Below are 49,384 nucleotides of genomic sequence, written 5' to 3' on the forward strand. Positions count from 1 at the left end.
GCCCCCGCCCCACCCAACGCCCCCCGCTGAGGCGCGATCCCCCCCGGCACCGCACGCTGCCGCGCCGGCGTACCCGTCCAGCAGGTGCCACGCCGGGCAAGAAGACGCCGGAGCCACAGCTCCAGGGAGACCAGGTCGGCCAGCCCGTCCAGCGGCAACGCCTCACCCGCCGCCGCCCCCCGCACAGCCTTCCGCACGATCCGAGCTTCGACCAGCCCCGCCTCCGCGAGCAACGGCGTGTCGAACAGCCCCATCAGGGAGTCCGCGGCGACCCGCAGCCCCGTCCGCGCCGCGGAGGCCGCCACCGCCTGCGTCGGCGCTCCCCAGCCGCTCGGCAGCTCGCTCACCCCCGCCCCTTCCAGCACCGTCCGCAAAATCGCCGCCCGCGCCCCCGGCTGCACCCGCAGCGCCTCCGGCAGCGCACGGCACGCCCGGACGACCTGATTGTCGAGGAACGGCGTGTGGAGCCGCTGGAAGCGGATCTCGGCGGCCTGCTCCAGCACCCGCACGTCCGCCGCCTGCCGGGCCAGCGCCGCCCGCGCGCGGAAGTCACCGGGCCGCTGCCCCGGACCGACCCCGGACCGCTGGGAGGACGTCTGCAGGCGAACCGATACTTCAGCCAGCGCCTCTCCGGTCAGCCACCGCGCCGCGGGCCCCGGCCCCGCCCAGCACAGCACGGCGAGCGACGCCTCCATGGCCCCGTCACCAGGCGTGTCGAAGCGCCGGCGCAGCAGCCGTTCGGCGAGCACCTCGAGCCCGGTGCGGTACGGCGTCCGCGCGAGCCGCCGCGCCGCGGCGTACACGCGCGCGGGAACCAGCACCGAACCGTCGGCCTTGGCCAGGGCGGCGACCGGCCGTACGAGTTGCCGCCGCTTGCGGTCCATCAGCAGGTCGGCCAGCCGAGCCGGATGCGCGTCCAGCACCTGCCGCGCGCCGTACCCCGTGAAGTGGTCGGCACTGCCCGCGGCCAGCCGCGCCCGATGCCGTGCCGCCGCGACCAGGCAGGAGCCCGGTTCATCCGTCAGCGGGCCGTCCAGCGCGGCGTACGGCAGCACCTGCTCGTCACCGGCGACCACCACGTGGTGCAGCCGCGGATTGGCGGCCAGCGCACCCGCCCGCTCCAGCTCGGACTCCTGCCCGCCGACGGCCAGGTCGTTGAAGGTGACGGCCAGCAGCCGCTCCCCGGCCCCCGTGCCGTGCCCGAGCAGGGTCCCCGGCATCCCCGGCAGCCCGGCGGCCAGCAGCGCCAGCGTCCCCGAGGCCGGCCCGCCGGACAGGTCGGCGCCGATCCCCGGGACCGGCATCCCGCGCGCGGCGCGCCGTTCCGCGGGCCCCATGCCCGGCACCGGCCCGGGGTCGATGCCGTCGCCGGGGACGTGCCGCGGCGCGGCCAGCCGCGTCCGTACGGCCTCGACCAGGGCGTCCCGCACACCGTCCACCGCCCGGTCGGGATCGGCCGAGGGCGCCGCCACGGCGAGGGAGGCCACCGGCTCGTACCCCGCGATCTCGCGCGCCCCGGCGCGAAGGATCAGCGCATGCCCCGGCGGAACGCGCTTCACGCCGTCGTACGGGGTGGAGTCGTCCAGCGCGGCCGGCACGTCGGGCGCGGCGAGCAGCGCGGCGAGGTGCCCGAAGTCGAGGTTGGCCTCGACGAGGTCGGCCAGGGGCAGCGCGGCGGTCGCGTACGCCGTACCGCCGGACCAGGGGGTGTGGAACACCGGCCGCGCGCCCGCGAGGTCGCCGCAGACGGTGATGCGCCGTCCCACCTGGACGACGGCCGTGTAGCTGCCGGGCCACGCGGTCAGATGCCGGAGTGCGCCTCCCCGCGCGGCGAACAGCCCGACCCGCAGCTGCTCGTCGGTCGCGCCGCAGATGCCGAGGACGGCGATCCGGGTCTGCGGGTCCGCCGTGACGACGCGCACCTCGTCGGGGCGCCAGTCGCCGACCGCCCACAGGGGATCGGGGTCGCCCCACAACAGCTGGGAGCCCACGGGCTGCACGGTCTCGCCGTCGTACCCGGTGGCCCCCGCGGAGCCCCCCGCTCCGGCGCCCGGCGCGGCCATGGCGGCACTGCTCCACCCCACCAACCACCGCATCGACGCCTCCACAGGCTGGGGACAACCAGTGCACCGCACGAACTGGTTCCCCATGCTGCCATGAAGGGCGCGCCGCAGAGCGCCGGCGGAGCCGCGTGTGCTCCCATGAATGCGCCCCCGCGGAGACTCACGCGAGAGCGCCAACTCCCTGCTCGAGGGCGCGAGGACGACGCGAATGCGCCCCGGCAACGCGCCGTTTGGCTACCGCGCGCGCCCTCAACTCCCGTGGTGGGGGCGGTAGCACCCCGAGAGCACCGGGGTCGATTTTCGGCCAAATCGCCGTCACGCAGACACGTTCGAACACGCTACGTACAGGCTTTGCGCACTGCCCGGCGGCGCTCGGTCCGGGGGGCGAGGCGCACCCCCCGGACCGGTCCACCGCCCGCGGGGATGTAGGCGGCGGCGTCCCCCAGCCCACCGGATCCAGTACAGCGGGCCGACCCACGCATCACCATGGAACCGCTCCCCCGATGGCCGGAGTAGAGCGCACGGACGGGCGCACGGCCACACAGCGGGAGCACGCCGCGACAGACCGTACAGACTCCGCACCTCAGTACGGACCACAATCCCGCCATCCGGAACAATGCCTCTTAACGCATGGGATGCGGCGAACTACGCTGGGTTTACGAATGCCGCATGGTTATGCCAGCGCGGCAGCCGTCTGTGTCGAGGGGTGGCGCATGTCCAGGGAGCAACGCGGGCCGAACGAAAAGCTCGGCACGGTTCTCGCCCTCGCGGGAATCAGCAACGCAGGACTCGCGCGGCGCGTCAACGACCTCGGCGCCCAACGCGGGTTGACTCTTCGCTACGACAAGACGTCGGTGGCGCGCTGGGTGTCGAAGGGCATGGTGCCGCAGGGTGCGGCACCGCACCTCATCGCCGCCGCCATCGGCCAGAAGCTCGGCCGTCCCGTGCCGCTCCACGAGATCGGCCTGGCGGACGCGGACCCCGCTCCCGAAGTGGGCCTCGCCTTCCCGCGGGACGTCGGCCAGGCCGTCAGGTCCGCCACCGAGTTGTACCGTCTCGACCTCGCCGGCCGCCGGGCCGGCTCCGGCGGCATCTGGCAGTCGCTCGCCGGATCGTTCGCAGTGAGCGCATACGCAACGCCCGCATCGCGATGGCTGATAACCCCGGCCGACAGCTCGGTGGCGCGCGAGGCGAGCCCCGCCGAGGGCTCCGGCGCACCGCTCAAAGTCGGCCACAGCGATGTGCAGAAACTCCGGGAGGCCGCCGAGGACGCCCGTCGCTGGGACTCCAAGTACGGCGGCGGCGACTGGCGTTCGTCGATGGTCCCCGAGTGCTTGCGCGTGGAGGCGGCGCCCCTGCTCCTCGGCTCCTACTCCGACGAGGTCGGCCGCGCCCTGTTCGGCGCCTCGGCCGAACTGACCCGCCTGGCGGGCTGGATGGCCTTCGACACCGGCCAGCAGGAAGCGGCCCAGCGCTACTACATCCAGGCCCTGCGCCTGGCCCGCGCGGCGGCCGACGTCCCCCTGGGCGGCTACGTACTCGCCTCCATGTCGCTCCAGGCGACCTACCGCGGTTTCGGCGACGAGGGCGTGGACCTCGCGCAGGCCGCCCTCGAGCGCAACCGGGGGCTGGCCACGGCCCGCACCATGAGCTTCTTCCGCCTGGTCGAGGCACGGGCTCACGCGCGCGCGGGCGACGCACCGGCGGCCGGCGCCGCCCTGAAGGCGGCCGAGAGCTGGCTGGAGCGCGCCCGCCCCGGCGACAGCGACCCGTCCTGGCTGGGTTTCTACTCCTACGACCGGTTCGCCGCCGACGCGGCCGAGTGCTACCGCGACCTCAAGGCACCACGCCAGGTCCGCCGCTTCACCGAGCAGGCACTGTCGAAACCGACGGAGGAGTTCGTACGCTCGCACGGACTCAGGCTCGTCGTCTCGGCGGTGGCCGAGCTGGAGTCGGGCAATCTGGACGCGGCCTGCGAGCAGGGTGTGCGGGCGGTCGAGGTCGCCGGCCGCATCTCCTCCGCCCGCACCACCGAGTACGTCAGGGACCTCCTCCACCGCCTGGAGCCGTACGGCGACGAGCCACGCGTGGTCGAACTGCGCGAGCGCGCCCGCCCGCTCCTGATGACATCGGCATGAGCCCGCCGTCTCCCGGGTTTGAAGGCATTGTCAGTGGCACAGTGCACTATCGAAGCCGGGAGGTGGGCCGGAGGTGGAACGGATGCGGGCCGAGATCGCATACGACTGCGACGTGCTGGTGATCGGCGGCGGGATCGTCGGGCTGTCCACGGCGTACGCGATCACCCGCGCCGCGCCCGGCACACACGTCACGGTGCTGGAGAAGGAACCGGGCCCGGCCCGGCACCAGACGGGCCGCAACAGCGGCGTCATCCACAGCGGCGTCTACTACCGCCCGGGCTCCCTGAAGGCCGACTACGCGGTGCGGGGCGCCGCCGAGATGGTCAAGTTCTGCGCCGAGTACGGCATCGACCACGCGGTCACCGGCAAGCTGATCGTCGCCACCGACCGGGCCGAGCTGCCCCGCCTGCACGCCCTCGTGCAGCGCGGCCGGGAGAACGGCATACCGGTACGGGAGCTGGGCGCCGCCCAGATCGAGGAGTACGAGCCGGAGGTCCAGGGCCTCGCGGCCATACACGTCGGCACGACCGGCGTCTGCGACTACGTCGCCGTGGCCCGGCAGCTGGCCCGGGCCTCGGGCGCGCGGATCCGCTACGACGCCGAGGTGCGGCACATCGACCGGCGCCCGGACCTCGGGGTCGCCGTCCGCACCCGTTCCGGGGAGGTGCTGCGCGCCCGGGTCCTGGTGAACTGCGCGGGGCTGCGCTGCGACGAGATCGCCCGGATGACCGGGGACGACCCCGGCATGCGGATCGTCCCCTTCCGGGGCGAGTACTACGAGCTGGCGCGACCCGAAATGGTGCGGGGGCTGGTCTACCCGGTGCCGGACCCGGCCTTCCCGTTCCTCGGGGTGCATCTGACCCGCGGCATCGACGGAAGCGTGCACATCGGCCCCAACGCGGTCCCGGCGCTCGCCCGGGAGGGCTACGACTGGGGCGTGGTGCGGCCCCGCGAGCTCGGAGGAACGCTGGCCTGGCCGGGCTCGTGGCGGCTGGCCCGGCGGCACTGGCGGTACGGCGCCGGCGAACTGCGGCGGTCGCTGTCCAAGCGGGCGTTCACGGCGGCGGTCCGCAGGCTGCTGCCCGGCGTGACGGAGGAGGACCTGGTGCCGGCGGCCGCGGGGGTGCGGGCGCAGGCGGTGCTCGCGGACGGGACGCTGGTGGACGACTTCCTGATCCGCGAGGGCGCCCACGCCGTGCACGTCCTGAACGCACCGTCGCCCGCGGCGACAGCGGCGCTGCCGATCGGGCGGGAGGTGGGGCGCAGGGCGCTGGCCATGCTCGGACGGCCGTAAAATTGGGGGCACTGTGTCTGATTTCCGCAGCGCTTCCGACGCCCCCCAGCCAGCCGCCCCCCATGCCGACGCGTCCCCCGTCGGCGGGTCCCCGCGGCACACCCGTGTCAAGGGCGAGCCCCGGTTCCCGGACGGGCCCAAGGCCGATCCCGCCGGATCGCACTTCGAGCGGCGGATCCGCAGCTTCCAGCCCCGGCGGAGCCGGGTGACCGCCGGGCAGGCGGACGCGCTGCAGCGGCTGTGGCCGAAGTGGGGGCTGGACATCGACGGGCAGCGGGTCATCGACCTTCCCGAGTTGTTCGGCAACAGCGGACCCGTGGTCCTGGAGATCGGCTTCGGCATGGGCGAGGCCACCGCCCAGATGGCCGCCGCCGACCCGGACACCAACATCCTCGCCGTCGACGTCCACACCCCCGGCCAGGGCAACCTGCTCGCTCTCGCGGACCGGAACGGGCTGTCCAACATCCGGGTGGGCAACGGCGACGCGATCATCCTCCTGCGCGAGATGCTCTCCCCCGACTCCCTCGCCGGCCTGCGCGTGTACTTCCCCGACCCCTGGCCCAAGAAGCGGCACCACAAGCGCCGTCTGATCCAGCCGGAGTTCCTGACCCTGGCCGCGACCCGGCTGGCGCCGGGCGCCGTCGTGCACTGCGCCACCGACTGGGAGCCGTACGCGGAACAGATGCTCGAGGTCCTCACCGCGCACCCCGACTTCGAGAACACCGTGCCCGACGGCGGTTACGCGCCGCGCCCCGCCCACCGGCCGCTGACCCGTTTCGAGGGCCAGGGCCTGGACAAGGGACATGTGGTGAACGACTTGCTCTTCCGCCGCGTACGGCACCCCGTACCGCACCGCGACGAGCACCCCGCACCGCACCGCGAACAGCACCGCGATCAGTACAAGGAGCAGCCCCCCACCGGTTAGGGTCCATGCCGTGGCCACCTGTCCCCCGTATCCGACGTATCCGCCGCGTCCGCACTGGTGGCAGCGCACCTGGGTGCGTTACGGCGCGCTGATCACCCTGCTGGCGCTCTCCGGCCTGGTGATCCTGGCCCTGGTGCGTGAACAGACCGGGACGCAGGGGTTCCTGGTGGGGCTGGGGCTGGCGGTACTGCCCGTGCCACTGCTCATCGCCGCGTTCCGCTGGCTGGACCGGGTCGACCCCGGGCCCTGGCGGAACCTGCTGTTCTGCTTCGCCTGGGGCGCCTGCGCGGCGGCGTTGATAGCGATCATCGCGAACAGCTTCGCCACGAGGTGGATAGCGACGGCCACCGCCGACCCGGCCGGTGCGGACACCCTCGGCGCCACGGTCATAGCCCCGGTCGTCGAGGAGTCCGCCAAGGCCGCCGCCGTCCTGCTGGTCTTCCTCTTCCGCAGGCGGGACTTCACCGGCATCGTCGACGGCGTGGTCGTCGCCGGTGTCACCGCCACCGGCTTCGCCTTCACCGAGAACATCCTCTACCTGGGCACCGCCTTCGGTACCGACCAGCTCACCGGCGACAGCGGCATCGCCTCCGTCACCGCCGCGACCTTCTTCGTCCGCATCGTGATGTCGCCGTTCGCCCACCCGCTGTTCACCGTGCTCACCGGCATCGGCTTCGGCATCACCGCGCTCCTGGCCGACCGCCACCGCCTGCGCCGCGCCCTGCTCCCGCTGTCCGGCCTGCTGCTCGCGATGGGCATGCACGCGCTGTGGAACGGCTCGGCCTCGTTCGGCCAGTACGGCTTCTTCGCGGTGTACGCGGCCTTCATGCTCCCCGCGTTCGGCCTGCTGACCTGGCTGGTGATCTGGACCCGGCAGCGCGAACTGGTCACCGTGCGGGCCGAACTGCCCGCGTACGTCGCGGCCGGGTGGCTGGCGCCGACGGAACCGTTCGCCCTCGGCTCGATGCGCGCCCGTCGCATCGCCCGGCAGCACGCCCGCCGGTACGCGGGGAAACCGGCGGCGCGGGCGGTGGCGCAGTACGAGGCGTACGCGACCTCACTGGCCTTCCTGCGGCACCGGGGGCGCCGGGGCGGGGCGGGCGCCGACTACGTCGTACGGGAGCGGGAACTGCTGGACGCCCTGTGGCACCGACGGAACGTGGCACGCCCGGCCCTGGAGCACGCGGCCCGCGTCACGGCACCTCCGCCTCCCGTCCTGCCGTGGCCATGGCCGGGACACGGGGGACACGGCTCGTACGGCCCCTACGGTCACGCCCCTACCGTGCCGACATCAGTACCGGTACCGACGCAGTACCCCGCACCCCACCCGTACCTGCCGTACTCCCCGCCCCACCCCGACCAGCGATAGCCGCCCGGACGCACGGACCGGCAGCCCTGACGTCGAGGGGGTCTCCGTCAGGACCGCCGGGGTTCAGCGGCGGCGAGGGCCGGGGAGAGTGCGGCTCAGGGAGTGAGGCCCTTGCTCTGCAGCCACGCCATGGGGTCGATGCCGGCGCCCGAGCTCGTGTGGACCTCCATGTGGAGGTGGGCGCCCGTGACGTTGCCGGTGGCGCCGACGCGGCCGATGACGTCACCGGTGCTGACCTTCTGGCCGACGCTGACGCCGATGGAGGACTGGTGGGCGTACCAGATCTCGGTGCCGTCGTCGAGGGTGAGCACCGTCTTGTAGCCGTACGACCCTTCGTAGCCGGCCGATGTGATCGTGCCGCTGTGGACCGCCTTGAGCAGTGTGCCCGTGGGTGCCGCGAAGTCGAGGCCGGTGTGGTGGCCGGAGGACCAGTAGGCGCCGGCCTGACCGTAGGTGGAGGAGATCGTGTACGAGGAGGTCGGCAGCGTGTACTGCTTGGCCAGCTGCGCGAGCCGCTCGGCCTCGGCCTTCTTCTCGGCCTCCTCCTCCGCCTTCTTCTTGGCGGCGGCGGCCTTGGCCTTGGCTTCCTCCTCCGCCTTGGCGGCGGCTTCCGCGGCCTGCTTCTCGGCGGCGGCCGCAGCCTCGGCGGCGGCCCTGCTCTCGGCCTGGGCCTGCTGCTGCTCGGCCTGCGCCATGATCCGGGTCCGCAGGGTCTCACCGGCGTCGGTGGTGCCCTCCGCGGTGTCGGTGGAGGCCGTGCCGATGCCGCTGAGCGGGGTGGCGGTGCCCTCCGGCTCCGGCTCCTCGTCGGAGATGAGCGAGCCGACGTTCGGCAGGTCCGGCATGGAGATCGGCACCGGCGGCTTGCCGGCCTGCGCGCTGGCCATGCCGCCCGCTCCGACGGCCGCTATGACACCGACGCCGAGGACGGTGGAACTGCGGGCGAGTCCGCCGCGCTGCTTGGCGACGCGGTGCCGGCCGCGTACGGGGCGGATGGACTCCTCGGTGGGATTCCACTCCTCCCAGGGGCCCTCTTCGGCACGGTGGCCTTCGTGGCCGAAGGTTTCGGTGTCGTGCCGGCTCGGCACGAACGGGGCCTCGGGGGCAGGCCGGTTGGACGCCACGTGGGCGTACTCCTTTCCTTCCTTCCGCCTACCGGGTTAGCTGACGGGTTCGGAGCAGGAAGGTCTCCTACGCGCGTATATCGGCCGTGTCTCCACGGCGTCATACGCCCGATTCACCCCAAGGTGGTGGTTCCCCGGTTCCCTCACGGGATTCGGCGCGTGCGCACGGAGCCGCCTTCTGTGACGGCTGGGACGACCGCGCTGCGTTATCGAACGTTAATAGACGGGGGGCTCGGATTCCAAGCTGTTCCACTTGATCATTAACGGATTCCGCGGGGACGTAAGCCTCACCATCGGCTAAAACGGGGCGACTTGACCGCCCCTCAGTGGCACCTCCCGCCCCAGCACTTTCTGACGGTGTGTCAGTTGTTATGCGCAGGGCGCTCGATCCGTCACCAACCGTGATGGCGGTCAGGGCCGTCGTACGGCGAGCAGGGCCATGTCGTCCGCCATGCCGCCCCCGGAGTGGCGGCGCACGTCCTCGGCCAGGGTGTCGAGCAGCTCGGCCGGATGCCGGAAGACGCGACCGGCCAGCCGCTGGTGCGGCTCGTAGAACTCGCCCCGGTCGTCGCGGGCTTCCGACAGACCGTCGGTGTACAGCAGCAGTGTGGCCCCACCGGGGAAGTCGACCTCGTCCGCGCGGTCGGGCCACACACCGAGCTCGCCCATGCCGAGCGGCAGCGCGGACTCCCGGGCGGGCAGCGGGAGCAGGGTGCCGTCGGCGTACAGCAGCAGGGGCGGAGGATGGCCTCGGTTGACGATGCGGACCACGCCGTCGCCGTGCGGGAGTTCGGCGAGGACGGCGGTGGTGAACCCCTCGAAGGCGTCCAGTCCTTCCCGCCGGGTGCCCTCGCGCGCCAGGGCCCGCTCCAGCCGCTGCGCCACCGCCTCCAGCGTCGTCTCCTGCTCGGCGGCCTCCCGGAAGGCGCCGATCACGACGGCGACGGCGGCCACCGCCCCCATGCCCTTGCCGCGTACGTCCCCGACGATGAGCCGGACGCCGCGCGCGCTGTCCTGCACCGCGTACAGGTCCCCGCCGATGAAGGCGTCGGCCTGCGCGGCCTCGTAGCGGGCGGCGATCTCGAAGCCGCCGATCCGCTCGGTGGGCTCGGGCAGCACGGCGCGCTGGGCGGCCTCGGCGATCTCGCGGACGGAGACGAGGCGCTCGTCGGTGCGGCGCACGAAGGCGTTGACGAGGACGGCGAGTGCCGCGACCGTCGCGATGGTGATCAGCTCCGTGAGGGAGTCGACGTAGTGGATGACGCCCTTGCTGAGCTGGAGCCCGATCACGGCGGCGACCACGGCGACACCGGTGAGCGCCGTGCCGCGCCGTGAGTAGACCGGGGCGGCGACCAGGGGCGCGGCCGTGTAGAGGGGCCCGGCGGTGAAGTACCTCGGGGTCAGGATGTCGTACAGGACGGCGATGACGATCAGCAGTACGGGCAGCAGGCGTACGAGGGTCCGCCCGTACGCGGTCCGCCGCCGCCGCTCGGGCCCGGCGGACGGCGGGAGCACCATGTTGTCGCCGAGCCCCGGGTCGGGCACGGGATCGCCGGGAAGCCGGCCGCCGGCCCGGGCGTACGGTCCCTCGTCTGCCACGTCACCTGGCCGCACCACTCGTCTCCCGCCGCCCCGCACGTCGACGCCGCCTGCCGTCCCGTTCTCCAGGTTTCCCGGAGCGGGGGCGGGGGGCGAGCCTTCGGGGGCCGACCGGGTGAACGCACCGAAGGCCGGAATCCTCAATGGATTCCGGCCTTCGGTCTTGAGTAGCGGGGACAGGATTTGAACCTGCGACCTCTGGGTTATGAGCCCAGCGAGCTACCGAGCTGCTCCACCCCGCGTCGTTGTGTCTCCACTGTACGCCATCTCGGGGGCAGAATGCACATCCGTATCTCCCTACCCCTCCAGGTGACGGTTGGGCGCCTTCGCCCGCTCCTCGTACTCCGGCAGTACGACGACGGCGGCGCCCCCCGCGGCGAGCACCCCGCTGCCGTCGGCCCCCGGCACGAAGGTGTCCGGCTCCCGCCAGGCCGTGACCACCCGGCGCACCCCGGCGTCGAGGATCAGCCGGGCGCAGGGCGCGGGCCGGGAGGCACGGCGGGCGCACGGCTCCAGGCTGCTGTACACGGTGGCGGTCGCGAGCCGCGGGTCGGCCGGGTCGGCCTTGGCGAGCGCGGCCTCCTCGGCGTGCACGACGGGGTCGCCCCCCTCCCGTGAGTGTCCGCGCGCCAGCTCCGTACCGTCGGCGGCGACCACGACCGCCCCCACGCTGAAAGCCGTCCCGGACGGCGGGCACAGCCCGGCCAGCTCGCAGGCGAGCGCCAGCCAGTGCCGGTCGGCCGCGGAGACCCGGCCGTCGGTGCCCGGGGCGGTCGGCCGGTACCGCATGAGCACGACGTCCCCGATGCGCCGCGACTCCACCAGCCTGAGCCGCCCGCCCTGGTAGGCGCCGGGCCCGAACAGGCGGGGCGCGTCCGGGTCCCCGACGAGCAGCGGGGCGAGGACGAGCTGCAGTTCGTCGGCGAGTTCCTGTTGCAGCAACTGGGTGTGGACGGTCCCCCCGCCCTCGACCATGAGTCGGCGTACGCCCCGCGCGGCGTGCAGGTACTCCAGCGCCGCACGCCAGTCGAGGGCGCTGCCGAGCGGCACGACGTCGGCGGCGAGTCCCAGCACGCGGGCCCGCCGGGCGCCCTCGTCCGTGGTCAGGAGGACCTTCTCCCCTCCCGTGTGCCAGAACGGCGCCGCCGGGTCCAGCTCCCCCGACCCGCTGACCGTGACCTTGAGCGGGTACTCCGGCTTCCCGGCCGCCACCCGCGCGGCCCGCCGCTCGGCCGAGTTGACCAGCAGCCGCGGGTTGTCGGCCCGGATCGTGCCGGCGCCGACCAGGATCGCGTCGACGGACGCGCGCACCTCGTCGACCCGGTCGAAGTCGGCCGGGCCGGACAGCAGGAGGCGCTCGGGGCCGGTGTCGTCCAGGTAGCCGTCGAGGGAGACGGCGGCGGAGAGCAGGACGTACGGGAGGGGCATGGCGCGCTCCAGCGGTGCGACGGCGGCGCCCCCAGCTCGTCGTGCTCGTGAGCTGGGGGCGTGGCGGTAGGCCCTGTGGGACTCGAACCCACAACCAATGGATTAAAAGTCCACTGCTCTGCCAATTGAGCTAAGGGCCCAAGGGGTGTGGCGTGATGTTGCCACACCGAGCATAGCCCGACGTGGCCGCATCTCCGATCCGGTATCGGCGATCGAAGAACGGGGATCGGGGGCCGGGGGTCGGGGATCGGGGACGACGCCGCGCCGGGCGGGGCGGTCGCAGGGGCCCGGGCTACGGGTCCGCCGGCTCGGGGGCGTTCGCGCGGGCCGCCGCGCGGGCCCTGGTGCGTTCGTGGTCCGGGTTGAGGAACCAGTACCGGGCCGAGGCCAGCCACCAGGTCGCGGCGAAGCCGAGGACGACCAGGACGGCGATCGGCGCGTAGTTGAACGTCTCCCACGTGACCGGGGAGACCTGGGGCAGCATGAACAGGACCGTGATGACGCCGACCCACGCCACCGCCACCACGCCCACCACCCGCGACCAGCGCCCCAGGTGCCACGGCCCCCGCTCGAAGGCGGCACCCCTGCGGACGCGCAGCAGGGTCGGGATGACGTAGGCGATGTAGAGGCCGATGACCGCGATCGACGTCACCGCCGCGTACGCCGTGACGTTGATCAGGTACGGGAGGCCTAGGACCAGCGCGGCCAGAGCCGCCAGCCAGACCGCCGCGACCGGTGTGCGGGTGCGCGGGCTCACCGAGTGCCAGACGTGGGAGAAGGGCAGCGCGCCGTCGCGGGAGAAGGCGTAGATCATGCGGCTGTTGGCCGTCACCGACGCCATCCCGCAGAACAGCTGCGCCCCGATGACGACGAGCAGCAGCAGCTTGCCCGCGGTGGCCCCCAGCGCGTCGAGCAGGATCTGCGCGGGCGGTGCGCCGGTCGGGGAGGCGAGGGAGCCCTCGTAGGACTGGATGGCGAAGGTGAAACCGAGGAGGAGGACGAAGCCGGCGATCCAGGACGTCCAGATGGAACGGACGATGCCCTTCGGGCCGGCCGTGGAGGCGTCGTGCGTCTCCTCCGTCATGTGGGCGGAGGCGTCGTAGCCGGTGAAGGTGTACTGGGCCATCAGCAGGCCGATCAGGACGACGTAGACGCCGCTGCCCCAGCCGGTGTTGTTGACGAACTCGCCGAAGACGAAGGACGCCGACCGGTGGTGGTCCGGGGCGAAGGTCAGCGCACCGACGATCACCGCGACGCCGAGGACGTGCCACCAGACGCTGACACTGTTCAGGAGGCCGACGATGCGGACGCCGAAGGTGTTCAGCAGGCCGTGCAGGACGAGGATGACGGCGAAGAGGAGGATCGTGCGTCCGGGCGTCACCTCGAAGTCGAACTGGAGGTTCAGGTAGGCGCCGAGGAAGGAAGCGGCGCCGAAGTCGATGCCGGCGGTCACCGCGACCTGGCCGAGCACGTTGAACCAGCCCGTGAACCACGCCCAGGCCGCCGCCGTACGGGGCGGCGCGAGGCGGTGCGCCCAGAAGTACAGGCCCGCCGACGTCGGGTACGCCGAGCAGATCTCGGCCATCGCCAGGCCGACGAAGAGGGTCATCAGGCCGACGGCGACCCAGCCCCACGTGATGACGGCGGGGCCGCCCGTGTTCATGCCGAACAGATACAGCGTCAGGCATCCCGAGAGGACCGAGATGATGGTGAAGGAGACCGCGTAGTTGGAGAACGCCGACATGCGGCGGGCCAGAACCTGGGTGTAGCCGAGCTGGGCCAGCCGTTCCTCGTCCGACAGCCCACTCGCCTTGGCGTCATCTGTCATGCCCCCAGCGATTCCCTCACCAAGGACGTGACATGCGTCACTTCGCGGCCGAAAGCGGGGCAGCGCCCGGGAGCGGTCCGCGCGCCGGACGCGCCGTGCCCCGCGTGGCTCCCACGACGCGCCGACCGGAAAACGCCGTGGCCCCCACCCGTCAGGGCAGGGGCCACGGCGTTCGGTTACCGCTCAGCCGGTCCGGCTGCCGGCGTCAGCCGTTGCGCTTCCAGCGCGGCTTGTCGTCACGGCGGCCGAAGGAGGAGGAACCACGGTGGTCGTCACGACGGCCGTACGGGCGGTCGTGCCCGCCGGCGCGGAAGCCGGGGCGGTCGCCCTGACGGTCCCGGTTGAAGGGACGGTCGCTGCCCGGGCGGTCGCCCTGACGGTCACGGTTGAAGGGGCGGTCGCTGCCACGGTGCCCGCCGCGGTCACCACGGTCGCCACGGTCGTCACGGCGGAAACCACCACGGTCACCACCACGGTCACCGCGGTCGTCACGACGGTCGAAGGAGCGACCACCGCGGTCGCCTCGGTCACCGCGGTCGTCACGGCGGAAGCCGCCCCGGTCGTCGCGACGCTCGAAGGATCGGCCGCCACGGTCGTCACGACGGTCGAAGGAGCGACCACCGCGGTCGCCTCGGTCACCGCGGTCGTCACGGCGGAAACCACCACGGTCGCCACGGTCACCGCGGTCGTCACGACGGTCGAAGGATCGGCCGCCCCGGTCGTCACGACGGTCGAAGGAACGACCACCACGGTCACCGCGGTCGTCACGGCGGAAACCACCACGGTCGCCACGGTCACCGCGGTCGTCGCGACGCTCGAAGGAACGGCCGCCCCGGTCGTCACGACGGTCGAAGGAACGACCACCGCGGTCGCGGTCGGCGTAGCGGTCCTGGCCGTTGCCGCCGCTGCGCTCGGCCTTGTCGACGTCCCGGGGACCCGGCTGCTCGGGCAGCGAGACCTCAGGCTCGGACGACGACGCCGCGGCCACCTCGGCCAGCACCGTCTCCGGGTCCTCACCCCGCTCCCGCGCGACCCTGGCGACCAGCCGGTCCGCCTCCTCACGCAGCTCGGTGGCACGGCGCTGGGCGCGCTCTAGCTCCTTGGTGAGCTGGGCGACCTCACGCTCGGCCTGCTGCGCCGCGTTGCCCGCGGACTCGGCCTGGACCTCGGTCATCGACCGGGCACCGGTGATCTCGGCGACCTCCGGCTCGAAGGCGGCGCCGCCCTGGATGATGTGGCGCGTGGCGTCGACGCCCGCGTCCTCCATCAGCCGGAAGATCTGACGGCGCTGGTGCGGCAGGGACAGGGAGACGACGGTGCCGGTGCGGCCGGCGCGGGCCGTACGGCCGGCGCGGTGCAGGTAGTCCTTGTGGTCACCGGCCGGGTCCACGTTCAGGACCAGGTCGATGCCGTCGACGTGGATGCCGCGGGCGGCGACGTCGGTGGCGACCAGGACGTTGACGTACCCGTCCTTGAAGTCGGCCAGCGTGCGCGTACGCGCGCCCTGCGTCATGCCGCCGTGCAGCGCGTCCGCCTTCACCCCCGACTCACGCAGCTGGTCGGCGACGCGGTCGGCGCCCAGCTGGGTGCGGACGAAGATGATGGTGCGGCCCTTGCGGGAGGCGATGGCCGCGGTGACCGGCGCCTTGTCCTTGGGCTTCACGACCAGGATGTGGTGCGACATGGTCGTCACGGCGCCCTGGGCGGCGTCGACCTCGTGGCTGACCGGGTTGTTCAGGTACCGGTCGACGAGGGTCTTGATCTCGTTCTCCATGGTCGCGGAGAACAGCATCCGCTGACCGCCCGGCGGCACCTGGTCGAGCAGCTCGGTGACCTCGGGCATGAAGCCCAGGTCGGACATCTGGTCGGCCTCGTCGAGAACGGCGATCTGCACGTTCTCCAGCGAGCAGGCGCCGCGGTTGATGATGTCGCGCAGCCGGCCGGGCGTGGCGACCAGGATGTCGACGCCCTTCTCCAGGGCGTAGATCTGGTTGCCCATGGAGGTACCGCCGCAGACGACCTTCATCCGCAGGCCGACCACGTCGCCGTAGGGCTGGAGCGCGTCGGCGACCTGCATGGCCAGCTCACGGGTCGGCGTCAGGATGACGGCGCGCGGCTTGTGCTTCTCGGTGCGACCGCCGGCCAGCGTGGCCAGGGTCGGCAGACCGAAGGAGAGGGTCTTGCCGGAGCCGGTGCGGCCCCGGCCGAGGATGTCCTTGCCCTCCAGCGCGTCCGGGATGGTCGCGGCCTGGATCGGGAAGGGGGTGGTCACGCCGTTCTGCGCGAGCTTGCGCACGACGCCCTCGGGCAGACCGAGGTCGGCGAAGGTCACCTCGGGGGCGGCCTCGGCGGCCTCGGCGGCCTCCGACGCGACGGCGACGGCGTCCGTGTCGACCGCCTCGGTGCCGGGGTTCTCGACGGCCTCGGGGCCCTCGGGGATGTCGGCGTTCTCGGGCACGACGACGTGATCAGTACTGATGATGGACATGCGAATGCGAAACCTTCCGGAGTCTCTCGTCGGCACGCGCCCGTCAACTCCGTGAATCGCGATTCGCAATACGACCGCCTCGATGCGGTCCACCACGGCAAAGGAGAGTACGCGCCACACGGCGCGCTCTGCGGTGGCGCCGGGCAAATGGGATCAAACGATCTGCCACCATACGCACTCCCCACCCCCGAACGCAAACCGAGTAGCACATGCCCAGCTCAGCCGGGCCGCCACCCTCTCCGGCACCCCCGCCCGCGCCCACTCCCGCAGCTCCCTCGGGCACGTCCCCCGCACCCCCTCCACGCCCGCTTCCGCACCCCCTCCGCGCCTACACCGGCACCCCGGCCTCCGGGGCCGGCTCCCGGTGCGCCAACTGCGTCCCCGGCGGCTCGTGCGCCGACGAGGACGGCTCCGGCGGCGTCGGCTCCGGCGGCGGTGACGCGGGCGGCTCCTGGGGCGGCGTCGGCTCCGGCTCCACCGTCCGCGGTGGCTCCACGGGCGGCGTCCAGGTGGGCGCCGGCTCGTCCGGCCCGCCGTCCCCCGCCGGAGCGGACCCGGTCGGACGCGCGGACGGCGGAGCCGCGGGAGACGTGCCCTTCTCCTCCCCGCCCCCGCCCTTGCCCCCGCTCTCGTCGTCGCCCTTGCCCGGCTTCCCCTTTCGCTTCCCCTTGTCACGCCCGTGCCCGCCCTCGACCGCGGCGGCGCCGTACCCGACGTTCCCGCCCGACGCCTGCGGGCCGTCGTCGGAGCCCGCACCGCCCCGCTCCCCGGCGGAGTGCGACGGCCTGGCGCCCCCGCCGGCCCCGTCGTCACCCACACTCATGCAGCCGGCGGCAGCGGCGACGGCCACGGCCGTGGCGGCCAGACGGACGGGTACGTACAAGGGGCGCACGGGCGGCCACCTCCGGTCTCAAGGAGTCGACCTGCCCAACTCCCGTCACGCACAAGAGGACACGCGCCCCGCGAGGCGGACCTTGACCCGAGCGCGTCACCCGTACCCGAGCGCGTGCAGCCGCGCGTCGTCGATCCCGAAGTGGTGTGCGATCTCGTGGACCACGGTCACCTCGGTCTCCGCCACGACGTCCTCGCGCGTCTCGCAGAACCGCAGCGTCGGCCCCCGGAAGATGGTGATCCGGTCCGGCAGCACCCCCGCGTACCACTCACCGCGCTCCGTCAGCGGCGTCCCCTCGTACAGTCCGAGCAGCTCGGGATCGTCCGTCGGTGGTTCGTCCTCGACGAACACCGCGACGTTGTCCATGAGCCGCGTCAGTTCCGGCGGGATCCGGTCCAGGGCCTCGGCGACCAGTTCCTCGAACTCCTCGCGCGTCATCTCCAGCACAGGGCTCATTGTCGGGTACGACCGTGGGGTACGACACAGACGCGCCCCGCACCGTCCCGCCCCGCTCCCCCGGCCCGGCGGCCGGAGGCCACCGCCCGCATATCCGCCCCGGGCCCCGGGCATACGGGACCAATGGCCCGCGTCCCCGCCGCAGTCCTGCACGTCCTGGCCGAGGTGATGAAACCCATCCGCAACGCCCCGCACGCCCTCACCCGCCGCCACCACGCGCACCGGACGTCCACGGTGCTCGAACCCGCCCCCCGGACACGCCCGTGGACCCGCGCCGTCGGCCTCGTCGCCGTCGTCCTGCTCGGGGCCTGGCTGGGACTGCTGGTGGTGGGCCAGGTCCGGGTCCCGGTCGGCCCCATGAACACGACCATGACCCTGCGTCCCTCCCTGGCCGGCGGCACGAAGATCAACGTCTCCCCGCTGGGCGCACTCCAGCTCGACAGCCACGTCGCCCCCGTCCGCCTGGACGTCAACGTCGACCAACTCGACCCCGACCGCGCCCAGGCCCTCGTCGACCACCCCGAGCGCCTCTCCGGCCTCCAGGACGAGGTCGCCCGGGACGTCGAACACGGCACCCTCGACCTCGCCGTCCGCTCCTGCGTCGCCGTCGTCACCGGCGCCACCGCCCTCGGCCTCGCCGTCTACCGCCGCCCCCGGCGCGCCCTGGGCGCCGGGGGCCTCGCCCTCACCCTCCTGGTCGCCTCCGGCGGTACCGCGTACGCCACCTGGAACCCCGACTCGGTCCTGGAGCCGAAGTTCTCCGGCCTGCTCTCCTCCGCGCCCTCGCTCGTCGGCGACGCGCGCAGCATCGTCACCGAGTTCGACGTCTACCAGCAGGAACTGGCACGCCTGGTCACCAACGTGACCAAGCTCTACGACGTCACCTCCACGCTCCCCGCCTACCAGCCCGACCCGACCACCATCCGTGTCCTGCACGTGTCGGACATCCACCTCAACCCGGCGAGCTGGAAGATCATCGCCTCGCTGGTGGAGCAGTACAAGGTGAACGTGATCGTCGACTCCGGCGACACCATGGACCACGGCACGGCCGCGGAGAACGGGTTCCTCGACCCGATCGAGGACCTCGGCGCCCCCTACGTCTGGGTCCGGGGCAACCACGACTCCACCGTCACCCAGGACTATCTGGAGGGCCTGAAGAACGTGCACGTCCTGGACGACGGCCGGGCCCGGACCGTGGCGGGCCTGCGCTTCGCCGGAATCGGCGACCCGCAGTACACCCCCGACCGTTCCCGGCCGGAGGGCGCGGAAGCCTCCCAGGAGCTCGCCGGCGCCCGCCTGGCCTCCGCCCTCCGCGACCAGGCCGCGGCCGACACCCCCGTGGACGTCGCGATCGCCCACGAGCCCTCGGCGGCGCGCGAGGTGGACGGCGGGGTGCCCCTGGTGCTCGCCGGGCACGTCCACCACGAGGACATGGAGGTCATGAAGTACGGCACCCGCCTGCGCATCGAGGGCTCCACCGGCGGCAGCGGCCTGCGCGCCGTCGAGGGCAAGTACCCGGACCCGATCCAGGCGTCGATCCTCTACTTCGACCGGGACACCCGACGCCTCCAGGCCTGGGACGAGATCAAGCTCGGCGGCCTGGGCCTGACGACGGCGGAGGTCAGCCGCCACCTGCCGAAGGAGAACCAGCCGGGCGCGACCCCGTCCCCCTCCGGCGCGAGCTCCGGCCCTCCGTAAAGCGTTTTGGCGATACCTCCCGCCATCGCCTATGCTTCTCACGTCCCCGACGCGCTGAGAAGCGCCCAGGCGGGCCGATAGCCCTCATCGTCTAGCGGCCTAGGACGCCGCCCTTTCAAGGCGGTAGCACGGGTTCGAATCCCGTTGGGGGCACGCAGTACGGTGTGCGACACTTGCTTTCGTTGGTTCGCACGCATCCACATGGTCCTGTGGAGCAGTTTGGAGTGCTCGCCACCCTGTCAAGGTGGAGGCCGCGGGTTCAAATCCCGTCAGGACCGCTGAGGTTTCACGTGAAACCTCACGGCTGGGTAGCTCAGTTGGTACGAGCGATCGCCTGAAAAGCGATAGGTCGCCGGTTCGACCCCGGCCCCAGCCACAGCAAAGGCCCCGATCTCCGGATCGGGGCCTTGTTGTATGTCGGTGCAGCCCTCCGCGTACCTGTGCACCCTCCGCGTACCTGTGCACCCTCCGCGTACCGGTGCAGTCCTCGGTGTATCGGTGGACGGGTGCCTCCGTGGGCGTGGCGGCAAAAGCGTTCGCCAGGATTTTCCCCGGGATGCGATCCTGGAGACCGTATGTCTACGCACCCCGCCCCCGCCCTCGGCGCCCTCGCTTCCCGGCTGACCGAGTTGTCACTGCGCGATGCGCACCGGCTCGGCCGCAGGCTCGAGGGTGCGCGGAAGATCCGTAAGCCGGAGGCCCGGGCCGCCGTTCTCGCCGAGATCGAGACAGAGGTGGCCAAGGCCGAACAACGCATGGGTGAGCGCCGGGCCCGTGTGCCCGCGGTCAGCTATCCCGAGCAGCTCCCGGTCAGCCAGAAGAAGGACGTGATCGCGGAGGCCATCCGCGATCACCAGGTCGTCATCGTCGCCGGTGAGACGGGGTCCGGGAAGACCACGCAGATCCCGAAGATCTGTGTGGAGCTCGGCCGTGGCGTGCGCGGCATGATCGGACACACGCAGCCCCGGCGGATCGCCGCCCGTACCGTCGCCGAGCGGGTGGCGGACGAGCTGGACACGCCGCTCGGTGAGGCCGTCGGCTGGAAGGTGCGGTTCACCGACCAGGTGAATCCGGACGCGACCTTCATCAAGCTGATGACGGACGGCATCCTCCTCGCCGAGATCCAGACCGACCGCGAGCTGCGCGCCTACGACACGATCATCATCGACGAGGCGCACGAGCGGTCCCTCAACATCGACTTCCTGCTGGGTTACCTCGCGCAGCTGCTGCCGAAGCGGCCGGATCTGAAGGTCGTCATCACCTCGGCGACGATCGACCCCGAGCGTTTCTCCCGGCACTTCGGTGACGCGCCGATCATCGAGGTCAGCGGCCGGACGTACCCGGTGGAGGTGCGGTACCGCCCGCTCCTCGAGGAGGACGGCGACGACGCCGACCGGGACCAGATCACCGCGATCACCGACGCCGTCGAGGAACTGATGGGCGAGGGCAAGGGCGACATCCTCGTCTTCCTCTCCGGTGAGCGGGAGATCCGGGACACCGCCGACGCGCTCGAGAAGAAGAAGTACAGATTCACCGAGATCCTGCCGCTGTACGCCCGCCTCTCCCACGCCGAGCAGCACCGGGTGTTCCAGCAGCACACCGGGCGCAGGATCGTTCTCGCCACGAACGTCGCCGAGACCTCGCTGACGGTGCCGGGCATCAAGTACGTCATCGACCCCGGCTTCGCCCGCATCTCGCGCTACAGCCATCGCACGAAGGTGCAGCGGCTGCCCATCGAGCCGGTCTCGCAGGCCAGCGCCAACCAGCGCAAGGGCCGCTGCGGGCGGACCAGCGACGGCATCTGCATCCGGCTGTACAGCGAGGACGACTTCGACGCGCGGCCGGAGTTCACCGACGCGGAGATCCTCCGGACGAACCTCGCCTCCGTCATCCTGCAGATGACCGCGGCCGGCCTCGGCGACATCGAGAAGTTCCCCTTCATCGATCCGCCGGACCACCGCAACATCCGCGACGGTGTGCAGCTCCTCCAGGAGCTGGGTGCGCTGGACCCCGCGCAGAAGGACGCACGCAAGCGGCTCACCGACACCGGGCGCAAGCTGGCCCAGCTGCCCGTCGACCCGCGGCTGGCGCGGATGGTGCTGGAGGCCGACAAGAACGGCTGTGTCCGCGAGGTCATGGTCATCGCGGCGGCGCTGTCCATCCAGGACCCGCGGGAACGTCCGGCGGACAAGCAGGCGCAGGCCGACCAGCAGCACGCCCGTTTCAAGGACGAGACCAGCGACTTCCTCGCGTTCCTCAATCTCTGGCGGTACGTCCGCGAGCAGCAGAAGGAGCGGGGCTCGTCGTCGTTCCGCCGGATGTGCAAGCAGGAGTACCTCAACTTCCTGCGGATCCGCGAGTGGCAGGACATCTACACGCAGCTGCGCACGGTCGCCAAGCAGATGGGCATCCATCTCAACGACGCCGACGACGCCGCCCCGGACGACCGCGTGCACGTGTCGCTGCTGGCCGGGCTCCTCTCCCACATCGGTATGAAGGACGTGAAGGAGGGCGCGAAGAACGAGTACGTGGGTGCGCGGAGCGCCAAGTTCGCGATCTTCCCCGGTTCGGCACTGTTCAAGAAGCCCCCGCGTTTCGTGATGTCGGCGGAGCTGGTGGAGACCTCCCGTCTCTGGGCCCGCGTCAACGCGAAGATCGAGCCGGAGTGGGTGGAGCCGCTCGCCGGGCACCTCCTCAAGCGGACGTACAGCGAGCCGCACTGGGAGAAGGACCAGGCGGCCGTGATGGCGTACGAGAAGGTCACGCTGTACGGCGTGCCGATCGTGGCCCAGCGCAAGGTGAACTACGGGCGGATCGATCCGGAGGCCAGCCGCGAGCTGTTCATCCGGCACGCGCTGGTCGAGGGCGACTGGCGCACGCACCACAAGTTCTTCGCGGACAACCGCCGGCTGCTGACCGAGGTGGAGGAGCTGGAGCACCGGGCCCGGCGCCGGGACATCCTGGTCGACGACGAGACGCTGTTCGACTTCTACGACCAGCGGGTGCCCGAACACGTCGTCTCCGGTGCGCACTTCGACTCGTGGTGGAAGCACAAGCGGCACGAGCAGCCCGACTTCCTCGACTTCGAGCGCGAGATGCTCATCAACGAGAAGGCGGGTGCGGTCACCAAGGACGACTATCCGGACTCCTGGCGCCAGGGGCCGCTGAAGTTCCGTGTGACGTACCAGTTCGAGCCGGGTGCGGACGCGGACGGGGTGACCGTCCACATCCCGCTCCAGGTGCTCAACCAGGTCACGGACGAGGGCTTCGACTGGCAGATCCCGGGGCTGCGCGAGCAGGTCGTCACGGAGTTGATCCGGTCGCTGCCCAAGCCGATCCGCCGCAACTACGTGCCGGCCCCGAACTACGCCCAGGCGTTCCTGGAGCGGTCCGTGCCCCTGCAGGAACCGCTGACGGTGACCATGGCGCGGGAGCTGAAGCGCATGGTGGGGGTGCCGTTCGACGCGGAGGACTTCGACTGGTCGAAGGTCCCCGACCATCTGAAGATCACTTTTCGGATCGTCGACGAGCGCCGCCGCAACCTCGCGGAGGACAAGGATCTGGAGGCCCTGAAGCTCCGGCTGAAGCCGAAGGCGCGCAAGGCGCTGTCGCAGGCCGCGGCGGCCACCGCGGAGCGCAGTGGCGGCGAGTCCGTGGAGCGCGCGGGGCTGACCGACTGGACGATCGGCACGCTGTCCCGTGTCTTCGAGACACGGCGGGCGGGCCAGCCGGTGAAGGCGTATCCGGCGCTGGTCGACGACGGAGCGACGGCGAACACCGTCTCCGTTCGTCTCTTCGACACCGAGGCCGAGCAGGCGCAGGCGATGTGGAGGGGCACGCGTCGGCTGATCCTGCGCAACATCCCGGTCAATCCCGCGAAGTTCGCGAGCGATCGCCTGACCAACCAGCAGAAGCTGGGCCTGTCGGCGAATCCGCACGGTTCGGTCCAGGCGCTGTTCGACGACTGCGCGACGGCGGCGGCGGACCGGCTGATCGCGGACTTCGGCGGGCCGGCGTGGGACGAGGAGTCGTACCGCAAGCTCTACGACAAGGTCCGCGCGGAGATCGTCGACACGACCGTCCGTACGGTGGGTCAGGTGCAGCAGGTGCTGGCCGCCTGGCAGGCCTGTGAACGGCGCCTGAAAGCCGTACGCAGCCCCGCGCTGCTGCCGAACCTCCAGGACGTGCGGGCGCAGCTGGACGAGTTGGTGAAGCCCGGTTTCGTGACGGAGGCGGGCATCGGACGGCTGCCGGACCTGATGCGCTATCTGGTCGCCGCCGACCGGCGTCTGCAGCAGATGCCGACCGGCGTCCAGCGGGACACGACCCGGATGGAGAAGGTCCACGAGATGCGGGACGAGTACGCGTGGCTGCTGGAGCAGATGCCGCGGGGGCGGCCGGTGCCGCGGCAGGTCCTGGACGTCCGCTGGATGATCGAGGAGCTGCGGGTCAGCTATTTCGCGCACGCGCTGGGCACGGCGTATCCCGTCTCGGACAAGCGGATCGTGAAGGCGATCGACGCGCTCGTGCCGTAGCCGGGGCCGGATCGGAACCGTGACGGGACGCGCACGGAGGGTGAGTTCGACCCGGGGCCCACCCTCCTGTACAGTCTCATCTCGCAGCGCAACGCAGGCAGAATCCGAAAGCGAATCCGCCGCGTGGCACCGCAAAGCCTGGTCCTGTGGAGCAGTTTGGAGTGCTCGCCACCCTGTCAAGGTGGAGGCCGCGGGTTCAAATCCCGTCAGGACCGCAAGGAAAGAAGCCCCGCACCGAATGGTGCGGGGCTTCTTTCGTCGCCCTCGTCCCCTGGCGGCGCGTCCTGCCCCACGGGTCGCCCGCCACACGGCCCCAGAAGCCCTCAGCGCCCCTCTCACGGCCTTGACGGCGTCACATTCGCTCGGTACTCCAAAGACAGGGCACGTTCCCCGTACGGCCCCTGGAGGCGGCGTATGACGGCATCGGTCAGGCACGAGACGCGGGCACTGCTGCGTGCGCATCTGTCGGCCGCGTCGTCGTACCGTCATCTGACGCGCCACTGTCCGATCTGCCACCGTCTGTTGCGGCTGGCGTGGGACTCGCCGGCCCCGGTGTCCCCGACGGGTCGTCAAGAGGGCGTCGAGGACGGGAGGGCACCCACCGCGTGACCCCTGCCGACCCCAACGCCCTTGTCACGCCGATCTGGTGGAACCAGCGCTTCCTCTAGCGCACGCACGCCGGAGCCAACAAGCTTCGTGTCCTGTGACGGGTGTCACGGCGTGAGTTTTTGAGACGGTGGCACTTACGCCTCGCCTACAACGAGTCAATTTAATATGTGCAATTGCACTTCCGTCCCGCCCCTCGCACACAGGGGATCCGACAGCCCTCCCCAGACTCCGACAAGGGCGCTCACAGGACAGGCGGGCAGGCTGCCACCAGGCAGGGCACGGAAGGTGCCCGGACATAAAAAGATCGCGCTGGACCCGGCGGAGTCCAGCGCGATCGACGACGCACCCTGTCGGTGGCCCGACATGTTCGAACGGCTTGGGCGGAGGGCCTGTTGGGGCAGGTCCCGCGTCGTGTGGAGCTGTGGTTCCGAGCGTCCGGGCAGGTTGGGGGACCTGCCGTTTGGCCCGGTTATTCAGTTGTTCAGGCCTCGCTGCGCTGCTGCGGGATGCCCGCGAGCAGAGCGCGGACCTCGGCCTCGCGGTAGCGGCGATGCCCGCCGAGCGTGCGGATCGACGTGAGCTTGCCGGCCTTCGCCCAGCGCGTGACCGTCTTAGGGTCGACGCGGAACATGGTGGCGACCTCAGCCGGGGTCAGCAGCGGCTCGGCATCAGGGGTGCGAGCGGTCATGAGCGGCCTCCTCGGGAGAACCGAACCTTCTCGGTTCTTTCCTCTAAATTCTGCACCTTGACCCGCGTTGCCCGAAATGGCGGACGCGAGTCGAGTCGGTTATAGGACGAACGGCTTGTCCTCGGCACTACAACTACACCATCTGTCCAGCCGCGTCGGCCAAACCGATGGAATTGCCCTCCCAGGTGTTCATCAGCGACGGAAGCCGATGGACCGTGCCATAGCGGACAGTCACGCCACTGTGACGATCAGTCACAGGACGAGCAGAAGTCACCAGGCCCCCCAAAGCGCGCAATGCTGAGATTCCGCCCACAGTGCATCACAACAGGACGGAAAGAGCCCTCCCCGGGCTCCTTGTCCTATTTTGGCACGAGGAGGGGCAAGCGGCGCAAGAGTGCTGTACGTGCGGTCCGTCACGCTTGACACATACGCCCGGATCGGGACCTACGTCCCGTGCTGACGAGAAGTCAGCTCACCCGGGGCGGGTGTCGGAGCGGAAGACGAAACCCCAAAACGGGCGGCACGTCAAACGTCAGTTCGCCGACCGCCGGTCCCGCACCGACCGCCACCGCTCCACGAGCCGCCCGTACGCCGCACCCGCCGTGGCCCCGTCGCCGTGGCGCAGCGCCTCGATGCCCTCGGCCACGTCCGCCGCGGAGTGGTCGTCCTCCAGCTCGCCGGCCGGCAGGGCGTGCACGAGCCCGCCGTAGTCGAGCTCCACCAGTGAGCGCGGGTGGAACTCCTCCAGCCAGCGCCCCACGTCCACCAGTCCGTCGATCAGCGGGCCCTCGTCCATGGCCTCCTTCAGGGCCCTCAGTCCCCGGGCCACCCGGCGGCGCGCCTGCACCATCGGCGTCCGGTAGCGCAGTACCGGCGCGTCCGCCCCGGGGCCGTCACCGCCCTTCTCGTACTCCCGCTCCTCGTCGGAGACCAGCACGAACCAGTTGATCGGCACCTGCCAGGTCGCCGTGCGGATCCACGGGCGGGCGTCCGGGTTGCGCTCGAGCCAGCGTTCGTAGTCCCGCGTGGTCTGGCTGCGTACGACCGGTGGGAGCAGGGCGTCCAGCACCGGTTCCGGGAAGTCCTCGGCCAGCTCCACCAAGGCCTGCCAGCCGCGCAGCCGGGTCCGCCAGGGGCAGACGCAGACCACGCCGTCGGCCTCGGTCACGAAGGCGTCGGCACTTTCGTGCACCGGTACCGGGACCGGTGGGGTGGGCAGCAGGTCGGCCAGGGAGCGGCGGAGTTCGTCCTGGTAGGAGGGCAGGTCGGTGCGGCGGGCGTAGCGGGTCCAGTGGGCGCGCTCCGGCTCGGGGAAGGCGGCCAGCGGCTCGTACACGCGCAGGTACGCCGCGTAGGGGACGATCACCGAGGACACCTTGGGCACGCCTGCTCCCTCCCCCGCGCACCGCCGCGAAAACCCGCGGCAAACGATCACGAACGCGCGGGAACCTCTGCAAATCGCCGCACGCCCGTACTCCGTGCGGAGGTGATCCTGAGCACTCTCCGGCGGGGGGACCCCGGCAGGCTCTAATCTCATGCCACAGTCCCCGCCACCCGCACGGGGACCCGTCTCCAACCGCCGCACCTACACAGGAGTCACCACCGTGACCGACGTAACCGGCGCACCTGCTGATGTTCTGCACACCCTGTTCCACTCGGAGCAGGGAGGTCATGAGCAAGTCGTGCTCTGCCAGGACCGTGCCAGCGGCCTCAAGGCCGTCATCGCCCTCCACTCCACCGCCCTCGGCCCCGCGCTCGGCGGTACGCGCTTCTATCCGTACGCGAGCGAGGCGGACGCCGTCACCGACGCGCTGAACCTCGCGCGCGGGATGTCGTACAAGAACGCCATGGCCGGACTCGACCACGGCGGCGGCAAGGCCGTGATCATCGGCGACCCGGAGCAGATCAAGTCCGAGGAGCTGCTCCTCGCCTACGGCCGGTTCGTCGCCTCGCTCGGCGGCCGCTACGTCACCGCCTGCGACGTCGGCACGTACGTCGCCGACATGGACGTCGTGGCGCGCGAGTGCAGCTGGACGACCGGGCGGTCCCCCGAGAACGGCGGCGCGGGGGACTCCTCCGTGCTCACCGCCTTCGGTGTGTACCAGGGCATGCGCGCCTCGGCCCAGCACCTGTGGGGCGACCCGTCGCTGCGCGACCGCACCGTCGGTGTCGCAGGCGTCGGCAAGGTCGGCCACCACCTCGTCGAGCACCTGCTGGCCGAGGGTGCGCACGTGGTCGTCACCGACGTACGCAAGGACGTCGTCCGGGGCATCACCGAGCGGCACCCCTCGGTGGTCGCCGTCGCCGACACCGACGCGCTGATCCGGGTCGAGAACCTGGACGTCTACGCCCCGTGTGCGCTCGGCGGCGCGCTGAACGACGACACCGTGCCGGTGCTGACCGCCAGGGTGGTGTGCGGCGCGGCCAACAACCAGCTCGCCCACCCGGGCGTCGAGAAGGACCTCGCCGACCGCGGGATCCTCTACGCGCCCGACTACGTGGTGAACGCCGGCGGTGTCATCCAGGTCGCCGACGAGCTGCACGGCTTCGACTTCGACCGGTGCAAGGCCAAGGCGGCGAAGATCTACGACACCACGCTGGCCATATTCGCTCGTGCGAAGGAGGACGGTATTCCGCCGGCCGCCGCGGCCGACCGGATCGCCGAGCAGCGGATGGCGGAGGCGCGTACCCGGCGGTGATTCCGCGGTGATCCCGTGGTGATCGGGGCAGGGTTTTCGAACGTTTGACCGGTACCCGCCGGCGGGCAGTTGGAGAGAACTCTCACTTCTCCCGGCGGGTCGACGGCCGAAACGTGGTTAAAATCGCCGTTGACCAGCGAGGACGGGGCGCCTCGAAGGTTCTGGGCGCGGCCACGTCCTGCGGGCGACGTACCGTATGGGCGTGGGCTCAGGTACCGTGGAAGCCCTACGGACCGGTCTCTCCACGGAGAGCCCGTTCCGGACCATGAACGCGTGTCAAGACTCTGGGGCCGTCGAGCCCCGTCGTTGAGGGGGTCGAGCCATGGGGCGCGGCCGGGCCAAGGCCAAGCAGACGAAGGTCGCCCGCCAGCTGAAGTACAACAGCGGTGGGACTGATCTCTCCCGCCTGGCCGAGGAGCTGGGCGCATCGCCGTCGAATTCGCAACCGCCGAACAGCGAGCGATTCGAGGACGATGAGCAGGACGACGACGTGTACGCACGGTACGCCGACCTCTATGAGGACGACGACGAAGACGAGGACGGCCAGTCCCCGCAGCAGCGACGCGGCGCTTGACCTTGCACTGAGCACTTTCCCGGTCGGTGACGGAAGTCACCGACCGGGTTCTGTGCTGTCCGCGGGAACCGCAGGGTCTCACGGGAACCGCTGGGTCTCAGACGGCGTAGTCGCCGACGAGCGCCGCGCCCGTCTCGTGGTCGCCGCGGTCGGTGATCTCTCCGGCCACCCAGGCGTCCACCCCGCGGTCGGCCAGGGCCGCCAGTGCCACGTCCGTCGACTCCTCGGGCACGATCGCGATCATGCCCACGCCCATGTTGAGGGTCTTCTCCAGCTCCAGGCGTTCGACCCGGCCGGTCGTGCCGACGAGGTCGAAGACCGCGCCCGGGGTCCAGGTGGAGCGGTCGACGACGGCGTGCAGGCTGTCGGGGATCACTCGGGCCAGGTTGGCGGCGAGCCCGCCTCCGGTGACGTGGCTGAAGGCGTGGACCTCCGCGGTCCTGGTGAGCGCCAGGCAGTCCAGGGAGTAGATCTTGGTCGGTTCCAGGAGCTCCTCGCCGAGCGTGCGGCCGAGGCCGTCGAGGTGGGCGTCCAGGGACAGGCCCGCCTCGTTCAGCAGGACGTGGCGGACGAGCGAGTACCCGTTCGAGTGAAGCCCGGAGGACGCCATGGCGATGACCGCGTCACCCTTACGGATGCGATCGGGGCCCAGCAGCCGGTCGGCCTCCACGACGCCCGTACCGGCGCCGGCGACGTCGAAGTCGTCCGCTCCGAGCAGGCCGGGGTGTTCGGCCGTCTCGCCGCCCACCAGGGCGCAGCCGGCCAGCACACAGCCCTCGGCGATGCCCTTGACGATGGCGGCGACGCGCTCGGGGTGGACCTTGCCGACGCAGATGTAGTCGGTCATGAAGAGCGGCTCGGCGCCACAGACCACGATGTCGTCCATGACCATGGCGACCAGGTCGTGGCCGATCGTGTCGTAGACGCCCAGCTGCCGGGCGATGTCGACCTTGGTGCCGACGCCGTCGGTGGCGGAGGCGAGCAGGGGGCGCTCGTAGTTCTTGAGGGCTGAGGCGTCGAAGAGGCCGGCGAAGCCGCCGAGGCCGCCGAGGACCTCGGGGCGCTGCGTCTTCTTGACCCATTCCTTCATGAGCTCGACGGCGCGGTCGCCCGCCTCGATGTCGACACCTGCTGTTTTGTAAGACGCTGATGCGTAGCTGGCACCAGTTGTGTCAGGCATGACGATGAGAACCTTTGTGTCGTACGGCAGGTATTGCGGACGGCTGCTACGGGCGACGGATGGCGTCGGCGGCGGCCGTGGCGGCGGGCCCGGCGGCCAGCTCGGTCTCCAGGAGCTGCTTGCCGAGCAGCTCGGGGTCGGGGAGCTCCATCGGGTACTCGCCGTCGAAGCAGGCGCGGCAGAGGTTCGGCTTGGCGATGGTGGTCGCCTCGATCATGCCGTCGATGGAGATGTACGCCAGGGAGTCGGCGCCCAGCGAGGTGCCGATCTCCTCGACGCTCATGCCGTTGGCGATGAGCTCGGCGCGGGTGGCGAAGTCGATGCCGAAGAAGCAGGGCCACTTCACGGGCGGGGACGAGATCCGGATGTGGACCTCGGCGGCGCCCGCCTCGCGCAGCATGCGGACCAGGGCCCGCTGGGTGTTGCCGCGGACGATGGAGTCGTCGACGACGACCAGCCGCTTGCCCTTGATGACTTCCTTCAGGGGGTTCAGCTTCAGGCGGATGCCGAGCTGGCGGATGGTCTGCGAGGGCTGGATGAAGGTGCGCCCGACGTAGGCGTTCTTCACCAGGCCGTTGCCGAAGGGGATGCCGGAGGCCTCGGCGTACCCGATGGCGGCGGGAGTGCCGGACTCCGGGGTCGCTATGACGAGGTCCGCCTCGGCGGGGGCCTCCTTGGCCAGCTTGCGGCCCATCTCGACGCGCGAGAGGTAGACGTTGCGGCCGGCGATGTCGGTGTCCGGGCGGGCCAGGTACACGTACTCGAAGACACAGCCCTTGGGCTTCGCTTCTGCGAATCGTGACGAGCGCAGACCGTTCTCGTCGATGGCGACGAACTCGCCCGGCTCGATCTCGCGGACGTAGGAGGCGCCGCAGATGTCGAGGGCGGCGGACTCGGAGGCGACCACCCAGCCGCGCTCGAGGCGGCCGAGGACCAGCGGGCGGATGCCCTGCGGGTCGCGGGCGGCGTAGAGGGTGTGCTCGTCCATGAAGACGAGGCTGAAGGCGCCCATGACCTTCGGAAGGACCGTGTGAGCGGCCTCTTCGATGGTCAGCGGCTTGCCGTCCTCGTCGACCTGGGCCGCGAGGAGCGCGGTCAGCAGGTCGGTGTCGTTGGTCGCCGCGACCCGCGTGGAGCGGCCGTCCTGCTTGGGCAGGTCGGCGACCATCTCGGCGAGCTGGGCGGTGTTGACGAGGTTGCCGTTGTGGCCGAGCGCGATGGAGCCCTGCGCGGTGGCCCGGAAGGTTGGCTGGGCGTTCTCCCACACGGAGGCGCCGGTGGTCGAGTAGCGGGCGTGTCCGACCGCGATGTGACCCTGGAGCGAACCGAGCGAGGTCTCGTCGAAGACCTGGGACACGAGGCCCATGTCCTTGAAGACGAGGATCTGGGAGCCGTTGCTGACCGCGATACCCGCGGATTCCTGGCCCCGATGCTGGAGGGCGTAGAGCCCGAAGTACGTGAGCTTTGCGACCTCTTCGCCCGGAGCCCAGACACCGAAGACGCCGCAAGCGTCCTGGGGGCCCTTCTCGCCGGGAAGTAGATCGTGATTGAGTCGACCGTCACCACGTGGCACGCTTCCGAGTGTAGGCGAGGTCGACCACTGGTCCGAATTGGGGATACGGACTCACGTGGGGATCACTGGTCGGTGACGGCGCGGACGGTGGTGCCGTCTTCGCTGGTCAGCGTGAGGGTCTCGTGGTCGATCCGACCGTCGAAGAGGCGCAGTGTCCGCTTCTCGGCGTCCATGAGTGAGCCTTCGCACATCATTCGGGTGACGGCCGGAGCGTTGAGGGCGATATGTCCGTCGCGGACGGTGGCCGTGGCGTTGGCTTCTCGCTGCCGCAGGCGGCGGCGAGCGGGAGGAGCGCGGCGACGGCGGCCACGGTCAGGGTCGTGCTGCGCTGCCTTTTCTGCCCGCACATGCCCGTTCGACGGAGGCGGGGAAGGTCCGGTTCCCCTCAGCTCAGCACCGGCAGCAGCTCCCCCAGGTCGGCCCGCTCCCCGCTCGCACTCACCTTCGCGTCGGCCACGGCGTCCTTCCAGGCCAGCCGCCCAGTCGCCAGCCGGATCCAGGTCAGCGGGTCGGTCTCGACGACGTTGGGCGGGGTGCCGCGGGTGTGCCGGGGGCCCTCGACGCACTGCACCACGGCGTACGGCGGGATCCGCACCTCCGTCGAGCCGCCGGGCGCCTTCACGGCGAGCGCGTCGGCCAGCAGCCGGGTCGCGGCCGCCAGGGCCTGCCGGTCGTAGGGGATGTCGAGGCCGGGCACGGCGGCGCCCAGGTCGTCGGTGTGGACGACCAGCTCGACGGTGCGGGTCACGAGGTAGTCGTCCAACGGCAGGGCGCCCGCGTTGGTCTCCAGGAGCCGGCTGCCGGAGTGCTCGGCGAGCAGCGCGCGCAGGCTCTCCTCGATGTCGGCGAGGTGGGCGTCGAGGTCGGGATGGTCCGCGGCCAGCTTCCGGGTGAAGTCGGCGATCGCGTCGGCGTTCCCGGCGGTGGCGAAGGGCCACTCGACGACCTGGACGTCCTGGCGGGGCGGGGCTGGCCGGTCCACGGCGCGGTGCACGGCGGTCAGGGCCATCCCGACGTGCGCGACCAACTCCCGCACCGTCCAGTCCCCGAGCCGCGTGGGCAGGGCGAGCTGCTGCGGGGTGAGGGTGCGGACGGCTGCCCGTACGTTGCCGAACTGGGCCAGCACGGCGGTGCGGGTACGTGCGGGGTCGTAGGCGCGGGCGCGTTTCCTGGCGGGCGGCATGGCGGCGAGCCTAGTCCGCGGGGCCGACGGGGCGCTCGGGATATGCCGGGTCCGGGCCGGCCGGCGGGAGTGCGGCCGCGCGGGCAGTCACTCGTACGTGTGTCTGGCGGTGGAAACCGGCCCCGAAGCGCCGGAGCACGGAAACACTGGTCCGCGCCTGGAAGGAGGTGCACCATGACGGTTATGGCCGAGCACACGTCTCAGATGTCGGTGGACGAGTTCGAAACGATCGCTTCCACTGCTCCCGAGACCGTCACGTTGGAGTACATCGACGGACGGATCGGGGTCAAGAAAGTGACGGACGGGGATCACGACACCATCGTGTCCTGGCTGGCCAAGCGCTGTATGCAGGCCCGGCCCGACCTGGACCTGTATTACGGGCGAGGCCTCCGGGTCGACGCGTACCGGCAGAGCAGGGCACGGCCGGACGCCGTGCTCGCGCCCGAGGCCCACTTCGCGGGGCACGGCGAATGGGCCGACCCGGACGGCGCGCTCATGGTCGTCGAGGTCACCTCGTACGACTCGGACACGGACCGGAGGGACCGGCACGAGAAGCCGGCCGCGTACGGGCAGGCCGGGATCCCCCTGTACCTGCTGATCGACCGGGACTCCTGCACCGTCACGGTGCACAGCGGACCGGACCGGCAGGTCGGTGGCTACCGCGACGTCCGCGTCGCCACGTTCGGCGAGACGATGGCGCTCCCCGATCCCGTGGGCATCGAACTCGACACGGAGGTCCTCAAGAACTACGTGCGGTGAAACAGCGAGGTCCCGTCCGGTGCCGGACGGGACCCCGTCGTCTCGGGCCGCCCTACGCCAGCAGCGCCGGGATCGTGCCCTCGTGGGCCTCGCGCAGCTCGGTCAGGGGGAGGGTGAACTCGCCCTGCACCTCCACCGCGTCGCCGTCCACGACACCGATGCGGGTGGCGGGCAGGCCGCGCGCGCCGCACATGTCGTTGAAGCGGACCTCTTCCGAACGCGGGACGGCGACGACCGCGCGGCCCGCCGACTCCGAGAACAGGAAGGTGAAGGCGTCGAGCCCGTCCGGTACGACCAGACGCGCGCCCTTGCCGCCGAGCAGGGCCGACTCGACGACCGCCTGGACCAGGCCGCCGTCGGACAGGTCGTGCGCGGAGTCGATCATGCCGTCGCGGGAGGCGGAGATCAGGATCTCGCCGAGGAGGCGTTCACGCTCCAGGTCGACCTTCGGGGGCAGGCCGCCGAGGTGGTCGTGGATCACCTGGGACCACGCCGAGCCGCCGAACTCCTCACGCGTGTCGCCGAGGAGGTAGAGCAGCTGCCCGTCCTCCTGGAAGGCGACCGGCGTGCGGCGGGCCACGTCGTCGATGACGCCGAGGACCGCGACGACCGGCGTCGGGTGGATGGCGGCCTCACCGGTCTGGTTGTAGAGCGAGACGTTGCCGCCGGTCACCGGGGTGCCGAGCTGCTGGCAGCCGTCGGCCAGACCGCGTACGGCCTCCGCGAACTGCCACATGACCGCCGGGTCCTCCGGCGAGCCGAAGTTCAGGCAGTCGGAGACCGCGAGCGGCTTGGCGCCGGTGGTCGCCACGTTGCGGTAGGCCTCCGCCAGGGCCAGCTGCGCGCCCGTGTACGGGTCGAGCTTGGCGTAGCGGCCGTTGCCGTCCGTGGCGATCGCGACGCCGAGGCCGCTCTCCTCGTCGACGCGGATCATGCCGGAGTCCTCCGGCTGGGCGAGGACGGTGTTGCCCTGCACGAAGTGGTCGTACTGCTGGGTGATCCACTTCTTGGACGCCTGGTTCGGGGAGGACACCAGCTTCAGGACCTGGTCCTTCAGCTCCTCGCCCGTCTGCGGCCGGGGCAGCTTGTTCGCGTCGTCGGCCTGGAGGGCGTCCTGCCAGTCGGGGCGGGCGTAGGGACGCTCGTAGACCGGGCCCTCGTGCGCGACCGTGCGCGGGTCGACGTCGACGATCTTGCCGCCGTGCCAGTAGATCTCGAGGCGGTCGCCGTCGGTCACCTCACCGATGACGGTGGCGATGACGTCCCACTTCTCGCAGATCTCCAGGAAGCGGTCGACCTTGCCCGGCTCGACCACCGCGCACATGCGCTCCTGCGACTCGCTCATGAGGATTTCCTCGGGCGAGAGCGTGGAGTCGCGCAGGGGGACGTCGTCCAGGGTGACGCGCATGCCGCCCGAGCCGTTCGACGCCAGCTCGCTGGTCGCGCAGGACAGGCCCGCGGCGCCCAGGTCCTGGATGCCGACGACGAGCTTCTCCCGGAAGGCCTCCAGGGTGCACTCGATGAGGAGCTTCTCCTGGAAGGGGTCGCCGACCTGAACGGCGGGGCGCTTCGACGGCTTGGCGTCGTCGAAGGTCTCCGAGGCCAGGATGGAGGCGCCGCCGATGCCGTCGCCGCCGGTCCGGGCGCCGTACAGGATGACCTTGTTGCCCGCGCCGGACGCCTTGGCGAGGTGGATGTCCTCGTGCCGCATGACGCCGATGGCACCGGCGTTGACCAGCGGGTTGCCCTGGTAGCAGGCGTCGAAGACGACCTCGCCGCCGATGTTGGGCAGGCCCAGGCAGTTGCCGTAGCCGCCGATGCCGGCGACGACACCGGGGAGCACCCGCTTGGTGTCGGGGTGGTCCGCCGCACCGAAGCGCAGGGGGTCCACGACCGCCACCGGGCGGGCGCCCATCGCGATGATGTCGCGGACGATGCCGCCGACACCCGTGGCCGCGCCCTGGTAGGGCTCGACGTAGGAGGGGTGGTTGTGCGACTCGACCTTGAAGGTGACCGCGTAGCCCTGGCCGACGTCGACGACACCGGCGTTCTCGCCGATGCCGACGAGCATCGCGTCGTTGGCGGGGGCCTTCTCGCCGAACTGGCGGAGGTGGACCTTGGAGGACTTGTACGAGCAGTGCTCGGACCACATCACCGAGTACATGGCGAGTTCGGCACCGGTGGGCCGACGGCCGAGGATCTCCACGACCCTCTCGTACTCGTCCTTCTTCAGGCCCAGCTCGGCCCAGGGCAGCTCGACGTCGGGGGTCGCGGCCGCGTGCTCGACCGTGTCCAGAGGCGTCCGGCTCATACGTTGACCAGCTTCTTGAGGATCGAGGTGAAGAACGGGAGGCCGTCGGTGCGGCCGGTGCCGATCAGCGGCTCGACGGCGTGCTCGGGGTGCGGCATGAGGCCGACGACGTTGCCCGCGGCGTTGGTGATGCCGGCGATGTCGTTGAGCGAGCCGTTCGGGTTGACGTCGAGGTAGCGGAAGGCGACGCGGCCCTCGGCCTCCAGCTCGTCCAGCGTGCGCCGGTCGGCGACGTAGCGGCCGTCCATGTTCTTCAGCGGGATGCTGATTTCCTGGCCGGCGCTGTAGTCGCTGGTCCAGGCGGTGTCCGCGTTCTCCACCCGCAGCTTCTGGTCGCGGCAGATGAAGTGCAGGTGGTCGTTGCCGAGCATCCCGCCGGGCAGCAGGTGGGCCTCCGTGAGGATCTGGAAGCCGTTGCAGATGCCGAGCACCGGGAGACCGGCCTTCGCCTGGTCGATGACGGTGTCCATCACCGGCGAGAAGCGCGCGATGGCGCCGGCGCGCAGATAGTCGCCGTAGGAGAAACCGCCGCACAGCACGACGGCGTCGACCTGCTTGAGGTCCTTGTCCTTGTGCCAGAGGGCGACGGGTTCGGCGCCGGCGACGCGGATCGCGCGCTGCGTGTCCCGGTCGTCGAGACTGCCGGGGAAAGTGACGACGCCAATACGAGCGGTCACTTCACGGCCCCCGCGACCACGTCGTCGGACTCGACCTTGACGGTGAAGTCCTCGATCACGGTGTTGGCGAGGAAGGATTCCGCAAGATCATGGATGCGGGCGAGGGCGGCGTCGTCGACCGGTCCGTCCACTTCCAGTTCGAATCGCTTTCCCTGACGTACGTCCGAGATCCCTTCGAAACCCAGTCGCGGCAGTGCGCGCTGCACCGCCTGGCCCTGGGGGTCGAGGATCTCCGGCTTGAGCATGACGTCGACTACGACGCGTGCCACTGGCACTCCCGGTGTGTGGTGCTGAGCAGGTCCCTTCAGACTACCCGTACAAAATTTCTACGCGCGTAGCCTTGGAGGAAACTACGTGAGCCCTGTCACGATCCGGCCTCGACGGGAGGCGGTCACGAAAAACTTCGGGAAAGATCCCGGATCGAACCCGGACGCCTATTGCGCGACAGACACGCGGAGAGATTTAGTCGGGCTTCCCATTGCAATGCCAGGCACTGTACAAATGAAATGTCATTAGCCGATACTTTGCCCAATTACAGGCGAACAGTCGGCATCATCGCGGCGTCTCGGCACGTCATCGCGGAGATGCCGCACGAAGGGACCGATATTCGTGGCGCAGCGTGTCGTGGTCACTCTCTTTGACGACATCGACGGCTCGGAAGCGGCGGAGACGATCGCCTTCGGAGTCGACGGCCGGATGTACGAGATCGACCTGAACGAAGCCAATGCCCGGAAACTGCGCAAGGCTCTCGAGCCCTACGTGTCGGCCGGCCGCAAGCGGTCGCGCTCCGGCAAGGCGTACCGGCAGACGGAGGTCGCCCCCGACCCGGCGGCGGTCCGGGCCTGGGCCCAGGCGAACAAGATGGACGTGCCCGCGCGGGGCCGGATCCCGAAGAGGGTGTACGAGGCGTTCGCCGAGGCTCAGTGAGCCCTGCGCAGTGACCCCAGGGCAGTGAGCCGTACGCAGTGAGCCGTACGCGATGAGGCGTCCGTGGTGAGGCGCCGTCCATGGTGGTCGGTGGCGACGCGCCGACGACTGGGCGGCGGTCGACGGCCGCCCAGCCGCCCCTCGCGGGAACCGACTTGCGCAGCACCCCAGGTGATCAGCTAGAGTCTGGAGCACGCCGAGGGGCAAGGCCGAAAGGCCCAGCTCACGGAACATGCGGGTGTAGTTCAGTAGTAGAACATCCCCCTTCCAGGGGGAAGGCGCAGTGTGCAATTCCTGTCACCCGCTCTGCATGGCCGTACCGATCACGCAAGTCGATCAGGTAGGCTGGTGCTCGCACCGATCGGTGAAGGCCGGTCGGCGGCAATGCGGACGTAGCTCAGTTGGTAGAGCGCAACCTTGCCAAGGTTGAGGTCGCGAGTTCGAGCCTCGTCGTCCGCTCGGGAATCAGACCCCGGTCCCTCAAGGACCGGGGTCTTTTCGTGCGCCCGTGACCGACCGGATCGGGCGGCCCCGTTCTGACATTTGTCATGCCGACCGGTGACGGCCCGCACTGCCGACCCTCCCGCGGCGCGGGAATGCTTGAGGCATGCGATCAGACGGACACGAACACGTGATTGAGGTCACCGGCCTGCGACGTGTGTACGGGGGCGGGTTCGAGGCGGTGCGCGGGATCGACTTCTCCGTGCGCCGCGGAGAGATCTTCGCGCTGCTGGGCACCAACGGCGCGGGCAAGACATCGACGGTCGAGCTGCTGGAGGGCCTCGCCGCCCCGGCCGGCGGGCGGGTGCGCGTCCTCGGACACGACCCGTACACCGAGCGGGCCGCCGTACGCCCCCGTACCGGCGTGATGCTCCAGGAAGGCGGCTTCCCGTCCGAGCTGACCGTCGCGGAGACCGCGCGGATGTGGGCGGGCTGCGTGAGCGGGGCCCGCCCGCCGGCGGAGGTACTGGCGGTGGTCGGGCTGGAGTCGAAGGCCGGCATCCGTGTGAAACAGCTGTCCGGGGGACAGCGGCGCCGGCTCGACCTGGCGCTCGCGCTCCTCGGCGACCCCGAGGTCCTCTTCCTCGACGAGCCCAGCACCGGGCTGGACGCCGAAGGCCGCCGGGACACCTGGGAGTTGGTGAGCGAGCTGCGCGACGGCGGTACGACGGTGCTGCTGACCACGCACTACCTGGAGGAGGCCGAGCACCTCGCCGACCGGCTCGCGATCATGCACGAGGGCCGGATCGCCGCCACCGGCACCCCGGCGGAGGTGACCGCCATGCAGCCGTCCCGTATCTCCTTCGAGCTGCCCGAGGGCTATTTCGTGGGTGATCTGCCGCCGCTCGACGAGCTGGGCGTGAGCGATCACGAGGTGGAGGGCCGGACGGTCAGGCTGCGCACCCACGAACTGCAGCGCTCGGCCACCGGGCTGCTGACCTGGGCCGGAGTGGCCGGAGTGGAGCTGCGCCGCCTGGACGTGCGGTCGGCATCCCTGGAAGAGGCGTTCCTGGGGATCGCGAGGGAGGCGTCCGCGAGGACGGCCGGGTCGACGACGACGAAGGAGTACGCGGCATGAGCACCACGACCGGCAACGACTCGGCCGCGCGCGCCACGGACGCCCCCGGCAGCACGCCGACGCGGCGCACGACCACGCCGATGCAGCGCATGACGGCCCTCGCCCGCGCCGAGCTGACCCTGCTCGGACGGAACAAGGGCACCGTCTTCGCCGCGCTGTTCGTGCCGCTGGTGCTGCCGTTCAGTGTGCGGTCGGCGGCCCAGGAGATGGACCTCGCCGAGGCGGGCCTGACCACGGGCACGCTCGTCCTGCCCGCCGCGATCGGCTTCTCCCTGCTGTTCGCCGTCTACTCGGCCCTCGTCGGCGTCTTCGTCGTCCGGCGCGAGGAACTCGTCCTCAAGCGGCTACGCACCGGCGAGCTGCGGGACGTCGAGATCCTGAGCGGGTCCGCGATGCCGGCCGTCCTCAGCGGGCTCGTGCAGTCCCTGCTGCTGGCGGTGGGCTGCGCCGTGCTGCTGGACCTGTCGGCGCCGTCCGCGCCTCATCTGGCGGTCCTCGGCCTGCTGCTGGGCCTCGTGATGTGCGCCGCGCTCGCGGCGGTCACCGCGAGCTTCACCCGGACCGGGGAGAGCGCGCAGGTCACACCGCTGCCGTTCATGTTCGTCTCGATGTTCGGCTCCGCCCTGTTCGTGCCGCTGGAGCTGCTGCCCGACCGGCTGGCCTCCGTGTGCGAGCTGCTGCCGCTGACGCCCGTGATCACCCTGGTGCGCGGCGGCTGGACCGGCGACCTGTCGGCGTACGACGCGCTGGGCGCCGTGGCCACGGCGGTGGCCTGGACCGTGCTCGCGGTGTTTGCTGTACGGCGGTGGTTCCGCTGGGAGCCGCGACACTGACGTACGGGCGGACTCGGACCAGGACCAGGGAGAGCGGGGCGGGCGGGGGCATGCGCAGGCCGAGGGGCTGGTGGCGGCGGAAGAGCACGCCGGCGAAGGTGGAGACGTACACACGGTGGTCGTTCCACTTCTTCGGGGTCCTCGAGATCCTGGCGATCGGGGTGTCGGGCTTCGACCGGACCGGGCCACGGCTCGCGACCGGGCTGACCGTGCTGGTCGCCGTGCACGCCGCGGTCGGCATGCTGGTCGCGTCCCGCGCGCTGGACTGGACGCGCGGCCGCCGCCCGCAGCCCGTGCGGCTGCTGTGGGGCTACGCCGCCGTCACGGCGGTGGTCGCGGTCGCCGCGATCGGGCTCGCGGAGCACGGACCGGGCGGCGACGACGTGGACACCGCTGCGGGGACGGTCTTCGGGGGCATCCTGTTCTTCGGCGCGGGCATGATCACGCTCGGGGTACGGGACCGGCGGCGCGTGGTCGCCGTCGTCAGCGGCTTCGGAGTGGGTGCCGGACTCGTCTCGTTCCCGCTGGGCCTGCCGGGCGTCGCCTCGGTCGTACTGGCCGCCCTCGTGCTCACGGCGGGCGGCTTCCTCGCCTTCACGTCGGTCTTCTCCGTCTGGCTGCTCAACGTGGTCTACACGCTCGACGAGGCCAAGGAGACCCGGGCCCGACTCGCCGTCGCCGAGGAACGGCTGCGGTTCGGCCGGGACCTGCACGACGTGATGGGCCGGAACCTGGCCGTGATCGCGCTCAAGAGCGAGCTGGCCGTCCAGCTGTCCCGGCGCGGACGGCCCGAGGCGGTGGAGCAGATGATCGAGGTGCAGCGCATCGCCCAGGAGTCGCAGCGGGAGGTCCGGGACGTCGTACGCGGCTACCGGGAGGCCGACCTGGAGGTCGAGCTCACCGGCGCCCGGGGGGTGCTGACGGCGGCCGGCATCGACTGCGAGGTGAGCGGTGAGACGGCCGGGCTGCCCGCCGAGGTGCAGTCGGCGCTCGGCTGGGTGGTGCGGGAGGCGACCACGAACGTGCTGCGGCACGGGGATGCGGGAAGGTGTGCCGTGATGGTGCGGTTGTCGGAGGGGCGTGTGGTGCTGACGGTGGAGAACGACGGGGTGGCGGAGACGGCCGGAACCGCCGGTACGGCCGGCACGGGTTCCGTCGGCCCCTCGGTCGGCGCCGGGGGGTCCGGGCTCGCGGGGTTGCGGGAGCGGCTGTCCGCCGTGGACGGCACGCTGGAGGCCGGGTCGGCCGGCAAGGGCGTGTTCCGGCTCAGGGCCGAGGTGCCGCTGCCGTCGGCCGCCGCGCTGGAGGTCGCGTCGTGACGACCCCCGTACGCGTGCTGCTCGCCGACGACGAGCACCTCATCCGCGGGGCGCTGGCCGCCCTGCTGTCCCTGGAGGACGACCTTCTCGTGGTCGCCGAGGCGGCCAGCGGCCCGGAGGCCCTGGCGATGGCCCAGGCGCACGTGCCGGACGTCGCCGTGCTGGATCTCCAGATGCCCGGCGCGGACGGTGTGAAGGTCGCCACATCCCTGCGCGCCGAGCTGCCCGGCTGCAAGGTGCTGATCGTGACCAGTCACGGACGGCCCGGGCATCTGAAGCGGGCGCTCGCGGCGGGTGTGCGCGGGTTCGTCCCCAAAACGGTCAGCGCCCAGCGGCTCGCCGAGCTGATCCGCACGGTGCACGCCGGAAACCGCTACGTCGACCCCGAGTTGGCCGCCGACGCGATCTCCGCCGGGGACTCGCCGCTGACCGCGCGCGAGGCCGAGGTGCTGGAGCTCGCCGCCGACGGGGCGCCCGTCGCGGAGATCGCGGAGCGCGCCGCGCTCGCGGAGGGGACCGTACGGAACTACCTGTCGTCGGCCGCGAGCAAGCTGGGGGCGGAGAACCGGCACGCGGCGGTGCGGCTCGCACGGGAGCGGGGTTGGGTATAGTGGCTGTCGCGCCACGGCGAAGTCCACGGACTGAGTCGAGGGCTCCGGTCCGGGCTTCGGCCCCGGTTTCGGCGCACGGCGCAGTGCGAACGTAGCTCAGTTGGTAGAGCGCAACCTTGCCAAGGTTGAGGTCGCGAGTTCGAACCTCGTCGTTCGCTCCACATGAGGAAGCCCCCGGTTCCGGCCGGGGGCTTCTTCGTGTCCCGCTAGGGCCTGTCTGACCATTCCCGTCGTCGCCCGGAGGGCGGCCTCGCGGCGTCAGGTGCCTGCTCTCGGCGTGCCGGGCGCAGAGCCTCGTACGGGGATGTACTCGGCTCTGCGCCCGGTGCGGCGAGAGTGCGTGCGTGGCGTCGGGAGGCAGGCGGGAATTGTCAGACAGGCCCTACTAGGACCAGGGCAGGCCCGTCAGGCGCTCGTACGCCTCGACGTACTTGGCGCGGGTGGCGTCCACGACCTGCTGCGGCAGGGCCGGCGGGGGCTGCTCGCTCTTCCGGTCCCAGCCGGACTCCGCCGAGGTCAGCCAGTCCCGCACGTACTGCTTGTCGTACGACGGCTGCGCGCGGCCCGGCTGCCACTGGTCGGCCGGCCAGAAGCGGGAGGAGTCCGGGGTGAGCACCTCGTCGGCGAGGACCAGGTCGTCGTCGGTGAAACCGAACTCGAACTTGGTGTCGGCCAGGATGATCCCGCGCTCGCGGGCGACGTCCCGGGCCCGGGAGTACACGGCGAGGGTGGCCTGGCGCAGCCGGGCGGCGGTGTCGGCGCCGACCTGGCGGGCCACCTCCTCGTAGGAGACGTTCTCGTCGTGCTCGCCGACCTCCGCCTTGGTGGCCGGGGTGAAGATCGGGGCGGGCAGCTCCGAGCCGTCGACGAGGCCCTCGGGAAGGGCGAGGCCGCAGACGGTGCGGGACTCCTGATACTCGGCCAGTCCCGAGCCGGTGAGGTAGCCACGGGCCACGCACTCCACGGGGACCATCCGCAGCGACCGGCAGACCAGGGTGCGGCCCTGCCAGTCGGCGGGGGCGCCGGGGGGCAGCTCGGTGCTCAGGACGTGGTTCGGGACCAGGTCGGCGAGCTGGTCGAACCACCACAGGGAGAGCTGGGTGAGAACCCGGCCCTTGTCGGGGATCTCGGTCGGCAGCACCCAGTCGTAGGCGGACATGCGGTCACTGGCGACCATCACGAGGTCGCCCGCCTCGTTCTGGTACAGGTCGCGCACCTTGCCGGTGTGCAGATGCACCAGACCCGGAACCTGGATCGGTTCGGGCTTTTCGACGAATCCGGACACGGTTCCTCCCCGTGGTTCTGTCCAAGTACGTCGATTCTCCCGTATGCGGCGATCGCTCTCCGCCCGGGGTGGCCGCGGACCGAGGTCAGTCCCGTTTGCAGATGCGGTCCAGGAGGTTGGCGGTGGCGCGCTGGACGCGTGCGTCGACGTGGCCCGGACGGTCCAGGGCCGGGGACCAGGCGAACGTCCCGGACGCGAAGACCCAGGCGCCCGAGGGGGCCCGGTACAGCGACGTCTCCTGGTGGCGGCGGGCGCCGTCGGCGTCGGTGTACGGGGAGTGGGCGAGCAGGACGCGCTCGTCGTGCTCGGGGAGCGAGGTGCGCGGGAAGTAGCGGTCGGCCTCGCCCGCGACCAGGCCCTCGACCGCGTCGCCCTCGTGGGCGCCGGTGGCCTCCCAGAGCCAGTGGTCGGCGTTGCGGACGATCAACGGGTGCGGTTCGGGGACGCGGCCGACGTACTGGATGCCGAGCAGTTGCTGTTCGGGGCGGTCGATCTCCCGCCACAGCACGGGCCGGCCCGGGCCCTGGCGCTTGCGGCAGGTCAGCAGGCGGTCGGGGGCGCCGGACGGGGAGGGGGCGAGCTCCACCTGCCAGTACATGGTGTTGGCGGAGAGGAAGACCAGGGATGTGCCCTGCTCGCGGGCGAGTTCCGTGGTGCGGCGCATGGGGGCGGACCAGTACTCGTCGTGCCCGGGGAAGACCAGGCCCCGGTAGCGGGTCGGGTCGACGCGGCCCGCGTGCAGGTCGCGTGCGTCGGCGTAGGCGACGTCGTAGCCGTAGCGCTCGGCGAAGCGGATGAAGTCGTAGGCGTGGCCCACGTGCAGGGGCAGCCCCGCGCCCGCGTACGGCCGGTCGAAGGAGACGGTCGTCGCGGCGTCCGACTCGCCCAGCAGCCGGCCCTCGTCGTCCCAGGCGTGGTAGAGGCTGGCACCGGTGCGGCCGTCCTCCGGGTAGAGGTTGTACGCCTGCCAGGTGACGTCCGGCAGGACGAGGAGCAGGTCGGCCGGGTGGCTGTCGCGGACCGTGAAGGGGACGTGGGAGCGGTAGCCGTCGGCGGTGGTGAGGACGGCGACGTACGCGCCGATGTTCCAGTACGGCGGGATCTGCAGCCGCCAGGACAGCCACCAGTGGTGGCACGAGACCGTGCGGTCCGCGGTGAGCGGTGGGGGCTGGACGATGCCGGACAGGCGGGGGCTGGTGGTGATCTTCGCGGCGCCGTCGCCGCCGTAGTGGCCGATCCGGTAGACGTCGACGCCGAACTCCTGGGGCGGGTCGACGGTGATGTGGAAGTCGATCGACTCGCCGGGGGCGGCGGCTCCGGTCGCGGTGAAGCCCTTGATCTGGCACCGGACGTCGTCCGCGGCGCGCGGGCCGCCGCCGTCGGTGCGCCGCGCCGGGGTGTGCCGGGGCGTCCCCCCCGCCCGGGGCTGCTCGGCGTCCGGGGCCTGGGCGGTGTCCGGGTCCGCGTACCAGGGGACGATCTGGCCGGTGTCGCCGAAGTACGTCTCGCCGCCGCGCAGCCAGGGGACGGGCCCCTGTCCGAAGGGGTCCGTCACGGCGTGCGCGAGTGCTCCCGACTCCCAGCGGCGGATCTGCTCGGGCCCCATGGGACAGTCCCCTCCCTTGTGCCCCCGTGGTCGTGCGTATGACGAACGCCTTTGCCATGTGCGCGATCGGTCCCCAGCACATCACATCTCGCGCGCGTGTTGTCACTGTTCGTTGCGAAGTGGCCGAAAGTGGAAGACGGGGATCCGGTTCGGTGGCCGGGAGGGCGGGCGTCGGGTCGGGTGGGGTGTCGGGTACCGGCGTCAGACCAGGCGCACCGGCTTCTCCGGGCGTATGCCGAGCTCGGTCATCCAGGCGCGCAGGGGGCCGGGGTCACCCCTCTCGACGAGGCTGAGGACACGGGGAGCCAGATCCCCCGCGCGGGCGCCGTCGACCAGGAGGGACGGGCCGTCGAGCCAGTCGAGTCCGGGCGCCGCGCCCGCGGTGTCCATCGCCGCGCAGCACACCATCGCGGTGATGTGGGCGGTCAGGATCTCGCGGCCGGTGCGCGGGGGTTGGAGGGGGAGGAGGGGGAGCACCCGGTCGTCCCAGAGGGCGGTGCCGGGGCCGGTCGGACCTGCGGCTGCGCCCTGGGCCGGCGACGGGGGCCGGGTGGCCGACGCCTCCTCCCGGGCCAGCTGAGCACTGAGCCCGGCGGCCAGCGCGGCGCCGCGGGGGGTGGTGCAGACGAGGTCGTCATGGTCGGCGCCCGCAAACCCGGCAGGAACCACGTGCCCGTCAGCGACCGCCGAACCGCCAGTGGCACCAGGGCCGTCAGTGGCCGCAAGCCGGTCGGCGGTGACAGGCCCATCGGCGGCAGCGGGCCCGGGAGGGGCCACGGGCCCGCCAGCGGGCGCGGGCTCGGCAGGGGGCGCGGGCTCGGCAGGGGACGCGGGCTCGGCAGGGGACGCGGGCTCGGCAGGGGACGCGGGCTCGGCAGGGGGCGCGGGCTCGGCAGGGGCTGCGGGCTCGGCAGGGGCTGCGGATCCGTCGATGGCCGCAGGTCCGGCGACGGGCGCAGACCCGTCGGCAGGCGCAGGCGCGGCAGGGGCCACAGGCCCCCCAGCGGGCGCAGGCCCGTCGGCAGGGGCCACAGGCCCGGCGGCAGGCGCGAGCGCGTCGGCGGGCGCAGGACCGTCGAGGGTCACAGGCCCGGCGGCGGGCGCAGGACCGTCGAGGGTCACAGGCCCGGCGGTGGGTGCAGGACCGGCGGTGGGTGGTGGGGGCGGGGTCGTGAGGTGGTCCAGGACGCGGGACAGGGTGGGGCCGTCGGTGCCCGGTGTGGTGCGGCGGACGCCCAGGGTGTCCAGCACACGGTGGAGGCGGGCCGCCTCCGTCCGCCAGCTCCGGTCGACGACCTCCTCGGGATACTCGTCCCACTCCACCGGCGACCAGTCCGGGCCGGTCTCGGCCGGCCCGCCGTGGAAGAGCCGCGCGGCGAGGAGGGAGACCGCCTCGTCGATCACCCCGGGCTCCTCCAGCAGGTCGCAGGCGGGACGCTCGCCCAGCCGGGAGGCGAAGCCCTCGGCCAGGCGGTCCCGGCGGGACAGTTCCGTGAGCGCCGCGACGACGCCCACGTCCAGCCGGGACGGCCAGCGCCCCATCCGCCAGGCGGGAAGCGCCACCCGGGTCAGCAGCCGGTCCCAGCCCGCGTAGGCGAGTCCGACCTGTTCCTGGGCGACTATCCGCAGGCCGTAGTCCACGGCCTTCGCGCGCTCGGCGGCAGCCGCCGCGACCCCGCGCTCCATTTCGGTCGCGTGAACGCGACAGCTGCGCAGCAGGAGCCGGGACACCTGGCCCAGGCCCGCGCAGACCACGCGGGACAGCAGGCAGCCCTTCCGCGTCGAGGCCACCGCCACCGCCGCGTCCAGGCCCCGTATGAAGCGGCGGGCCGCGGCTATGTCGGGGTGCGCCGAGGGTCCCGTACCGGCGACGACCGGGGCGAGGACCGCGCGCAGCTCGCCGACGCGCATCCACCACAGGAACGGGGAGCCGATGACGAGGACCGGGGCGGCGGAGCTGCGGCGGTGGGCGGCCGTGCCCACGCCGGCCACGTCGTCGTGCGTGTCCACGGGCGGCGGGCCGTGGGCCGGGTGCGTGCGGTCCTCCAGCCAGCTGTCGCAGTCCGGCGTGAGGGCTATCGCGGAGGGGGCGGGAACGTCGAGCCGCTCGGCCAGGTCGCGCACCATCCGGTAGAGGTCCGGCGCCGACGCCTCGGCGACCGTGACCGTCGGGGTCGCGGCGGGCCGCGCTCGGGCGACGACCAGGGCCACACCGGCGGCTGCCACCAGGACGAGGAACCCGAGCGCGGACACGGCCCAGCGGGCGACGCCCCAGCCCACTCCCACGAGATGGCCGGTGGAACCGCCCACGAGCAGGATCACGGCGGCGGCAGCGGGCAACAGGGCGACGGCCACTGCCCGGGAACGGACGCGCAGCACGGCCAGCGCCCGCTGGCGCGCGGCCTGCGCGCCCATCTCCACACCACCGATACCGGTCACGGCCGGACCTCACCCCCTCCTTGCTGCGCCGGGCTGTCCTGCTGGTCGTCGTGCTCGCCTTGCTGAGCCTTCTCGTCCTGCTGCGCTCCTGTTGTTGCCCACTCCCCCACTGTGGCACCCGCCACTGACATCGCAATGCCGGTGAGCCAAGTGCCGGAACGCTTGCGCGGCACCCTAGTTGGGGCCTTCGCGTCCGTCAGCCGTATGGCGCATCGGTCACTCGATGGAATGGCTTTGGGGAAAGGTGGATGACACACAGCAAGGATCAGGCCCCGGCTCCTGAGACGGAGCCGGGGCCTGTCGGGTTCGGACGGAGAGGAGTGGGTCTCCCCGGAACGGTGCGTCGCGGGTTACGCGCCCGCCGCCGCCTTCGCCGCGATGTCCGTACGGTGCTGGGAGCCGTCGAGACCGATGCGGGCGACCGCCCGGTAGGCGCGGTCGCGGGCCTCGGTGAGGTCCGCGCCGGTGGCCGTGACGGACAGGACGCGGCCACCGGCGCTGACGACGGTGTCGCCCTCGCTCCTGGTGCCGGCGTGCAGGACGTAGGCGTGCGGGGCGTCCTCGGCGGCCACCTCGTCGAGGCCGGTGACCGGATCGCCGGTGCGCGGGGTGCCGGGGTAGTTGTGGGAGGCGACGACCACGGTGACGGCCGCGTCGTCGCTCCAGCGCAGGGGCTCCAGGTCGGCGAGGTTGCCGGTGGCGGCGGCCATCAGCAGACCGGCGAGCGGGGTCTTCAGGCGGGCCAGCACGACCTGCGTCTCGGGGTCGCCGAAGCGGGCGTTGAACTCGATGACGCGGACGCCTCGGGAGGTGATCGCGAGACCGGCGTACAGCAGACCGGAGAACGGGGTGCCCCGGCGGCGCATCTCGTCGACGGTCGGCTGGAGCACGCTCTCCACGACCTCGTCGACCAGCTTGGGGTCGGCCCACGGCAGCGGCGAGTACGCGCCCATGCCGCCGGTGTTCGGGCCCTCGTCACCGTCGAGGGCGCGCTTGAAGTCCTGGGCGGGCTGGAGCGGGCGGACGTTCTCGCCGTCGGTGATGGCGAAGAGGGAGACCTCGGGGCCGTCCAGGTACTCCTCGATGACGACGCGGTCGCAGGCCACCGCGTGCGCCCGGGCCGCCTCGATGTCGTCGGTGACGACGACGCCCTTGCCGGCGGCGAGCCCGTCGTCCTTGACGACGTACGGGGCACCGAAGGCGTCGAGGGCCGCGTCGACCTCGGCCGGGGTGGTGCAGACGTACGAGCGGGCCGTGGGTACGCCGGCGCCGGCCATGACGTCCTTGGCGAAGGCCTTGGAGCCTTCGAGCCGCGCGGCCTGTCCGGAGGGGCCGAAGACCGGGATGCCCGCCTCGCGCACGGCGTCGGCGACCCCGGCGACGAGGGGCGCCTCGGGCCCGACCACGACCAGCTCGGCGCCGAGCTCGGTGGCCAGCGCGGTGACGGCCGCGCCGTCGAGGGCGTCGACCGGGTGCAGCTCGGCGACCTCGGCGATCCCGGCGTTGCCGGGTGCGCAGTGCAGCGCGGTGACGTCGGGGTCGAGGGACAGGGAACGGCACAGGGCGTGTTCGCGGGCGCCGCCGCCGATGACAAGGACCTTCACGGGGTCAGCCTAATGGGAACCGGCCGGAGCGGTTTGTGCGGGCTTCCGAAGCGGCGGGCGACGCGGGCCTGGCGTTTCCTCCAATGCGAGCGCGCCGGGCCGCCCGTGCCGGGCGCCTTGACCGCCCCTGCCGGGTGCCGGAACACCGGCCCCGCCGGGACCGCTGGGACCGCCGGGCCCCCGTCCCGCGTGCCGGACCACCCCTGCCCGGAGCACCGGACCACCCGCCCCGCGCGCCGGACCGCCCCTGCCGGGAGTGCCGGCCGCGCGGGCCGGCACTACTCGTGTGCGATCTCCTCCACGACGGTCGCCCCCAGCTCGCGTACGAGCAGTTCCTTGCCGGAGAGGGCCGACTCGTCGAGGTCGGGGTCGTCGTCCTCCGGGATGTCGTCCTCCGGGGAGACCGGGCGCGGCGCCGGAGGCTCGGGGGCCGTGGGCCGGGGGGCCGGGGCGGCCGGGGCGGCCGCGGGGGCGGAGGCCGGGGCCGCCCCGGCGGGCGAGGGCGGCGCGGTGGCCTGGGACGGGGCCGCGGGCGCCGGCGCCGCCGGGCGCTGCGCGGGCGCGCCGCCGCCGTACCCACCGCCACCTGAGCCGCCGTACCCACCGCCACCGGAGCCGCCGTAGCCGGCGGAGGGTGCGGGTGCCGAACCGCCGGAGGGGTCGACGATCGCCTCGATCTTCCACTGCACGTTGAACTGCTCGGCGAGGGCCTGCCGCAGTACGTCCTCGCTGCCGCTGCTCAGGAAGTTGTCGCGGGCGCCCGCGTTGACGAAGCCGATCTGGAGGGTCGTGCCGTCGAAGCCGGTCACCTGGGCGTTCTGGCTGAGCAGGATCCAGGTGAACCGGCGGCGGTTCTTGACCGCCTCCAGGATGTTGGGCCACAGCGCGCGCGGGTCGGGCCCACCACCGCTCGGGGCCGGGGCAGCGGGCGCGGCCGGGGCGGCCGCCGTCGCGGGTGCCGGTGCCGGGGCGGGCGTCGACGGCCCCGGCGAGGTCGGTGCCTGGGGCCGTCCACCACCCGCGGGAGCGGCCGTGGGCCACCCTCCGGGCCGCCGTCCGCCGCCCGCGGGAGCCGCGGTGGGCCAGGCGCC

The 49,384-nt window shown here is 71.9% G+C and carries 35 protein-coding genes, 9 tRNA genes, 2 pseudogenes and 1 riboswitch; of the genes and pseudogenes, 22 read left to right on the top strand and 24 right to left on the bottom strand.

Going from position 1 to position 49,384, the window contains the following annotated elements:
• Positions 1–2,096: asparagine synthase-related protein (locus tag RM812_RS33635; RefSeq protein WP_311581391.1), on the bottom strand; the 2,096-nt coding region annotated here is incomplete at its 3' end.
• A 680-nt stretch (positions 2,097–2,776) separates the two neighbouring features.
• Here RM812_RS33635 and RM812_RS33640 point away from each other — a divergent pair.
• From RM812_RS33640 to RM812_RS33655, 4 genes are all read left to right on the top strand, one after another.
• Positions 2,777–4,201: an MFS transporter gene (locus tag RM812_RS33640; RefSeq protein ID WP_311581394.1), complete on the top strand. Its 1,425-nt coding sequence runs from the start codon at positions 2,777–2,779 to the stop codon at positions 4,199–4,201.
• Positions 4,202–4,283: 82 nt separating this feature from the next.
• On the top strand, positions 4,284–5,495 hold the full coding sequence (gene lhgO / locus RM812_RS33645) for an L-2-hydroxyglutarate oxidase (RefSeq protein ID WP_311581397.1): 1,212 nt from the start codon (positions 4,284–4,286) through the stop codon (positions 5,493–5,495).
• Positions 5,496–5,508: 13 nt separating this feature from the next.
• Complete coding sequence (gene trmB / locus RM812_RS33650; protein WP_311581400.1) at positions 5,509–6,420, top strand: tRNA (guanosine(46)-N7)-methyltransferase TrmB; 912 nt, start codon at positions 5,509–5,511, stop codon at positions 6,418–6,420.
• Between the two features lie 10 nt (positions 6,421–6,430).
• Positions 6,431–7,789: a PrsW family intramembrane metalloprotease gene (locus RM812_RS33655; protein ID WP_311581403.1), complete on the top strand. Its 1,359-nt coding sequence runs from the start codon at positions 6,431–6,433 to the stop codon at positions 7,787–7,789.
• A 95-nt stretch (positions 7,790–7,884) separates the two neighbouring features.
• Here the strand turns inward: RM812_RS33655 and RM812_RS33660 are convergent, their stop codons facing one another.
• From RM812_RS33660 to RM812_RS33700, 9 genes are all read right to left on the bottom strand, one after another.
• A complete protein-coding gene (locus RM812_RS33660; protein WP_311581406.1) occupies positions 7,885–8,913 on the bottom strand; it encodes a M23 family metallopeptidase in 1,029 nt (342 codons plus the stop codon).
• A gap of 10 nt (positions 8,914–8,923) precedes the next feature.
• A riboswitch (cyclic di-AMP (ydaO/yuaA leader) is annotated at positions 8,924–9,081 on the bottom strand.
• 243 nt (positions 9,082–9,324) lie between these two features.
• Positions 9,325–10,527, bottom strand: coding sequence for a PP2C family protein-serine/threonine phosphatase (locus tag RM812_RS33665; protein WP_311581409.1), 1,203 nt, complete (start codon positions 10,525–10,527; stop codon positions 9,325–9,327).
• Between the two features lie 153 nt (positions 10,528–10,680).
• Positions 10,681–10,754 (bottom strand) — tRNA-Met (locus tag RM812_RS33670).
• 55 nt (positions 10,755–10,809) lie between these two features.
• Positions 10,810–11,940, bottom strand: coding sequence for a dihydrofolate reductase family protein (locus tag RM812_RS33675; protein ID WP_311581412.1), 1,131 nt, complete (start codon positions 11,938–11,940; stop codon positions 10,810–10,812).
• Positions 11,941–12,007: 67 nt separating this feature from the next.
• Positions 12,008–12,080, bottom strand: a tRNA-Lys gene (locus tag RM812_RS33680).
• Between the two features lie 152 nt (positions 12,081–12,232).
• The gene (locus RM812_RS33685; RefSeq protein WP_311581414.1) at positions 12,233–13,768 is read right to left on the bottom strand and encodes an amino acid permease; all 1,536 of its coding nucleotides are present in this window, start codon (positions 13,766–13,768) and stop codon (positions 12,233–12,235) included.
• 205 nt (positions 13,769–13,973) lie between these two features.
• Positions 13,974–16,256, bottom strand: coding sequence for a DEAD/DEAH box helicase (locus tag RM812_RS33690; RefSeq protein ID WP_311581416.1), 2,283 nt, complete (start codon positions 16,254–16,256; stop codon positions 13,974–13,976).
• Positions 16,257–16,584: 328 nt separating this feature from the next.
• On the bottom strand, positions 16,585–17,148 hold the full coding sequence (locus RM812_RS33695) for a hypothetical protein (RefSeq protein WP_311581419.1): 564 nt from the start codon (positions 17,146–17,148) through the stop codon (positions 16,585–16,587).
• Between the two features lie 96 nt (positions 17,149–17,244).
• A complete protein-coding gene (locus tag RM812_RS33700) occupies positions 17,245–17,595 on the bottom strand; it encodes a metallopeptidase family protein (protein WP_311581421.1) in 351 nt (116 codons plus the stop codon).
• A gap of 132 nt (positions 17,596–17,727) precedes the next feature.
• Here RM812_RS33700 and RM812_RS33705 point away from each other — a divergent pair, with 132 nt between their 5' ends.
• From RM812_RS33705 to RM812_RS33735, 7 genes are all read left to right on the top strand, one after another.
• Positions 17,728–19,302 (top strand): metallophosphoesterase family protein, encoded by a 1,575-nt coding sequence (locus tag RM812_RS33705; RefSeq protein ID WP_311581424.1) that lies wholly within the window; start codon positions 17,728–17,730, stop codon positions 19,300–19,302.
• A gap of 80 nt (positions 19,303–19,382) precedes the next feature.
• Positions 19,383–19,455 (top strand) — tRNA-Glu (locus tag RM812_RS33710).
• Between the two features lie 50 nt (positions 19,456–19,505).
• Positions 19,506–19,580, top strand: a tRNA-Asp gene (locus RM812_RS33715).
• A gap of 24 nt (positions 19,581–19,604) precedes the next feature.
• Positions 19,605–19,678: transfer RNA gene (locus RM812_RS33720), tRNA-Phe, on the top strand.
• Positions 19,679–19,877: 199 nt separating this feature from the next.
• Positions 19,878–23,837, top strand: a complete 3,960-nt coding sequence (gene hrpA, locus RM812_RS33725) for an ATP-dependent RNA helicase HrpA (protein WP_311581427.1) — start codon at positions 19,878–19,880, stop codon at positions 23,835–23,837.
• Positions 23,838–23,977: 140 nt separating this feature from the next.
• Positions 23,978–24,052 (top strand) — tRNA-Asp (locus RM812_RS33730).
• A 199-nt stretch (positions 24,053–24,251) separates the two neighbouring features.
• Positions 24,252–24,446, top strand: coding sequence for a DUF6274 family protein (locus RM812_RS33735; protein WP_311581431.1), 195 nt, complete (start codon positions 24,252–24,254; stop codon positions 24,444–24,446).
• A gap of 481 nt (positions 24,447–24,927) precedes the next feature.
• Here RM812_RS33735 and bldC read toward each other — a convergent pair whose 3' ends face one another.
• Positions 24,928–25,134 carry a developmental transcriptional regulator BldC gene (gene bldC, locus RM812_RS33740; RefSeq protein ID WP_003949541.1) on the bottom strand — a complete coding sequence of 69 codons (207 nt, stop codon included), beginning with the start codon at positions 25,132–25,134 and terminating at the stop codon, positions 24,928–24,930.
• A 532-nt stretch (positions 25,135–25,666) separates the two neighbouring features.
• Positions 25,667–26,518, bottom strand: a complete 852-nt coding sequence (locus tag RM812_RS33745; RefSeq protein WP_311581773.1) for a hypothetical protein — start codon at positions 26,516–26,518, stop codon at positions 25,667–25,669.
• A gap of 220 nt (positions 26,519–26,738) precedes the next feature.
• Between RM812_RS33745 and RM812_RS33750 the strand changes: the two genes are divergently transcribed.
• Together RM812_RS33750 and RM812_RS33755 are read left to right on the top strand one after the other, a co-directional pair.
• On the top strand, positions 26,739–27,833 hold the full coding sequence (locus RM812_RS33750) for a Leu/Phe/Val dehydrogenase (RefSeq protein ID WP_311581776.1): 1,095 nt from the start codon (positions 26,739–26,741) through the stop codon (positions 27,831–27,833).
• 322 nt (positions 27,834–28,155) lie between these two features.
• Positions 28,156–28,407 (top strand): DUF3073 domain-containing protein, encoded by a 252-nt coding sequence (locus tag RM812_RS33755; RefSeq protein ID WP_311581779.1) that lies wholly within the window; start codon positions 28,156–28,158, stop codon positions 28,405–28,407.
• A gap of 97 nt (positions 28,408–28,504) precedes the next feature.
• Here the strand turns inward: RM812_RS33755 and purM are convergent, their stop codons facing one another.
• The 4 genes and pseudogenes from purM to RM812_RS33775 all read right to left on the bottom strand — a co-directional run bounded on the left by purM (position 28,505) and on the right by RM812_RS33775 (position 32,343).
• The gene (gene purM / locus RM812_RS33760) at positions 28,505–29,587 is read right to left on the bottom strand and encodes a phosphoribosylformylglycinamidine cyclo-ligase (RefSeq protein WP_311581782.1); all 1,083 of its coding nucleotides are present in this window, start codon (positions 29,585–29,587) and stop codon (positions 28,505–28,507) included.
• Positions 29,588–29,633: 46 nt separating this feature from the next.
• Entirely contained in the window at positions 29,634–31,160 is a 1,527-nt protein-coding gene (gene purF / locus RM812_RS33765) for an amidophosphoribosyltransferase (protein WP_311581785.1), read from the bottom strand.
• A 62-nt stretch (positions 31,161–31,222) separates the two neighbouring features.
• Positions 31,223–31,420: pseudogene (locus RM812_RS33770) on the bottom strand (META domain-containing protein); the annotation flags it as partial.
• A 125-nt stretch (positions 31,421–31,545) separates the two neighbouring features.
• A complete protein-coding gene (locus RM812_RS33775; RefSeq protein WP_311581787.1) occupies positions 31,546–32,343 on the bottom strand; it encodes a maleylpyruvate isomerase family mycothiol-dependent enzyme in 798 nt (265 codons plus the stop codon).
• A 174-nt stretch (positions 32,344–32,517) separates the two neighbouring features.
• Here RM812_RS33775 and RM812_RS33780 point away from each other — a divergent pair, with 174 nt between their 5' ends.
• Positions 32,518–33,102, top strand: coding sequence for a Uma2 family endonuclease (locus RM812_RS33780; RefSeq protein ID WP_311581790.1), 585 nt, complete (start codon positions 32,518–32,520; stop codon positions 33,100–33,102).
• 52 nt (positions 33,103–33,154) lie between these two features.
• Here RM812_RS33780 and purL read toward each other — a convergent pair whose 3' ends face one another.
• The 3 genes from purL to purS are packed head-to-tail and all read right to left on the bottom strand — an operon-like array spanning position 33,155 to position 36,359.
• Positions 33,155–35,413 carry a phosphoribosylformylglycinamidine synthase subunit PurL gene (purL, locus tag RM812_RS33785; protein ID WP_311581792.1) on the bottom strand — a complete coding sequence of 753 codons (2,259 nt, stop codon included), beginning with the start codon at positions 35,411–35,413 and terminating at the stop codon, positions 33,155–33,157.
• Positions 35,410–36,090 carry a phosphoribosylformylglycinamidine synthase subunit PurQ gene (gene purQ, locus RM812_RS33790; protein ID WP_311581794.1) on the bottom strand — a complete coding sequence of 227 codons (681 nt, stop codon included), beginning with the start codon at positions 36,088–36,090 and terminating at the stop codon, positions 35,410–35,412. Before purQ ends, purL begins: the two co-directional genes overlap by 4 nt.
• Positions 36,087–36,359, bottom strand: a complete 273-nt coding sequence (gene purS / locus RM812_RS33795) for a phosphoribosylformylglycinamidine synthase subunit PurS (protein ID WP_053133538.1) — start codon at positions 36,357–36,359, stop codon at positions 36,087–36,089. The genes purQ and purS overlap by 4 nt, the downstream gene beginning before the upstream one ends.
• Positions 36,360–36,699: 340 nt before the next feature.
• Here purS and RM812_RS33800 point away from each other — a divergent pair, with 340 nt between their 5' ends.
• The 8 genes from RM812_RS33800 to RM812_RS33835 all read left to right on the top strand — a co-directional run bounded on the left by RM812_RS33800 (position 36,700) and on the right by RM812_RS33835 (position 41,520).
• Positions 36,700–37,017, top strand: coding sequence for a histone-like nucleoid-structuring protein Lsr2 (locus tag RM812_RS33800; protein WP_239771018.1), 318 nt, complete (start codon positions 36,700–36,702; stop codon positions 37,015–37,017).
• Positions 37,018–37,251: 234 nt separating this feature from the next.
• Positions 37,252–37,323 (top strand) — tRNA-Gly (locus RM812_RS33805).
• 80 nt (positions 37,324–37,403) lie between these two features.
• Positions 37,404–37,476: transfer RNA gene (locus tag RM812_RS33810), tRNA-Gly, on the top strand.
• 148 nt (positions 37,477–37,624) lie between these two features.
• Positions 37,625–38,596 (top strand): ABC transporter ATP-binding protein, encoded by a 972-nt coding sequence (locus RM812_RS33815; protein ID WP_311581802.1) that lies wholly within the window; start codon positions 37,625–37,627, stop codon positions 38,594–38,596.
• An 80-nt stretch (positions 38,597–38,676) separates the two neighbouring features.
• Complete coding sequence (locus RM812_RS33820) at positions 38,677–39,429, top strand: ABC transporter permease (RefSeq protein ID WP_311581823.1); 753 nt, start codon at positions 38,677–38,679, stop codon at positions 39,427–39,429.
• Positions 39,430–39,479: 50 nt separating this feature from the next.
• Complete coding sequence (locus RM812_RS33825) at positions 39,480–40,748, top strand: sensor histidine kinase (RefSeq protein WP_311581805.1); 1,269 nt, start codon at positions 39,480–39,482, stop codon at positions 40,746–40,748.
• Positions 40,745–41,359, top strand: coding sequence for a response regulator transcription factor (locus RM812_RS33830; RefSeq protein WP_311581808.1), 615 nt, complete (start codon positions 40,745–40,747; stop codon positions 41,357–41,359). The genes RM812_RS33825 and RM812_RS33830 overlap by 4 nt, the downstream gene beginning before the upstream one ends.
• An 85-nt stretch (positions 41,360–41,444) precedes the next feature.
• Positions 41,445–41,520 (top strand) — tRNA-Gly (locus RM812_RS33835).
• Positions 41,521–41,744: 224 nt separating this feature from the next.
• Here the strand turns inward: RM812_RS33835 and RM812_RS33840 are convergent.
• The 5 genes and pseudogenes from RM812_RS33840 to RM812_RS33860 all read right to left on the bottom strand — a co-directional run.
• Positions 41,745–42,644: a phosphoribosylaminoimidazolesuccinocarboxamide synthase gene (locus tag RM812_RS33840; protein WP_311581811.1), complete on the bottom strand. Its 900-nt coding sequence runs from the start codon at positions 42,642–42,644 to the stop codon at positions 41,745–41,747.
• An 85-nt stretch (positions 42,645–42,729) separates the two neighbouring features.
• Positions 42,730–44,250 carry a N,N-dimethylformamidase beta subunit family domain-containing protein gene (locus RM812_RS33845; protein WP_311581814.1) on the bottom strand — a complete coding sequence of 507 codons (1,521 nt, stop codon included), beginning with the start codon at positions 44,248–44,250 and terminating at the stop codon, positions 42,730–42,732.
• A gap of 201 nt (positions 44,251–44,451) precedes the next feature.
• On the bottom strand, positions 44,452–46,689 hold the full coding sequence (locus RM812_RS33850; protein ID WP_311581817.1) for a M48 family metalloprotease: 2,238 nt from the start codon (positions 46,687–46,689) through the stop codon (positions 44,452–44,454).
• Between the two features lie 350 nt (positions 46,690–47,039).
• Complete coding sequence (gene purD / locus RM812_RS33855) at positions 47,040–48,293, bottom strand: phosphoribosylamine--glycine ligase (RefSeq protein WP_311581821.1); 1,254 nt, start codon at positions 48,291–48,293, stop codon at positions 47,040–47,042.
• A 278-nt stretch (positions 48,294–48,571) separates the two neighbouring features.
• Positions 48,572–49,384, bottom strand: a pseudogene (locus RM812_RS33860) (DNA polymerase III subunit gamma and tau); the annotation flags it as partial.

This window comes from Streptomyces lancefieldiae, from assembly GCF_031845825.1.
Lineage (GTDB): Bacteria > Actinomycetota > Actinomycetes > Streptomycetales > Streptomycetaceae > Streptomyces > Streptomyces lancefieldiae.

Bases quoted from the DNA above. Each gene is read 5' to 3' on its own strand.
- purM (WP_311581782.1), bottom strand. From the start codon at position 29,587: ATGCCTGACACAACTGGTGCCAGCTACGCATCAGCGTCTTACAAAACA.
- RM812_RS33845 (WP_311581814.1), bottom strand. From the start codon at position 44,250: ATGGGGCCCGAGCAGATCCGCCGCTGGGAGTCGGGAGCACTCGCGCAC.
- RM812_RS33755 (WP_311581779.1), top strand. From the start codon at position 28,156: ATGGGGCGCGGCCGGGCCAAGGCCAAGCAGACGAAGGTCGCCCGCCAG.
- RM812_RS33705 (WP_311581424.1), top strand. From the start codon at position 17,728: ATGGCCCGCGTCCCCGCCGCAGTCCTGCACGTCCTGGCCGAGGTGATG.
- RM812_RS33690 (WP_311581416.1), bottom strand. From the start codon at position 16,256: ATGTCCATCATCAGTACTGATCACGTCGTCGTGCCCGAGAACGCCGAC.
- RM812_RS33825 (WP_311581805.1), top strand. From the start codon at position 39,480: ATGCGCAGGCCGAGGGGCTGGTGGCGGCGGAAGAGCACGCCGGCGAAG.
- RM812_RS33640 (WP_311581394.1), top strand. From the start codon at position 2,777: ATGTCCAGGGAGCAACGCGGGCCGAACGAAAAGCTCGGCACGGTTCTC.
- RM812_RS33675 (WP_311581412.1), bottom strand. From the start codon at position 11,940: ATGCCCCTCCCGTACGTCCTGCTCTCCGCCGCCGTCTCCCTCGACGGC.
- RM812_RS33685 (WP_311581414.1), bottom strand. From the start codon at position 13,768: ATGACAGATGACGCCAAGGCGAGTGGGCTGTCGGACGAGGAACGGCTG.
- RM812_RS33775 (WP_311581787.1), bottom strand. From the start codon at position 32,343: ATGCCGCCCGCCAGGAAACGCGCCCGCGCCTACGACCCCGCACGTACC.
- RM812_RS33780 (WP_311581790.1), top strand. From the start codon at position 32,518: ATGACGGTTATGGCCGAGCACACGTCTCAGATGTCGGTGGACGAGTTC.
- hrpA (WP_311581427.1), top strand. From the start codon at position 19,878: ATGTCTACGCACCCCGCCCCCGCCCTCGGCGCCCTCGCTTCCCGGCTG.
- RM812_RS33815 (WP_311581802.1), top strand. From the start codon at position 37,625: ATGCGATCAGACGGACACGAACACGTGATTGAGGTCACCGGCCTGCGA.
- RM812_RS33820 (WP_311581823.1), top strand. From the start codon at position 38,677: ATGCAGCGCATGACGGCCCTCGCCCGCGCCGAGCTGACCCTGCTCGGA.
- lhgO (WP_311581397.1), top strand. From the start codon at position 4,284: ATGCGGGCCGAGATCGCATACGACTGCGACGTGCTGGTGATCGGCGGC.
- RM812_RS33735 (WP_311581431.1), top strand. From the start codon at position 24,252: ATGACGGCATCGGTCAGGCACGAGACGCGGGCACTGCTGCGTGCGCAT.
- purL (WP_311581792.1), bottom strand. From the start codon at position 35,413: ATGAGCCGGACGCCTCTGGACACGGTCGAGCACGCGGCCGCGACCCCC.
- bldC (WP_003949541.1), bottom strand. From the start codon at position 25,134: ATGACCGCTCGCACCCCTGATGCCGAGCCGCTGCTGACCCCGGCTGAG.